General features: G+C 63.9%; 50 protein-coding genes and 1 tRNA gene (2 of these 51 running past the window's edge). 34 read left to right on the top strand and 17 right to left on the bottom strand.

The window, feature by feature from the left end; translation table 11 throughout:
• Positions 1-429: the 5' portion of a M20 aminoacylase family protein gene (locus tag HWX53_RS23135; protein ID WP_175945210.1), read on the bottom strand. Its footprint begins 762 nt before the window's first position; 429 of the gene's 1,191 nt are visible here — the first part of the coding sequence; it begins with the start codon at positions 427-429; its stop codon lies off the left edge, out of view.
• Positions 430-583: 154 nt separating this feature from the next.
• On the opposite strand from HWX53_RS23135, the gene HWX53_RS23130 reads away from it, so the two are divergent.
• The gene (locus HWX53_RS23130) at positions 584-2,665 is read left to right on the top strand and encodes a molybdopterin oxidoreductase family protein (RefSeq protein WP_175945208.1); all 2,082 of its coding nucleotides are present in this window, start codon (positions 584-586) and stop codon (positions 2,663-2,665) included.
• Positions 2,666-2,792: 127 nt separating this feature from the next.
• A complete protein-coding gene (locus HWX53_RS23125) occupies positions 2,793-4,466 on the top strand; it encodes a long-chain fatty acid--CoA ligase (protein ID WP_175945206.1) in 1,674 nt (557 codons plus the stop codon).
• A 142-nt stretch (positions 4,467-4,608) separates the two neighbouring features.
• Here the strand turns inward: HWX53_RS23125 and HWX53_RS23120 are convergent, their stop codons facing one another.
• A complete protein-coding gene (locus HWX53_RS23120; protein WP_175945204.1) occupies positions 4,609-5,775 on the bottom strand; it encodes a porin in 1,167 nt (388 codons plus the stop codon).
• Between the two features lie 350 nt (positions 5,776-6,125).
• Between HWX53_RS23120 and coq7 the strand changes: the two genes are divergently transcribed.
• From coq7 to lpxC, 18 genes are all read left to right on the top strand, one after another.
• The gene (gene coq7, locus HWX53_RS23115; protein ID WP_175945202.1) at positions 6,126-6,779 is read left to right on the top strand and encodes a 2-polyprenyl-3-methyl-6-methoxy-1,4-benzoquinone monooxygenase; all 654 of its coding nucleotides are present in this window, start codon (positions 6,126-6,128) and stop codon (positions 6,777-6,779) included.
• 390 nt (positions 6,780-7,169) lie between these two features.
• Complete coding sequence (gene mraZ / locus HWX53_RS23110) at positions 7,170-7,598, top strand: division/cell wall cluster transcriptional repressor MraZ (protein WP_040050492.1); 429 nt, start codon at positions 7,170-7,172, stop codon at positions 7,596-7,598.
• Positions 7,599-7,614: 16 nt separating this feature from the next.
• A complete protein-coding gene (gene rsmH / locus HWX53_RS23105) occupies positions 7,615-8,568 on the top strand; it encodes a 16S rRNA (cytosine(1402)-N(4))-methyltransferase RsmH (protein WP_175945201.1) in 954 nt (317 codons plus the stop codon).
• On the top strand, positions 8,565-8,909 hold the full coding sequence (gene ftsL, locus HWX53_RS23100) for a cell division protein FtsL (protein ID WP_175945199.1): 345 nt from the start codon (positions 8,565-8,567) through the stop codon (positions 8,907-8,909). The genes rsmH and ftsL overlap by 4 nt, the downstream gene beginning before the upstream one ends.
• Complete coding sequence (locus HWX53_RS23095; protein WP_175945197.1) at positions 8,906-10,768, top strand: penicillin-binding protein 2; 1,863 nt, start codon at positions 8,906-8,908, stop codon at positions 10,766-10,768. Before ftsL ends, HWX53_RS23095 begins: the two co-directional genes overlap by 4 nt.
• Positions 10,765-12,306 (top strand): UDP-N-acetylmuramoyl-L-alanyl-D-glutamate--2,6-diaminopimelate ligase, encoded by a 1,542-nt coding sequence (locus HWX53_RS23090; RefSeq protein ID WP_175945194.1) that lies wholly within the window; start codon positions 10,765-10,767, stop codon positions 12,304-12,306. Before HWX53_RS23095 ends, HWX53_RS23090 begins: the two co-directional genes overlap by 4 nt.
• Positions 12,303-13,733: a UDP-N-acetylmuramoyl-tripeptide--D-alanyl-D-alanine ligase gene (murF, locus tag HWX53_RS23085; RefSeq protein ID WP_175945192.1), complete on the top strand. Its 1,431-nt coding sequence runs from the start codon at positions 12,303-12,305 to the stop codon at positions 13,731-13,733. The genes HWX53_RS23090 and murF overlap by 4 nt, the downstream gene beginning before the upstream one ends.
• A gap of 23 nt (positions 13,734-13,756) precedes the next feature.
• A complete protein-coding gene (gene mraY, locus HWX53_RS23080) occupies positions 13,757-14,926 on the top strand; it encodes a phospho-N-acetylmuramoyl-pentapeptide-transferase (protein ID WP_175945189.1) in 1,170 nt (389 codons plus the stop codon).
• Between the two features lie 45 nt (positions 14,927-14,971).
• The gene (gene murD, locus HWX53_RS23075; RefSeq protein ID WP_175945187.1) at positions 14,972-16,483 is read left to right on the top strand and encodes a UDP-N-acetylmuramoyl-L-alanine--D-glutamate ligase; all 1,512 of its coding nucleotides are present in this window, start codon (positions 14,972-14,974) and stop codon (positions 16,481-16,483) included.
• On the top strand, positions 16,480-17,742 hold the full coding sequence (gene ftsW / locus HWX53_RS23070) for a putative lipid II flippase FtsW (RefSeq protein ID WP_175945185.1): 1,263 nt from the start codon (positions 16,480-16,482) through the stop codon (positions 17,740-17,742). The genes murD and ftsW overlap by 4 nt, the downstream gene beginning before the upstream one ends.
• Positions 17,739-18,854: an undecaprenyldiphospho-muramoylpentapeptide beta-N-acetylglucosaminyltransferase gene (gene murG, locus HWX53_RS23065; RefSeq protein WP_175945183.1), complete on the top strand. Its 1,116-nt coding sequence runs from the start codon at positions 17,739-17,741 to the stop codon at positions 18,852-18,854. The genes ftsW and murG overlap by 4 nt, the downstream gene beginning before the upstream one ends.
• A gap of 3 nt (positions 18,855-18,857) precedes the next feature.
• Positions 18,858-20,252 (top strand): UDP-N-acetylmuramate--L-alanine ligase, encoded by a 1,395-nt coding sequence (murC, locus tag HWX53_RS23060; protein ID WP_175945181.1) that lies wholly within the window; start codon positions 18,858-18,860, stop codon positions 20,250-20,252.
• Between the two features lie 32 nt (positions 20,253-20,284).
• Positions 20,285-21,226 carry a D-alanine--D-alanine ligase gene (locus HWX53_RS23055; protein WP_175945316.1) on the top strand — a complete coding sequence of 314 codons (942 nt, stop codon included), beginning with the start codon at positions 20,285-20,287 and terminating at the stop codon, positions 21,224-21,226.
• Between the two features lie 12 nt (positions 21,227-21,238).
• Positions 21,239-21,991, top strand: coding sequence for a cell division protein FtsQ/DivIB (locus tag HWX53_RS23050; RefSeq protein ID WP_175945179.1), 753 nt, complete (start codon positions 21,239-21,241; stop codon positions 21,989-21,991).
• 26 nt (positions 21,992-22,017) lie between these two features.
• Positions 22,018-23,250: a cell division protein FtsA gene (ftsA, locus tag HWX53_RS23045; protein WP_159837031.1), complete on the top strand. Its 1,233-nt coding sequence runs from the start codon at positions 22,018-22,020 to the stop codon at positions 23,248-23,250.
• Between the two features lie 143 nt (positions 23,251-23,393).
• Entirely contained in the window at positions 23,394-24,590 is a 1,197-nt protein-coding gene (gene ftsZ, locus HWX53_RS23040) for a cell division protein FtsZ (protein WP_175945177.1), read from the top strand.
• 264 nt (positions 24,591-24,854) lie between these two features.
• Positions 24,855-25,358 (top strand): peroxiredoxin, encoded by a 504-nt coding sequence (locus HWX53_RS23035; protein ID WP_175945175.1) that lies wholly within the window; start codon positions 24,855-24,857, stop codon positions 25,356-25,358.
• A 263-nt stretch (positions 25,359-25,621) separates the two neighbouring features.
• Positions 25,622-26,539 carry a UDP-3-O-acyl-N-acetylglucosamine deacetylase gene (gene lpxC, locus HWX53_RS23030; RefSeq protein WP_175945173.1) on the top strand — a complete coding sequence of 306 codons (918 nt, stop codon included), beginning with the start codon at positions 25,622-25,624 and terminating at the stop codon, positions 26,537-26,539.
• 47 nt (positions 26,540-26,586) lie between these two features.
• On the opposite strand, the gene HWX53_RS23025 is transcribed toward lpxC, so the two are convergent.
• Positions 26,587-27,081: a DUF721 domain-containing protein gene (locus tag HWX53_RS23025; RefSeq protein WP_175945171.1), complete on the bottom strand. Its 495-nt coding sequence runs from the start codon at positions 27,079-27,081 to the stop codon at positions 26,587-26,589.
• A gap of 288 nt (positions 27,082-27,369) precedes the next feature.
• Between HWX53_RS23025 and secA the strand changes: the two genes are divergently transcribed.
• The 4 genes from secA to HWX53_RS23005 all read left to right on the top strand — a co-directional run bounded on the left by secA (position 27,370) and on the right by HWX53_RS23005 (position 32,953).
• The gene (secA, locus tag HWX53_RS23020; protein ID WP_175945169.1) at positions 27,370-30,183 is read left to right on the top strand and encodes a preprotein translocase subunit SecA; all 2,814 of its coding nucleotides are present in this window, start codon (positions 27,370-27,372) and stop codon (positions 30,181-30,183) included.
• Between the two features lie 186 nt (positions 30,184-30,369).
• Complete coding sequence (argJ, locus tag HWX53_RS23015; protein ID WP_175945167.1) at positions 30,370-31,611, top strand: bifunctional glutamate N-acetyltransferase/amino-acid acetyltransferase ArgJ; 1,242 nt, start codon at positions 30,370-30,372, stop codon at positions 31,609-31,611.
• Positions 31,612-31,643: 32 nt separating this feature from the next.
• On the top strand, positions 31,644-32,507 hold the full coding sequence (locus HWX53_RS23010; RefSeq protein WP_175945164.1) for an ATP-binding protein: 864 nt from the start codon (positions 31,644-31,646) through the stop codon (positions 32,505-32,507).
• The gene (locus tag HWX53_RS23005; RefSeq protein ID WP_175945162.1) at positions 32,504-32,953 is read left to right on the top strand and encodes an NUDIX domain-containing protein; all 450 of its coding nucleotides are present in this window, start codon (positions 32,504-32,506) and stop codon (positions 32,951-32,953) included. The genes HWX53_RS23010 and HWX53_RS23005 overlap by 4 nt, the downstream gene beginning before the upstream one ends.
• A gap of 6 nt (positions 32,954-32,959) precedes the next feature.
• Here HWX53_RS23005 and HWX53_RS23000 read toward each other — a convergent pair whose 3' ends face one another.
• The 9 genes from HWX53_RS23000 to HWX53_RS22960 all read right to left on the bottom strand — a co-directional run bounded on the left by HWX53_RS23000 (position 32,960) and on the right by HWX53_RS22960 (position 40,759).
• A complete protein-coding gene (locus HWX53_RS23000; protein WP_175945160.1) occupies positions 32,960-33,151 on the bottom strand; it encodes a DNA gyrase inhibitor YacG in 192 nt (63 codons plus the stop codon).
• A 69-nt stretch (positions 33,152-33,220) separates the two neighbouring features.
• On the bottom strand, positions 33,221-33,976 hold the full coding sequence (gene zapD, locus HWX53_RS22995; RefSeq protein ID WP_175945315.1) for a cell division protein ZapD: 756 nt from the start codon (positions 33,974-33,976) through the stop codon (positions 33,221-33,223).
• Between the two features lie 163 nt (positions 33,977-34,139).
• Entirely contained in the window at positions 34,140-34,754 is a 615-nt protein-coding gene (gene coaE / locus HWX53_RS22990; protein WP_175945158.1) for a dephospho-CoA kinase, read from the bottom strand.
• A gap of 16 nt (positions 34,755-34,770) precedes the next feature.
• Positions 34,771-35,682 (bottom strand): A24 family peptidase, encoded by a 912-nt coding sequence (locus HWX53_RS22985; RefSeq protein ID WP_175945156.1) that lies wholly within the window; start codon positions 35,680-35,682, stop codon positions 34,771-34,773.
• 31 nt (positions 35,683-35,713) lie between these two features.
• The gene (locus tag HWX53_RS22980; RefSeq protein WP_175945155.1) at positions 35,714-36,934 is read right to left on the bottom strand and encodes a type II secretion system F family protein; all 1,221 of its coding nucleotides are present in this window, start codon (positions 36,932-36,934) and stop codon (positions 35,714-35,716) included.
• Positions 36,934-38,133: an ATPase, T2SS/T4P/T4SS family gene (locus HWX53_RS22975; protein ID WP_175945153.1), complete on the bottom strand. Its 1,200-nt coding sequence runs from the start codon at positions 38,131-38,133 to the stop codon at positions 36,934-36,936. Before HWX53_RS22975 ends, HWX53_RS22980 begins: the two co-directional genes overlap by 1 nt.
• An 85-nt stretch (positions 38,134-38,218) precedes the next feature.
• Positions 38,219-39,505 carry an HlyC/CorC family transporter gene (locus HWX53_RS22970; RefSeq protein ID WP_175945151.1) on the bottom strand — a complete coding sequence of 429 codons (1,287 nt, stop codon included), beginning with the start codon at positions 39,503-39,505 and terminating at the stop codon, positions 38,219-38,221.
• Between the two features lie 146 nt (positions 39,506-39,651).
• Positions 39,652-39,728, bottom strand: a tRNA-Pro gene (locus HWX53_RS22965).
• 38 nt (positions 39,729-39,766) lie between these two features.
• The gene (locus tag HWX53_RS22960; RefSeq protein ID WP_175945149.1) at positions 39,767-40,759 is read right to left on the bottom strand and encodes a polyprenyl synthetase family protein; all 993 of its coding nucleotides are present in this window, start codon (positions 40,757-40,759) and stop codon (positions 39,767-39,769) included.
• A gap of 235 nt (positions 40,760-40,994) precedes the next feature.
• On the opposite strand from HWX53_RS22960, the gene rplU reads away from it, so the two are divergent.
• From rplU to proB, 4 genes are all read left to right on the top strand, one after another.
• Complete coding sequence (rplU, locus tag HWX53_RS22955; protein ID WP_008342953.1) at positions 40,995-41,306, top strand: 50S ribosomal protein L21; 312 nt, start codon at positions 40,995-40,997, stop codon at positions 41,304-41,306.
• 31 nt (positions 41,307-41,337) lie between these two features.
• A complete protein-coding gene (rpmA, locus tag HWX53_RS22950; protein ID WP_175945147.1) occupies positions 41,338-41,601 on the top strand; it encodes a 50S ribosomal protein L27 in 264 nt (87 codons plus the stop codon).
• 201 nt (positions 41,602-41,802) lie between these two features.
• Positions 41,803-42,909 (top strand): Obg family GTPase CgtA, encoded by a 1,107-nt coding sequence (cgtA, locus tag HWX53_RS22945; protein ID WP_175945145.1) that lies wholly within the window; start codon positions 41,803-41,805, stop codon positions 42,907-42,909.
• A 49-nt stretch (positions 42,910-42,958) separates the two neighbouring features.
• Complete coding sequence (gene proB, locus HWX53_RS22940) at positions 42,959-44,077, top strand: glutamate 5-kinase (RefSeq protein WP_175945143.1); 1,119 nt, start codon at positions 42,959-42,961, stop codon at positions 44,075-44,077.
• A 78-nt stretch (positions 44,078-44,155) separates the two neighbouring features.
• Here proB and HWX53_RS22935 read toward each other — a convergent pair whose 3' ends face one another.
• Positions 44,156-44,680 (bottom strand): CNP1-like family protein, encoded by a 525-nt coding sequence (locus tag HWX53_RS22935; RefSeq protein WP_175945313.1) that lies wholly within the window; start codon positions 44,678-44,680, stop codon positions 44,156-44,158.
• Positions 44,681-44,857: 177 nt separating this feature from the next.
• The gene (locus HWX53_RS22930) at positions 44,858-45,508 is read right to left on the bottom strand and encodes an RNA pyrophosphohydrolase (protein ID WP_175945142.1); all 651 of its coding nucleotides are present in this window, start codon (positions 45,506-45,508) and stop codon (positions 44,858-44,860) included.
• 315 nt (positions 45,509-45,823) lie between these two features.
• On the opposite strand from HWX53_RS22930, the gene HWX53_RS22925 reads away from it, so the two are divergent.
• Both HWX53_RS22925 and HWX53_RS22920 read left to right on the top strand, forming a co-directional pair.
• On the top strand, positions 45,824-47,560 hold the full coding sequence (locus HWX53_RS22925) for a proline--tRNA ligase (RefSeq protein WP_175945140.1): 1,737 nt from the start codon (positions 45,824-45,826) through the stop codon (positions 47,558-47,560).
• Positions 47,561-48,160: a MarC family protein gene (locus HWX53_RS22920; RefSeq protein ID WP_175945138.1), complete on the top strand. Its 600-nt coding sequence runs from the start codon at positions 47,561-47,563 to the stop codon at positions 48,158-48,160.
• A gap of 48 nt (positions 48,161-48,208) precedes the next feature.
• Here the strand turns inward: HWX53_RS22920 and HWX53_RS22915 are convergent, their stop codons facing one another.
• Both HWX53_RS22915 and ffh read right to left on the bottom strand, forming a co-directional pair.
• On the bottom strand, positions 48,209-48,760 hold the full coding sequence (locus tag HWX53_RS22915; protein WP_175945136.1) for a hypoxanthine-guanine phosphoribosyltransferase: 552 nt from the start codon (positions 48,758-48,760) through the stop codon (positions 48,209-48,211).
• A gap of 118 nt (positions 48,761-48,878) precedes the next feature.
• Positions 48,879-50,246: a signal recognition particle protein gene (gene ffh, locus HWX53_RS22910; protein ID WP_175945134.1), complete on the bottom strand. Its 1,368-nt coding sequence runs from the start codon at positions 50,244-50,246 to the stop codon at positions 48,879-48,881.
• 120 nt (positions 50,247-50,366) lie between these two features.
• On the opposite strand from ffh, the gene ccsA reads away from it, so the two are divergent.
• The 3 genes from ccsA to HWX53_RS22895 all read left to right on the top strand — a co-directional run bounded on the left by ccsA (position 50,367) and on the right by HWX53_RS22895 (position 55,702).
• A complete protein-coding gene (gene ccsA, locus HWX53_RS22905) occupies positions 50,367-51,281 on the top strand; it encodes a cytochrome c biogenesis protein CcsA (RefSeq protein WP_175945132.1) in 915 nt (304 codons plus the stop codon).
• A 24-nt stretch (positions 51,282-51,305) separates the two neighbouring features.
• Positions 51,306-51,626, top strand: coding sequence for a PP0621 family protein (locus HWX53_RS22900; RefSeq protein ID WP_175945130.1), 321 nt, complete (start codon positions 51,306-51,308; stop codon positions 51,624-51,626).
• A gap of 1,064 nt (positions 51,627-52,690) precedes the next feature.
• Positions 52,691-55,702: a ribonucleoside-diphosphate reductase subunit alpha gene (locus HWX53_RS22895; protein WP_175945128.1), complete on the top strand. Its 3,012-nt coding sequence runs from the start codon at positions 52,691-52,693 to the stop codon at positions 55,700-55,702.
• A 251-nt stretch (positions 55,703-55,953) separates the two neighbouring features.
• Here HWX53_RS22895 and HWX53_RS22890 read toward each other — a convergent pair whose 3' ends face one another.
• Positions 55,954-57,351, bottom strand: a complete 1,398-nt coding sequence (locus HWX53_RS22890) for an MFS transporter (RefSeq protein ID WP_175945126.1) — start codon at positions 57,349-57,351, stop codon at positions 55,954-55,956.
• 118 nt (positions 57,352-57,469) lie between these two features.
• Between HWX53_RS22890 and HWX53_RS22885 the strand changes: the two genes are divergently transcribed.
• Positions 57,470-57,671 carry the 5' portion of a DUF3820 family protein gene (locus HWX53_RS22885; protein WP_175945125.1) on the top strand. Its footprint extends 8 nt past the window's final position, so only the first 202 of its 210 coding nucleotides appear in the window; it begins with the start codon at positions 57,470-57,472; its stop codon lies off the right edge, out of view.

The following is a 57,671-nucleotide window of genomic DNA, read 5'->3' as shown; positions in this document are numbered from 1 at the left end:
GGCTTTCGCGCCGGCGCCGCCTTCTTCTGCCGGTTGAAAGATGAAGACAACCGTCCCGTCGAACTTGCCGTATTCCGCCAGGTATTTGGCCGCGCCTAGCAGCATGGCCGTGTGCCCGTCGTGGCCGCACGCGTGCATGCGTCCGGCGTGAGTCGATTTGTGGCCGAAGCTGTTGATCTCCTGAATCGGCAAGGCGTCCATGTCGGCACGCAACCCGATAGACCCGCGCCCCGTCCCACGCTTCAAAACGCCGACGACGCCTGTCTTGCCCAATCCTCGATGGACCTCAATCCCCCAGCGTTCGAGATTCTCCGCCACCAGTTTCGCAGTCCCTACCTCTTCATAACGCAGTTCGGGATGAGCGTGGATCGTTCGTCGGAGAGCCTGGATTTCATCGTGAGATGCTTCGATTTCCGGAATCAGATTCATTGAACTGCTCGCTTGTTTGAATTCGGACCAACCGTGTGATGCACCGCTGGTTCATTCTACGCCGTCACTATTTGAGGCATCGGACGGACGGCCGCATAGCCGGCGTAATAGAATTCTGGTATCTGCCGCCCTTGCCGATTGACCGGACCATCCGATGAACGCCCCAGCCGAGTTTGCCCGAGCCGTTTGCCCGCACGATTGCCCCGACACCTGCGCGATGCGCGTGACCGTACAGAACGGCAGGGCAGTGAAGGTGAGTGGTGACCCGGATCATCCGCCGACGCAAGGCGTGCTCTGCACGAAGGTCACGCGATACGCCGAGCGAACGCATCACAAGGACCGCCTGCTGACGCCGCTGATTCGTGTCGGGCCGAAGGGCTCCAATCGGTTCGAACGGATCAGCTGGGACGCGGGGCTGCGAATAGCCGCCGAGCGCCTCGGTCCGATCGCGCGCCGTGCGCCGGAAGCAATCCTTCCGTACAGCTACGCTGGAACGATGGGCCTCGTCCAAGGAGAGAGCATCGCCGCGCGTCTTTTCAATGTGCTGGGCGCGTCACGACTGGATCGCACGATTTGCGCGGCAGCTGGTGCGGCCGGGCTGCGCTATACGTATGGCGCGGGCATCGGCATGCACGTCGAGTTCTTCGAGGAAAGCGAGCTGATCCTGATCTGGGGCTCGAATCCGATCGCCTCGAGCCTGCACTTCTGGACGCGCGCGCAGGAGGCGAAGCGGCGCGGTGCGAAACTCATCGCGATCGATCCCTACCGGTCGCTGACGGCCGAGAAATGTCATCAGCACATCGCGCTGCGGCCGGGAACGGATGCGGCGCTCGCGCTCGGCATGATTCACGTGCTGATCCGCGAGAACCTGGTGGATCACGCGTACATCGCAGACCACACCGTCGGTTTCGACGAACTCGCGGCGCGGGCCGCAGAGTATCCGCCGTCGCGCGCGGCGACAATTTGCGGCATCGAGGAACAGACCGTCGTCGATCTGGCGCGTGCGTTTGGCTCGACCAGGAAAGCCGCCATCCGCCTGAACTACGGCATGCAGCGCGTGCGCGGCGGTGGCAACGCGGTGCGCGCCGTCGCGTGTCTGCCGTCGCTGACGGGCGCGTGGCGCGAGCGGTCGGGCGGTCTATTGTTGTCGTCGTCGGGCTGGGCACCGGTCGACAATGCCGCGCTCGAACGCCCGGATTTGCTGCCGGGCTGGCCGCACAAGCTGCCGCGCAGCATCAATATGAACGCAATCGGCGACGCCTTGCTCCATCCGGGCGATGCCGCGTTCGGGCCGAAAATCGAAGCCCTGATCGTCTACAACTCGAACCCGGTCGCCGTTGCGCCGGACTCGGCGAAAGTTGCGGCCGGCTTCGCGCGCGAAGACTTGTTCACCATCGTGCTGGAGCACTTCCAGACCGATACTGCCGACTACGCCAATCTCATCTTTCCGGCGACCACGCAGCTCGAGCACTTGGACGTCCACAAGTCGTACGGCCACACGCACATCATGGCGAACCTGCCGGCTATACCGCCGGTGGGCGAGTCTCGTCCGAACACCGATTTCTTTCGCGGCCTTGCCCGCGCGATGCATCTCACCGAGCCAGCTCTTTTCGAAACCGACGAGCAGATTGCGTCGAAAGCCTTTCGCTGGGACGACCCCACGCTGAAGGGCCGCGGATGGGAAGCACTAAAGGCGTCGCGCTGGCTCGAACTCGACATTCCCGACGCGCCGCTCGCGCAGGGAGGATTTCGCACGCCATCAGGAAAGTGCGAATTCTTCAGCGAACGTCTCGCACGCGAAGGTCTCGACCCGCTGCCGGATTACCTTCCCCCGTACGAGTCGGCGGAAGTGGCGCCGGAACTCGCCGCGCGCTATCCGCTCGCGATGATCTCGCCGCCCGCGCGCAACTTCCTGAACAGCAGCTTCGTAAACATCGAGAGTCTGCGCGCGACCGAGGCGGAGCCGCATCTCGACATTCACCCGGCGGACGCGGACGCACGCGGTATCGCGGACGGCGCTCAAGTGCGGATCTTCAACGATCGCGGGTCGATGCAGGCGCGTGCGCGTGTCACCGATCGGGCGCGCGAAGGCGTGGTTGTCGGCTTGTCGATCTGGTGGAAGAAGTTGTCCCCCGATGGCTGCAATGCCAATCAAGTAACGAGCCAGGCTTTGACCGATCTGGGGGGATCGGCGACGTTCTACGATTGCCTGGTGGAAGTGGAGTCAGTGCATTGAGAAGTATGGAAAGACCCGACCCGAAGTGGTCTGGAATGCGGCGTCTAACCGGATTGTCGGAACGGAAGGGAGCGGCTAGCATCCTGTTTTCGCACGACCATTCGAAAATTAAATAAGGAGACGCCGTATGGAGAAACTCTGGCTGAAATCGTATCCGGCCGGCGTACCTGCGGAGATCGACGTGTCGGCGTACCGGTCGGTCTCGCAGTTGCTCGAAGACAGTTTCCGCAACAACCGCGACCGTCGCGCCTTCCTCTGCATGGGGCAGGCGATCACCTACGGCGAGCTCGACGACATGTCGAAAAAGCTCGCTGCATGGCTGCAGCACAAGGGCTTGAAGCGCGGCGCGCGCGTCGCGCTGATGATGCCGAACGTCCTGCAATACCCGGTCGCCATCGCCGCCGTGCTGCGGGCGGGCTATATCGTCGTGAACGTGAACCCGCTCTACACGCCGCGCGAACTGGAACATCAGCTTCGCGACAGCGGCGCGGAAGCCATCGTCATTCTGGAGAACTTCGCGACCACGCTCGAAGCCGTAGTCAAGAACACGGCGATCAAGCATGTCGTCGTCGCGGCAATGGGCGACCTGATGGGCATGAAAGGCCTGCTGGTCAATTTCGTCGTCCGAAAAGTGAAGAAGATGGTGCCTGCGTTCAACTTGCCGGGCAGCATCCGCTTCAACGATGCGATCAGCGAAGGCAGCCGCCACGCGCTGGAGCCGGTCGCGCAGACACCGGACGACGTCGCGTTCCTTCAATACACCGGCGGCACCACCGGCGTGGCGAAGGGCGCGACGCTGACACATCGGAATCTGATCGCCAATGTGCTGCAATCCGAGGTGTGGCTGGAACCGGCGCGCAGACAGCGGCCCGACATCGACCAGTTCGTGTGCGTCGTCGCGCTCCCGCTGTATCACATCTTCGCGTTGACGGTGTGCGGCATGCTCACCATCCGCACGGGCGGGCTCGGCGTGCTGATTCCGAATCCGCGCGATATCGCGGGCACCATCAAGGAACTGAAGGGCATTCCGATCAACACGTTCCCGGCGGTGAACACGCTCTATAACGCGTTGCTGAATCATCCCGACTTCTCGAAGCTGGATTTTTCCAAGTTGATCGCGGCGAACGGCGGCGGCATGGCGGTCCAGGAAGCAGTCGCAAAGCGCTGGTTCGCGGTGACCGGCGTGCCTATCGTCGAAGGCTACGGGCTGTCGGAGACTTCACCCTGCGTCACGTGCAACCCGGTGACGGCCACCGAGTACACCGGCACCATCGGTTTGCCGTTGCCATCGACCGAAGTCTCCATCCGCGACGACGACAACAACGAAGTGCCGCTCGGGCAGGCCGGCGAGATCTGCATCAAGGGACCGCAGGTGATGGCCGGCTACTGGAATCGCCCGGACGAAACGGCCAAGGTGATGACGCCCGATGGTTTCTTCCGCTCAGGCGATGTCGGCGTGTTCGACGAGCGCGGCTACGTGAAGATCGTCGATCGCAAGAAGGACATGATTCTCGTCTCGGGCTTCAACGTGTATCCGAACGAAATCGAGGATGTCGTGGCGATGCTGCCGGGCGTGTTCGAAGTGGCTGCGGTCGGCGTGAAGGATCAGAATTCGGGCGAGGCGGTGAAGCTCTTCATCGTGCGTAAGGACGACAACCTGACCGAAGCGGACGTGATCGCGTTCTGCAAGGAACGGCTGACGGGCTATAAAAGGCCGCGCATCATCGAATTCCGCAAGGACTTGCCGAAGAGCAACGTCGGCAAGATTCTACGCCGCGAGTTGCGCGACGGTACGGTCTGAGCGAATCGCGGTAAGTTCTATCAAAGCCTTCGCGTCGCAAAGACGCGGGGGCTTTTTTTATGGCGCGTGGCGGGATCATGAGACGAAAAAAAGGCGCCCGAAGGCGCCTTTTAACAGATCCTGCTTTGTTGTTACGAGCTTCTTAGAACTTGTGGCGGATACCGACCAGCGCTGCGACCTGGTTCGACGTCGACGACGGCGACAGGCCGTTGATGTTGGCGACTGCGCCTTGGTTCGTCGAGTCCGTGCCCGAAGCGTGTTGATAGACGCCGTCGATATACACGTCGGTGCGCTTCGACAGGAAGTAGTCCGCGCCGAGCATGCCTTGGTGATACTTGGCATTGCCCAGGCCGTAACCCTTCGTGTAGTCATAGGCAGCGCCAACCAGCAGGGCCGGGGTCAACTGATACTTGAAGTTGATTTCGGCGTTGTGGAACTTGCCCGTGCCGCCCGTGAAGCCGCCAGGCGCGATCAGACCCGTGCCCGGCTCCGAACCGAGATCCTTGAATTGCGTGTTGCTATACGTCGCGCCGACCGTCGCTGCGCCGAACGTGTAAGCCGCGCCCGCCGAGATCACTTGCTGCGTGCGAGCCGAAGCGTAGCCCGAATAGACGCGGGTGGCGCCCATGTTCGAGGCGGTCGCGCTCGACGCCGGCGTGTTGCCGAAGAACGAATAGTTCGGGTCCTTGACGTTCAGGTAGCCCGCGCCCAATTGCAGCGGACCTTGCGAGTAGCCGAGGCCGACCGACCAAATCTGGTTGCGGTTGAACTGGCCAGCGTTGCCGCCGAGGCTATACAGACCGCCGAACGAGAAACCTGCGTAGTTGGCGCTCGTGAACTTGATCGCGTTGTTCACGCGGTTCGTGTTGTTCATGTTGTCGAGGTCGCCCGGGTGCGCGCCGTAGTACGTCGCCCACTGGCTGCCGACTTCGAACGCGCCGGTGAAGTCGACCACGGAGTCATACTGGCGACCTAGCGTGACCGTGCCGAATTGCGCCGTCGACAGACCGACATACGCCTGACGGCCGAACTCCGAGCCGCCTTGGCCGAGACGGCCGTTAAACACGTTGAAGCCGTTCTCCAACACGAACAGGGCCTTCAGGCCGCCGCCCAGATCTTCCGTGCCACGCAGGCCCCAACGGCTGCCCTGCACGTTGCCGCTGCTCATCGAATACAGCTTCTGACCGCGGACGTTATTGGAATATGCGAAGCCTGCGTCGATGATGCCGTACAGCGTCACGGTGCTCTGCGCATGTGCGGCGCCAGCGAAGACGCCCAATGCTGCGAGAGCGAGAAGCGACTTTTTCATTGTGTAGATCTCCAAGGAGTGTTTTGCGACTTGTTTGGCAAGGTCACTGTTCTAGCGCCAGTGTGTTGACGGTCCCTGCCGGGGTCTTCTTTGCGAAGTGACACGTAATGTAACAAACACGACTTTTCGCACAAAGGAAAAGGGACCGCGCCCGCGGCCACGTGTGACGTTTACGCAACATGCGCTAAAATCCTGGTTTTGCAGCAGTTTTGCGAGTCGTGTTTGCCCTAATTACAAAAAATGGCGCTCGTCGACGGCCGTTTTCGCATGTCTGACCGGGAGAATAGGGATTGCTAATCGTCCCGTACGACATTGCGCGAAAACGATGACATCAACAACGAGGTGAGAACATGACGCTCGATGAAATCATTGGCGAGTTCGATCGCGGCCTGCGTTCCATGACCGGAGTAAGCCGCATGTCGCGGCCTGTGCCGCAATCGAACATGCCGGTTCTCGTGGAGGGCGGCATGGTCGCTGACGCGCCGCAACTCACCGACGAGGAAAAGGCTCATTCGGCCGGTCTGATGCGCGTGAATCATGTCGGCGAAGTCTGCGCGCAGGCGCTTTATCAGGCGCAGAAACTCGCGACTCAATCACCGGGCCTGAAGGCGAGCTTCGAGCAGGCCGCCCGCGAAGAGGAAGATCACCTTGCATGGACGTCGCAGCGTCTCAAGGACCTCGATTCGCGCCCGAGCCTTCTCAACCCTCTGTGGTATGCGGGCGCGCTCGCCATCGGTTTCGTCGCGGGGCGCTTCGGCGATCGCGCGAGCCTCGGCTTCATGGCGGAAACAGAGCGCCAGGTCGAGCAGCATCTCGATGGCCACATGAAAACGCTGCCCGCTACCGACTACGCGTCCCGCGCGATCGTCGAGCAGATGCGGCAGGACGAAAGCGCGCACGCGGCGGCCGCCATCGGCGCGGGTGGATCGGAGATGCCGTTTCCGGTCCGTGTCATGATGCGTGCAGCAGCAAGGGTGATGACGCGCACCGCATACTATGTATAGACGCCGAAGTGTCGCGTGAAGCGGTTTGTATGATGAATGCCAGCCGGCGAGCGCCCGCGAGCGCTCGCGGAAACCGTTACATTTCACGCGTCTGCGGTGCGCATGTTCATACTTTACGTTCGCTTCGCTCACTAGCCCTCTAATTTCAAACGATTTTCCCCTTCCTGCCGGCAACAAGTCCCTTCGCTAAGTCCTTGTTCTAACGAGTAAAAGCTCCCCGAAAAAAAGCCCCGCGTCTTGACCGAGGAAATCCGTTCCTCTAAAGTGGGAGACAGTGTGAGAAAGTGGTTGTTTGTGTGATCGGGCGACTACTTTTCGGCAGTTTCAAGGCATGCGCGGCGTCTCGGTGGGCATCGACAGTCAGGCAGCGACAAACGGGGAGAGGGGCGAGTGTTCCAAGGGGCGTCGGCGCTGACGCTCGATGCGAAAGGGCGGATGTCGGTTCCGTCCCGCTATCGGGAGGCGCTGCAAGGGCAGGCAGAAGGCCGGGTGACGCTCACGAAGAGCCCGGATGGATGCCTGTTGCTGTTTCCTCGCCCGGAGTGGGAAGTCTTTCGCGCCAAGGTTGCCGCGCTTCCCATGGAAGCCATGTGGTGGCGGCGCATTTTCCTCGGTAACGCAATGGATGTCGAACTCGATACCGCCGGGCGCGTCTTGGTCTCGCCCGAGCTTCGTGCTGCCGCTTCGCTGGAAAAGGAAGTGACGCTGCTCGGCATGGGCGCTCACTTCGAATTGTGGGACTCGCAGACGTACGCGGCGAAGGAAGCCGCAGCCATGGCGCAGGGCATGCCCGAAGCGCTAAAGAACTTCACTTTCTGACGCGGCGCTGAAAAACATGGCACCTGCGATGGGAAATGACTTGCAGCATCGCACGGTGCTGTTGAAGGAAGCGGTAGACGGACTGATCACGCGCGCCGACGGTATCTATATAGATGGCACCTTTGGGCGCGGCGGTCATAGCCGGGCGGTATTGCAGCGGCTGGGCGAAGCAGGGCGGCTGATCGCGTTCGACAAGGACCCGCTCGCCATCGCCACGGCGCAACAGATTCAGGATCCGCGCTTTTCGATCGTGCATGACAGCTTCGCCGCGTTGCGAAGCGCGGCGATCGAGCGCGGGATAGAGCGGGTGTCGGGCGTGTTGCTGGACCTCGGAGTGTCGTCGCCGCAGGTGGACGATCCCGAGCGCGGTTTCAGTTTCCGCGCGGAAGGTCCGCTCGACATGAGGATGGACCCGACTCGCGGCGAGTCGGCGGCCGAGTGGCTCGCGCGGGCCACGGTGCAGGAAATGACGGAGGTGATCAGAGATTATGGGGAAGAACGGTTTGCTTTTCAGATTGCAAAGGCGCTTGTTGCTCGCAGGGCAGAGTCCGACCGTCTTGGGCCTCTCGTCAGCACGCGCGAGCTTGCCGAAATCGTGGGTCACGTCGTCAAGACCCGTGAAAAGGGCAAGGACCCGGCAACTCGCACCTTTCAGGCTATACGGATTCACATCAATCAAGAGCTTGCGGAGCTGCAAGTAGTTCTTGAATCGGCACTTTCGTTGTTGGAGCAAGGGGGGCGGCTGGTCGTGATCAGCTTTCATTCGCTCGAAGACCGGATCGTCAAGCGGTTCATGCAGGCGCAATCGAGCGCGCCGGCGGTGGACCGTCGTTTGCCGATCCGCGCGGTCGATCTGCCGAGTCCGCCTCTGCGGATCGTCGGCCGCGTGTTTCCGAGCGATGCGGAAGTCGCCGACAACCCGCGCGCCCGGTCCGCGGTCATGCGTATCGCGGAGCGCATCGCGCCATGAACCGTCTCAACATTTTTCTCCTCATCGTCGTGCTCGGGTGCGCGCTGTCGGTCGTCAGCGCCACGAACAAGCAGCGGCAGGTGTTCATCGAACTGCAGCGGGCGCAGTCGCAGGAGCGCCAGCTTCAACAGGATTACGCGCAGTTCCAGTATCAGCAGAGCGCATTGTCGAAGACTTCGCGCATCGAGCAGTTGGCCACTAATTCACTGAAGATGCAGCCCGTGACAACCGGCCGCACGCAATACCTGACCTACGACCCGGCGACCGCGAAGGCCGCCGAAGCACCCATGCCGCCGCCGTTGCCTGCCTCGGCGCCGTCCGCACGCGGAGTCAAACGATGAAGAAATCCGCGAAGCAGAAGGACGTCGCCTACACGCCCAACCCGATTCTCGCCGTGCGCCTGCCCATGTGGCGCTCGAAGCTCGTCGTGTTCCTGTTGTTCATGGCGTTCGTCGCGCTGGCGGCACGCGCCTTCTGGATTCAGGGCCCGGGCAACGCTTTCTTCAAGAAACAGGGCGAGAGCCGCTATCAGCGCACGCTGGAAATGCCCGCGACTCGCGGCCAGATCCGCGACCGCAATGGCCTCGTGCTCGCCACGAGCCTGCCCGTGAAGGCTATCTGGGCGATTCCCGAAGCCGTCCCGAACGATCTTGGCGCGGACAAGCTCGCCGAACTCGCGAAGCTGCTCGACATGACGCAGAAAGACCTGCGCGCGAAACTGTCGATGGACAAGACGTTCGTCTACGTGAAGCGTCAGGTTCCGCTCGAAGTCGCGCAGAAAGTGGCGGCGCTCGACATTCCGGGCATCTATTCGCGCGGCGAATACAAACGCTTCTATCCGGAAGGCGAAATCACCGCGCACCTGATCGGCTTTACTAATATTGAAGACAAGGGTCAGGAAGGCGTCGAACTCGGCGACCAGAGCGTGCTCGCCGGCACGCCGGGCATGCGTCGCGTCATCAAGGACCGGATGGGGCATATCGTCGAGGACGTCGACGAACAGGTCGTGCCGCATAACGGCCAGGACGTCGAGCTTTCGATCGACAGCAAGATTCAGTACATCGCGTACACGGACCTGAAAGCGGCCGTCGAAAAGACGAAGGCGAAGGCCGGCGCTGCGATGGTGATCGACGTGAAGACGGGCGAAGTGCTCGCGCTCGTCAACTATCCCACCTACAACCCGAACGACCGCTCGCGCATGACCGGCGAGCAGTTGCGCAACCGCATTCTGACGGACACTTTCGAGCCGGGCTCGATCATGAAGCCGTTCACCGTTTCGCTCGCGCTCGATCTGCATCGCGTGACGCCGAATACGCTCGTCGAAACGGGCGGCGGCGTGTTCGTGCTGGACGGCGCGCGCATCACGGACGACTCCGGCTTCGGCACGCTCACCGTCGGCGGCGTGATTCAGAAGTCGAGCAATATCGGCGCGACCAAAATTGCGATGCAATTGCGGCCCGAGGAAATGTGGAACATGTACACGAGCCTGGGTCTCGGTCAGGCGCCGAAAGTCGGTTTTCCGGGCGCCGTCACCGGACGTCTGCGGCCGTGGAAGAACTGGCGGCGCATCGAGCAGGCGACCATGTCTTATGGCTACGGCTTGTCGGCGTCGCTGTTTCAGCTGGCTCGCGCGTACACCGCCATCGCGCATGACGGCACGATTCTGCCGGTCTCGATTTTCCGCACGCCGGGCGATCAGCCGCCGGCGGGCCAGCAAGTCTTCTCGCCGACCACCGCGCGCGAGGTTCGCGCCATGCTCGAGACGGTCGTGTCGAAGAACGGCACGTCGCCGGATGCGGCGGTGCCGGGCTATCGCGTCGGCGGCAAGAGCGGCACGGCGTATAAGCACGCGGGCCGCGGCTACGATCATTCGAAGTACCGCGCGTCGTTCGTCGGCATGGCGCCGATGCCGAATCCGCGCATCGTAGTGGCCGTATCGGTCGACGAACCGACGGCGGGCAGCCACTTCGGCGGGCAGGTATCGGGGCCGGTGTTCTCGGGCATCGTCGGCGACACGCTGCGCGCGCTGAACATGCCGCCGGACATGCCGGTCAAGCAAATGGTCGTGACGGACGAGTCCAATTCCGCCACGCAAGCGTCCGCGCAGCCCGCGAACGCGAACGGTTCGAACAACGCTAAAACGGTGAAGAAAGTCGCCGTTTCGAGCAACACGAAGACACATCCGGGAGTCGTGCGATGAGCGCGCCCCGTCAGAGCAAGATGCAGAAGGACGTTTCACATGCCGTTCAATGGCTGCGCGCGCATGCGCGGCCCGAGGCCCAGTTGCACGCCGACACGCGCTCGCTCAAAAGCGGCGACGTGTTCCTGGCGTACGCCGTCGACGGCGCGGACAACCGGCCGTATCTCGACGCGGCGCTCGGCGCGGGCGCGGCTGCCGCGCTGTATCAGCCGGAGAACTTCGCGGGCAAGCCGGACGCGTCGAAGGCGTTGGCCGTGCCTGCGCTCAACGAACTCGCCGGTCCCATTGCGTCCGCGTGGTACGGCGAGCCGAGCGCGTCGATGCTCACCGTCGGCGTGACGGGCACCAACGGCAAGACATCGTGCAGCCAGTGGATCGCCACCGCGCTGACCGCGCTCGGTCGTCCGTGCGCGATCGTCGGCACGCTCGGCATCGGCATGCCGGGCAAGCTCGCGTCCACGGGCTTCACCACGCCCGATGCGCCGCAGCTTCAGCGCAGCCTCGCGCAACTGAAGGCGCAAGGCGCGGAGGCTGTCGCGATGGAAGTCTCGTCGCATGCGCTGCATCAGGGGCGCGTGAACGGCACGGACTTCGACATCGCCATCTTCACGAATCTCACGCAGGATCATCTCGACTATCACGGCACGTTCGAGGCTTACGAAGCCGCGAAAGCGCGTCTTTTCGCGTGGCCGTCGCTGAAAACGGCCATCGTCAATCGCGACGATGCCGCCGGTCAGCGTCTCATCGAATCGCTGCGCGGCAAGGTCCGCACGATTGCGTACACCGTCGACATGCCGGCCGATGCGCCGGGGAGCGCCGACGCCGTGCTGCTCGCGAGCCGCGTGCGCGCAACCGCCACGGGCACCGCGTTCCATCTTTCGTCCGATTGGGGCGAGGCCGAAGTCGAAGTGAACACGCTCGGCGCCTTCAACGTGAGCAATCTGCTCGCGGTGCTCGGCGTGCTGCTGGAAGTCGGCGTTCCGTTCGATGCCGCGCTCGCGCGCATCTCGAAGCTCGAATCGGTCAACGGCCGCATGGAGCGTCTCGGCGGCCGGCTGCAAAACGATGAGCCGCTCGTCGTGATCGACTACGCGCACACGCCCGACGCGCTCGAAAAAACGCTCGCTGCGCTGCGCCCGATCGCTGCCGCGCGCGGCGGCGAGCTCGTCTGCATGTTCGGCTGCGGCGGTGACCGCGACGCGACCAAGCGTCCGCTGATGGGCGAAATCGCCGAGCGTCTCGCCGATCAGGTCGTCATCACCAGCGACAATCCGCGCAGCGAAGATCCGCTCGCCATCATCGACCAGATTGCCGCCGGCATGAAGAACGCCGCGAAGGCGCGGCGCATCGAGGATCGCGCGAGCGCCATCCTGCAGGCGCTGCGCTCGGCGGCGCGCGAAGATGTCGTACTGCTCGCCGGAAAGGGACACGAGGCCACGCAGGAAATCATGGGCAAAAAGCGCGCGTTCTCGGATCAGGATCACGCGCGCCTCGCGCTTGCCGCACGCGCCACACAACAACGCGGAGGCGGCGAATGACGATGTTCACCTTGCGCGAAGCCGCCGCGCTGATTCCCGGCGCGGTCTTTCAGGGCGACGAAGCTATCGCCATCGAACGCGTCGTGACAGACAGCCGCGGCGTGCAGCCGGGCGATCTGTTCGTCGCGGTGAAGGGCGATCGCTTCGATGCGCATGACTTCCTCGATCAGGTGGCGAAGAGCGGCGCGGCCGCCGCGCTCGTCTCGCGCGATGTGCGCAATTCCGATGCCTGGCCGCTGCCAGTCATCAAGGTAAAGGACACGCGTGCGGCGCTCGGTGCGCTGGCGCACGGCTGGCGCAAGCGCTTCAGCATGCCGCTCGTGGCCGTCACTGGCAGCAACGGCAAGACGACGGTCAAGGAGATAATCGCGTCGATCTTCGCGGCGGCAGTCGGCGAAGACGCGCGGCTCGCGACCGCGGGCAACTTCAACAACGACATGGGCCTGCCGCTCACGCTGTTTCGCCTGAGCGAGGCGCATCGGCTCGCGGTGGTCGAGCTCGGCATGAATCATCCGGGCGAGACGGATGCGCTCGGCAAGATCGCTGCGCCGACGGTCGCTGTAGTCAACAACGCGCAGCGCGAGCATCAGGAGTTCATGGCCACCGTCGAAGCCGTCGCGCTCGAACATGCGTCCGTCATTCACGCGCTCGGCGACACCGGCACGGCCGTGTTCCCCGCCGACGACCACTACGCGAGCATCTGGCGCGTGGCGGCCACCGGCAATCCGATCATGGACTTCGCGCTGACGGACGACGAGTCGAAGGCGGCAGTCACGGGCACGGTCGACGGCGCGACGGTTCATGTCCGCACGCCGCAAGGGCGCGTCGACATCGCGCTTAACGTGCTCGGCGAACACAACGCGCGCAATGCGCTCGCGGCCACGGCCGCCGCGCTGGCCGCGGGCGTGTCGCTGGACGTCATCAAGCGCGGCCTCGAAGCGTTTCAGCCGGTGAAGGGCCGCTTGCAGGTGAAGCGCGCGGTGACGGGCGCGCTCGCGGGCGCGACCATCATCGACGACACGTACAACTCCAATCCCGATTCCATGCGCGCCGCCATCGACGTGCTCGCGGCGCAGGCAGCGCCTCGCGTGCTCGTGATGGGCGACATGGGGGAAGTCGGTGAAGAAGGGCCGGCGTTTCATCGCGAAGTCGGCGCGTATGCGGCCGAGCGCGGCATCGATGCGTTGTTCGCACTCGGCGAAGCGAGCCGCGATTCGGTGAACGCATTCCGCGCGGCGGCGTCGAAGCAGACCGCCGTTCATTTCGACGACGTGACCACGCTCATCGACGCTCTTCAGCAAGCCGGGTTCGGACCCGGCGCAACGTATCTCGCGAAAGGCTCGCGCTTCATGAAGATGGAGCGCGTGGTGGACGCCCTGACGAGCCCACAACAACCCGCGGCGGGCAATGCGCCCGCTGCACACTGACTCACAGAAAGAGAAGGACCAGCATGCTACTCGCACTCGCGCAATGGCTTCAGAATGACGCCAGCTTCATGCGCGTGTTCACCTACATTACGTTCCGAGCGGTGGGCGCCACCGCGACGGCGCTTTTGATCGGTCTCGTCTGCGGCCCGTGGGTCATCCGCAAGCTGACCGCGATGAAAGTCGGTCAGGCGGTGCGCAAGGACGGCCCGCAAACGCACCTCGTCAAGTCGGGCACGCCGACGATGGGCGGTGTGCTGATCCTCATGGGCATCGCGGTTTCGACGCTTCTCTGGGCCGATCTCACGAACCGCTTCGTGTGGATCGTGATGCTCGTCACGTTCGGCTATGGCGTGATCGGCTGGGTGGACGACTATCGCAAGGTCGTGCACAAGGACCCGCGCGGCATGTCGTCGCGCGAGAAGTATTTGTGGCAGTCGGTCATCGGCCTGTTCGCGGCCGTGTATCTGGCGTTCAGCGTATCCGAGGCGAGCAACACGCGCGTCTTCGATCTCTTCATGGCGTGGGTGCGCAGCGGCCTCTCGATGGGCCTGCCCGCGCGCGCCGACCTCATGCTGCCGTTCCTCAAGTCGATCACGTATCCGCTCGGCGTGTGGGGCTTCATCGCGATGACGTACTTCGTGATCGTCGGATCGAGCAATGCGGTGAACCTCACCGACGGCCTCGACGGTCTCGTCATCATGCCCGTCGTGCTGGTGGGCGCGTCGCTCGGCGCGTTCGCGTACGTGATGGGCAGCTCGGTCTATTCGAAGTACCTGCTCTTTCCGCACATTCCCGGCGCGGGCGAACTGCTGATCTTCTGCTCAGCCATGGGCGGCGCGGGCCTCGCGTTCCTTTGGTACAACACGCACCCCGCGCAAGTCTTCATGGGCGATGTCGGCGCGCTCGCGCTCGGCGGCGCGCTCGGCACCATCGCGGTAATCGTTCGTCAGGAAATCGTGCTGTTCATCATGGGCGGCATTTTCGTGGCCGAAACGCTCTCCGTCATGCTGCAAGTCTTCTGGTTCAAGTTCACGAAGCGCCGTTACGGCGAAGGCCGGCGCTTCTTCAAGATGGCGCCACTCCATCACCACTACGAACTGTCCGGCTGGACCGAAACGCAAGTGGTGGTGCGCTTCTGGATCATCACGTTGATGTTGTGTCTCTTCGGCTTGTCGACGCTCAAGCTGCGTTGATCGTGCACGTCTGCGGTTTCTTCGGTCTCAGGAAAGGGTAAAGCGATGTTTGGCGAGAAGTTTTCCGGTCGGCAAAGTCCGATGGTGCTCGTGCTGGGGCTCGGTGAATCCGGCCTCGCGATGGCGCGCTGGTGCGCCAGGCACGGGTGCCGGCTGCGGATCGCCGATACGCGCGAGAACCCGCCGAATCTGTCGGAACTGGTGATTCACAACATCGACGCGGAGTTCGTCGGCGGCGCGTTCACGACCGGACTGCTCGATGGCGGCATCGAACTGCTTGCCATCAGCCCCGGTCTTTCGCCGCTCGCGCCGGACCTCGCGCCGCTGATCGCGGCGGCGAAGGAGCGCGGCATTCCGGTGTGGGGCGAACTCGAACTGTTCGCGCAGGCGCTCGCCGGTCTTGCCGTGAACGGCTACGAGCCGAAGGTGCTCGCGATCACCGGCACCAACGGCAAGACCACGACCACGGCGCTCACCGGTCTTTTGTGCGAACGCGCGGGCAAGCGCGTGGCGGTCGCGGGCAACATCAGCCCGGCGATGCTCGACAAGCTCGCCGAAGCCATCGATCAAACCGCGCTGCCGGACGTCTGGGTGCTCGAACTCTCCAGCTTCCAGCTCGAAACATCGCACAGCTTCGCGCCGGATGCGGCTGCCGTGCTGAACATCACGCAGGATCATCTCGACTGGCACGGCGGCCTGGACGCCTACGCCGCCGCGAAGGGCCGCATCTTCGGTCCGCGCACGGTGCGCGTGCTGAATCGCGACGACGCCCGCACGATGGCGCTCGCCGCAAACATCGCGCAGGATCGCATCGTGACGTTCGGGCTGGATGAGCCGTCGAAGGTCGGCGACTACGGCTTGTTGCGCGACAACGGCATTGCGTGGCTCGCGCAAGGTATCGACCGCGACGCTGCCGACGAACCCGCTCCGTCGCGCCGCCGCAAGCAGGATGTCGCCGCGCCGAACGTCGTTGCCAAGCGGCTGATGCCTGCCGACGCGCTGCGCATTCGCGGCCTGCACAACGCGGCCAATGCGCTCGCCGCGCTCGCGCTCGCCCGCGCCATCGACCTGCCGCTCGCCGCTCTCTTGCACGGCTTGCGCGAGTATCGCGGCGAGCCGCATCGCGTGGAGGTGATCGCGCAGATCGACGGCGTCGATTATGTGGACGACAGCAAGGGCACGAACGTCGGCGCGACGGTCGCCGCGCTGGATGGCCTCGCGCAACGCGTCGTGCTGATTGCAGGCGGCGACGGCAAAGGTCAGGACTTCTCGCCGCTGGAAGCGCCGGTTGCGCGCTGGGCGCGTGCGGTGATGCTGATCGGCCGCGACGCGCCGCGCATTCGCGAGACGCTCGCATCGACGGGCGTCGCGCTCGAAGATCACGCCACGCTCGAAGCCGCGACCGAGGCGGCATCGCGCATCGCCGAGCCGGGCGACGCCGTGTTGCTTTCGCCCGCGTGCGCGAGCCTCGACATGTTCAAGAACTACGCACACCGCGCCGACGTGTTTCGCAGCGCGGTCGAAGATATCGCCGCCGCGCGGGGAGTGATGCTATGAGCTGGTCGGACCGCTTCGGATCGAAAATCACCGGGCAGCGGAACGCGGTTCCGAACGATTCGCTCGCCGGGCGCTCGGGCGGCATTTCGAGCGCCGTCAACGGCGTGCGTCCCGCGCGCTCGCGCATGCTCGACTACGACCATTCGCTCTTGTGGGTGACGATCGCGTTGCTCGGGCTCGGCATCGTGATGGTGTATTCCGCGTCCATCGCCATGCCGGATTCGCCGAAGTACGCGCAGTACCGCGACTATCACTTTCTCGTGCGGCACCTCGTTTCGGTCGCGACGGCGCTAGTCGGCGCGGTCATCGCGTTCAAGATTCCGGTGAAGACCTGGGACAAGCTCGCGCCGAAGCTCTTTCTGGTCGCGCTCGTGATGCTCGTCATCGTGCTGATTCCGCATATCGGCAAGGGCGTGAACGGCGCGCGCCGCTGGATTCCGCTCGGCATCACGAACATGCAGCCGTCCGAAATCATGAAGCTCGCGGTGACCATCTACGCCGCGAACTATACGGTGCGCAAGCAAGAGTTCATGCACAGCTTCGGCAAGGGCTTTCTGCCGATGGCCGTGGCGGTCGGCGCGGTCGGCGCGCTCCTGCTGCTCGAACCAGACATGGGCGCGTTCATGGTGATCGCCGCCATTGCAATGGGCGTGCTGTTCCTAGGCGGCGTGAACGGCAAGCTCTTCGGCGGTCTGGTGCTCACGGCGGTCGGCACGTTCACGATGCTCGTGTGGCTCTCGCCGTGGCGTCGCGAGCGGATCTTCGCTTATCTCGATCCGTGGGACGACCGCTACGCGCAGGGCAAGGCGTATCAGCTGACGCACTCGCTGATCGCATTCGGGCGCGGCGAGTGGTTCGGCGTCGGTCTCGGCGGCAGCGTCGAGAAGCTCAACTATCTGCCGGAAGCGCACACCGACTTCATTCTCGCGGTGATCGGCGAGGAACTCGGTTTCGTCGGCGTCATCTGCGTGATTCTGCTGTTCTACTGGATCGTGCGCCGCGCGTTCGAGATCGGCCGTCAGGCACTGGCGCTGGATCGCACGTTCGCCGGTCTGATGGCGAAGGGCGTCGGCATCTGGTTCGGCGCGCAGACGTTCATCAACATGGGCGTGAACCTCGGTCTTCTGCCGACCAAGGGCCTGACGCTGCCGCTCGTCAGCTACGGCGGCTCGGGCATCTTGCTGAACTGCGTCGCGCTCGCGGTGCTGCTGCGCGTCGATTACGAAAATCGCGTGCTCATGCGCGGAGGCAAAGTATGAGCGCGCAACGCCCCACGCTGATGGTCATGGCGGGCGGCACCGGCGGCCACGTGTTTCCGGGGCTCGCGGTCGCGCACTGGATGCAGGCGCGCGGCTGGCGCGTCGTCTGGCTCGGCAACGCGAGCGGCATGGAAGCGACGCTCGTACCCAAGCACGGCATCCCGATGGAATGCGTGCGCTTCGGCGGCGTGCGCGGCAAGGGCATCAAGACGAAGCTGATGCTGCCGGTGAATCTCCTGCGCGCGTGCTCGCAAAGCCTGCGCGTGCTGCGTCAGGTGAAGCCGGACGTGGTGCTCGGCATGGGCGGCTACATCACGTTTCCGGCGGGCATCATGACGAAGCTCGCGGGCTGCCCGCTCGTGCTGCACGAACAGAACTCCATCGCGGGGCTCGCGAACAAGGCGCTCGCGCATCTCGCAAAGCGCGTGCTCGTCGCGTTTCCCAATGCTCTGCCGAATGCCGAATGGACCGGCAATCCCATTCGCGCGGAACTTACGTCGACATTGCCGCCCAAAGAACGCTACGCGTCGCGCGCGGGCAAGCTGAACGTGCTCGTTGTCGGCGGCAGTCTGGGCGCGGCCGCGCTGAACGAAACGGTGCCGAAGGCGCTCGCGCTGCTGTCGCCGGATGAACGTCCGCGCATCGTGCATCAGGCGGGTGCGAAGCACATCGAAGCATTGCAGGCGAACTACGCGGCAGCCGGTCTATCGCGCGGCGAAGACTTGCAGCTCGTGCCGTTCATCGAAGACATGGCGAGCGCGTACGCATCCGCCGATCTCGTGATTTGCCGCTCCGGCGCGATGACGGTGTCCGAGATCGCGGCGGTCGGCGTGGCGGCGCTCTTCGTGCCGTTCCCGTTCGCCGTCGACGATCACCAGACGACCAACGGCGCGTTCCTCGCGAAGAACGGCGCAGCGGAATTGATACAACAACGCGACTTGTCGGCGGAAAAGCTCGCCGGCTGGTTGCGTGCGCAGACGCGCGACACGCTGGCGGAGATGGCCGCGCGCTCACGCGCCCTGGCGAAACCGGACGCGACCGAACGGGTCGCGACCGTCTGCGCCGACGTCGCCGGCGCGCGTCTTACGGGCCAAGCTCGGGAGGCACATTAAGTCATGAAACACATCGTCAAGCACATTCACTTCGTCGGCATCGGCGGAGCAGGGATGAGCGGCATCGCGGAAGTGCTGCTGAATCTCGGCTATCAGGTCAGCGGCTCGGACCTCTCGAAGAACGCCGTCACCGAGCGGCTGAAGGCACTCGGCGCGCGCGTCGAGATCGGACACAACGAGCAGAACATCGAAGGCGCGAACGCGGTCGTCGTATCGACGGCCGTGCGTCCCGACAATCCCGAAGTGCTGGCGGCGCGCCATCGGCGCGTGCCGATCGTGCCGCGCGCCGTGATGCTCGCGGAACTCATGCGGCTGAAGCAGGGCATCGCCATTGCCGGCACGCACGGCAAGACCACGACGACGTCGCTCGTCGCAAGCGTGCTGGCCGCAGGCGGGCTGGATCCGACGTTCGTGATCGGCGGGCGTCTCATCAGCGCGGGCGCGAACGCGCGGCTCGGCACCGGCGATTTCATCGTCGCCGAAGCCGATGAATCGGACGCGTCGTTCCTCAATCTCTTCCCGGTAATCGAAGTCATCACGAACATCGATGCCGATCACATGGACACCTACGGCCACGACTTCGCGCGGCTCAAGCAGGCGTTCATCGAATTCACGCACCGGCTGCCGTTCTACGGCATCGCGGTGCTGTGCGTCGACGACCCGAACGTGCGCGAGATCCTGCCGTTCGTGTCGAAGCCGATCATCCGCTATGGCATCGGCGCGGAAGCGCAGGTGCGCGCGGTGAACGTGGAGGCGCGCGACGGCCGCATGCACTTCACGACGCTGCGCGAAGATGCGCCGCCGCTCGACATCGTGCTGAATCTGCCGGGCCTGCATAACGTGCAGAACGCGCTCGCCGCCATTGCGATTGCGACTGAACTCGAAGTGGCGGATGCCGATATCCAGAGGGCGCTCGCCGAATTCAACGGTGTCGGCCGGCGCTTCCAGCGTTACGGCGACGTGAAGACGAACGACAACGAAGGCGCGTACACGCTGATCGACGACTACGGGCATCACCCGGTGGAAATGGCCGCGACCATCGCGGCGGCGCGCGGCGCGTTCCCGGACCGGCGTCTCGTGCTCGCGTTCCAGCCGCATCGCTACACGCGCACGCGCGACTGTTTCGAAGATTTCGTGAAGGTGCTCTCCACCGTGGACGCACTCGTTCTCACCGATGTTTATGCCGCAGGCGAAGCGCCGATCGTCGCCGCCGACGGCCGCGCGCTCGCACGCGCGATCCGCGTGGCGGGCAAGGTGGAGCCGGTGTTCGTCGAAACGGTGGATGAAGTGCCGGACGCCGTGACGACGCTCGCGCGCAACGGCGACGTGGTGATCACGATGGGCGCGGGTTCCATCGGCGGTGTATGCGGACGGCTCGCGCAGAGCCAGCCGCAGTGAAGACAGCAACAAACGACGTCATGAGTAACACAGTGAACAACATCGATCCGAAAGTCTTCGGCAAAGTGGCGGTGCTTCTCGGCGGGAATTCCGCCGAGCGCGAAGTCTCGCTCAATTCGGGCCGCCTCGTGCTGGAAGGGCTGCGAGAGGCGGGCGTCGACGCGCATCCGTTCGATCCCGCCGAACGCCCGTTGTCGGATCTGAAGGCGGAAGGTTTCGAGCGCGCGTTCATCGCGCTGCACGGCGGCTATGGCGAGAACGGCCAGTTGCAAGGCGCGCTGGATTTCTACGGCATTCGCTATACGGGCAGCGGCGTGCTCGGCTCGGCGCTCGGCATGGACAAGCTGCGCACCAAGCTCGTGTGGCAGCAAACCGGCATTCCGACGCCGCCGTTCGAAACCGTCTATCGCGGCGACGATTACGCCGGGCGCGCGCAGGAAATCATCGCGAAGCTGGGGCTGCCGCTCTTCGTGAAGCCGGCGAGCGAAGGGTCGAGCGTCGCGGTCATCAAGGTAAAGAGCGCGCAACGGCTCGTGCCGGCGCTGGAAGAGGCCGCGAAGTTCGACAAGATCGTGATCGTCGAGCAGAGCATCGAAGGCGGCGGCGAGTACACGTGCTGCATCGCGGGCGATCTCGACCTGCCGGTCATCAAGATCGTGCCGGCGGGCGAGTTCTACGACTACCACGCGAAGTACGTCGCCGACGACACGAAGTATCTGATTCCCTGCGGCCTGACGGACGCCGAAGAAGTGCGCATGAAGCAACTGACGCAGCGCGCGTTCGACATGCTCGGCTGCACCGACTGGGGCCGCGCCGATTTCATGCTGGACGCCGACGGCAATCCGTACTTCCTGGAAGTGAACACCGCGCCGGGCATGACGGATCACTCGCTGCCGCCGAAAGCGGCGCGCGCGGTCGGCATCAGCTACGCGGATCTGGTTGTGAAGGTGCTGTCTCTCACTCTCAAGAACTGACGAAGCGCAACCATGTGGAACAACGTTCGCCAGATGAATCTCGCCTCAAGCGCGCTGCACGCCATGCTCGTGCTGATGCTGCTGTGCGCGGCGGGCGTCTACGCGATCCAGCGTCCCGAGTTTCGGCTGCGCGAGATTCAGATCGACGGCGATACGACGCACATCAATTCGCCGACCGTGCGCGCGAGCGTCGTGGGGCATCTGAAGGGCAACTTTTTCACCGTCGATCTCGACACCGCGCGCACCGCGTTCGAGCAGATGCCGTGGGTGCGCCGCGCGAGCGTGCGTCGCGTGTGGCCGAACGCGATCGCCGTGACGCTGGAAGAGTACAAGCCGCTTGGCACATGGGGCAACGATCAGTTGGTCAGCGTGGATGGCGAGCTTTTCACCGCGAACCAGGGCGAACTGGACGACGACCTGCCCGCGTTCGACGGTCCGGAAGGCACGGCGAAGGAAGTGGTCGCGCGGTATCACGACTTTCAGAAGTGGTTTGCGCCGCTCGACGCGCAGCCCGAGGAAGTCACGCTGTCGCCGCGTTTCGCGTGGACCGTGAAGCTTTCGAACGGCACGCAGATCGAACTGGGCCGCGAGCGCAATCAGGACACGCTGGATGACCGTTGCAAGCGCTTCGTCGCGTCGTGGGCAGCGGTCACGGGGCGGTGGGGCAAGGACATCGAATATGCGGATTTGCGTTATCCCAACGGCTTCGCGATACGCGCCGCCGGCATGCGCTTCATCAACGACACCGACAAGGCCAAGAAGTAAGCAGACATCACAGGCATGAGCACGCTATGAGCAAAGACTACAAAGACCTGCTGGTTTCCCTCGACATCGGAACGTCGAAGGTGGTCGCGATCGTCGCCGAATTGAAGGGCGAAGGCCACTACGAGGTGATCGGACTCGGTCAGAGCGACTCGAAGGGGTTAAAGAAAGGCGTCGTGGTCAACATCGAGGCAACGGTGCAATCCATTCAGCGCGCGCTTGAAGAAGCCGAGCTGATGGCGGATTGCAAGATCACGAACGTCTTCACCGGCATCGCGGGCAGCCATATCCGCAGCTTCAATTCGAGCGGCATGGTCGCGATCAAGGACAAGGAAGTCACGCAGACGGACGTCGCCCGCGTGATCGAAACGGCCAAGGCGATCAACATTCCGACCGATCAGCAGGTGCTGCACATCCTGACGCAGGAATTCATCATCGACGGTCAGGAAGACGTGCGCGAGCCGATCGGCATGAGCGGCATTCGCCTCGAAGTGAAGGTGCATATCGTCACGGGCGCGGTGAGCGCGGCGCAGAACATCGTGAAGTGCGTGCGCCGCTGCGGGCTCGAAGTGAACGACCTCATCTTGCAGCCGCTCGCGTCGTCGCTGGCGGTGCTGACCGAGGACGAGAAGGAACTGGGCGTCGTGCTCGTCGATATCGGCGGCGGGACGACGGACATCGCCATCTTCAGCGAAGGCGCGATCCGTCATACGGCCGTGATTCCAATTGCCGGCGATCAGATCACGAGCGACGTCGCGATGGCGCTGCGCACGCCGACGCCCGACGCAGAAGACATCAAGGTGACGTACGGCATCGCGAAGCAGGCGCTCGCGGACCCCGACGAGATGATCGAAGTGCCGGGTCTCGGCGAACGCGGTCCGCGCACGCTGTCGCGTCAGGCGCTGGCGGCGGTGGTCGAGCCGCGCGTCGAGGAGCTCTTCTCGCTCGTGCAGCAGGTCGTGCGCGAATCCGGCTACGAAGAGTTGCTGTCGAGCGGCGTCGTGCTGACCGGCGGCGCGGCGATGATGCCCGGCATGGTGGAGCTCGGCGAAGACATCTTCCTGAAGCCGGTGCGCATCGGCGTGCCCGAGTACGCGGGCGGTCTCGCGGATGTCGTGCGCAACCCGCGCTATTCGACCGCGATGGGCCTGCTCGCCGAAGGACGCTCGCAGCGCATGCGCGGTCGCAAGGTCGCAGTGCAGAACGGATCGATGGGGCAAGTGCTCACACGAATGAAAGACTGGTTCCTCGGAAACTTCTGAAGCTTGAGCGGAACAGAGCAGTACGAAACAAACGTATTTAAGTAATGAATATAATTCGCGCCGGTACCGGCGGCTAGCGCGCGGCGAGAGGTTGCCCGATCTCTCTCCGGATAACGCCGATCTTCATTCTTGACGGAGGCAACATGGATTTCGAAATGCTGGAAACGGAAACCAACGGAACGATCATCAAGGTGGTCGGAGTTGGTGGTGCGGGCGGCAATGCCGTTCAGCACATGATCAACCGGGGTGTGCAGGGCGTCGACTTCATCGTGATGAACACCGACGCACAGGCGCTCGCACGTTCGCGCGCGCCGCAGGTGTTGCAGTTGGGCATGACCGGTCTAGGCGCGGGCGCCAAGCCGGAGAAGGGCAAGGAAGCGGCTGAAGATGCGCGCGAGCGTATCGCCGATGCACTGCGCGGCGCGCACATGGTGTTCATCACCGCGGGCATGGGTGGCGGCACGGGCACGGGCGCGGCGCCGGTGGTCGCGCAGATTGCGAAGGAAATGGGCATTCTGACGGTCGGCGTCGTGAGCAAGCCGTTCGAATTCGAAGGCGGCCGCCGCATGCGCGTGGCGGAAGCCGGCTCGCAGCAACTGGAGGATCACGTCGATTCGCTGATCGTCGTGCTGAACGACAAGCTCTTCGAGGTAATGGGCGACGACGCCGAGATGGACAAGTGCTTCCAGTGCGCGGATGACGTGCTGAACAACGCTGTCGCGGGCATTGCGGAAATCATCAACGTCGACGGTCTCGTGAACGTCGACTTCGAAGACGTGAAGACGGTGATGGGCGAGCAGGGCAAGGCGATGATGGGCACGGCGACCGTCGCCGGCGTCGATCGCGCGCGTCTTGCTGCGGAACAAGCTGTGGCGAGCCCGCTGCTCGAAGGTGTCGATCTGTCGGGCGCGCGCGGCGTGCTGGTCAACATCACGTCGAGCCGTTCGCTGCGTCTGTCTGAAACGCGCGAAGTGATGAACACCATCAAGAGCTACGCCGCCGACGACGCAACCGTTATCTTCGGCGCGGTGTACGACGACGCAATGGGCGACGCCCTGCGCGTGACGGTGGTCGCAACGGGCCTCGGCCGCGCGGCGAAGAAGCAGCAGCAAGCGCCGATGACGCTCCTGCGCACGGGCACCGACAATCAGCCGGTCGCGCACGCGTCGCACAACACGTACGCGCCGCAGCACGGTCAGGCAACGGATTACGGTTCGCTGGACACGCCGGCTGTGTGGCGTTCGTCGCGCGAAACGGCGGCATCGCACGTGCAGGCATTGCAGGAAAAGGGCGTCGATACGTACGACATCCCGGCGTTCCTGCGCAAGCAAGCGGACTGAAGTCGCGCTGTGCTCGTTGCTCGCTAGCTAGCAAGAGCAATGCAGCCACCGCAGGCACGCGCCGAGCTTGAGAAGGCGGCGCAGGTTTCGCGTGGGGCGACTGTCCAAGGCCGCGTCAGCATCAGACGCCAGGCCGTGGCCAGCCGACCTCCACGAATTTGCCGACGAGCAAATGAAACCTGAATCGTCGATTAAGCGCGAGGCGGGACTGCGGGACGATGCAATCGCAAGGTGTTTCGAGCACTGACGAGGGAAGGACCGAGCATGATCAAAGTGGGTGAAACGTTGCCTGATGCGCGTCTCTTCGAGTTCATCGAAGTGGCGAGCGAGGGCTGTGCCGTGGGACCGAACGGGTTCGCGGTGCGCGAGCGGACCGCCGGCAAGCGCGTGGTGATCTTCGGATTGCCGGGCGCGTTCACGCCGACGTGTTCCGCCAGACACGTGCCGGGTTATGTCGAGGCGGCGGATGAGTTTCGGGCCGCCGGCATCGACGAAATCTGGTGCGTTTCCGTCAACGACGCGTTCGTCATGAACGCGTGGGGACGCGATCTCCAAGCCGCGGGCAAGGTGAGGATGATGGCGGACGGCAGTGCGCGTTTCACTCAGGCACTCGGACTGGATCAGGATTTGTCCGAGCGTGGCATGGGAATCCGTTCCCAGCGTTACGCGATGGTGGTCGACAACGGCGTGGTCAAGACGCTCGCTGTCGAAGCGCCCGGAAAGTTCGAAGTCAGCGACGCTCGCAGCATTCTGGCGACGTTGCGCTGAGCGCAGCGGCGTCGCGTTGTCTTTGTACAACGCTTGAAGACGCCCTCGCATTCGGCGACAACTTGGGGCCGATGACCGGAAATGCCTCCATTCCGGCCATCGGCCCGTTCTACTTGACTGTCCCTGCATCGCGGCGTAACACAGGGAAACAGTTGATACCTCTTCGTTTGGGACGGCTTAGTCCGAATGGAGTATACTTCGATCTATTAGAATTCAATGAACGATTAATTCTCTTTATTGGGAATTGCTATCGGAAAAAAATCATGTTGAAGCAGCGAACAATTAAGACCGTCGTCAAAACCGTGGGAATCGGGCTTCATTCCGGCCGCAAGGTCGATCTGACGCTGCGACCGGCACCGGTTGGAACGGGCATCGTGTTTTCTCGGATCGACCTGCCGCAGCCGGTCGACATCCCTGCGTCCGCCATGGCGATCGGCGATACGCGGCTCGCGTCCGTGCTCCAGAAGGACGGCGCGCGCGTGTCGACTATCGAGCACCTGATGTCGGCGTGCGCGGGCTTGGGTATCGACAATCTGTACGTCGATGTCACCGCCGAGGAAATCCCGATCATGGACGGCAGCGCGTCTTCGTTCGTGTTTCTCATTCAGTCGGCGGGTATCGAAGAGCAGAACGCGCCGAAGAAATTCATCAAGGTGAAAAAGCCGGTCGAAGTGCGCGATGGCGATAAATTCGCGCGTCTCGAACCGTATTTCGGCTTCAAACTGAGCTTTACCATTGATTTCCGCCATCCGGCCGTCGACAAGACGGGGCAGGCGCTGGAAGTCGATTTTGCGACCACGTCGTATGTGCGCGAGATTGCTCGCGCTCGCACGTTCGGCTTTGCGCATGAAGTGGAAATGATGCGCGAGCTGGGTCTTGCGCGCGGCGGCAGCATGGACAACGCCATCGTGCTCGACGAGTACCGCATTCTGAACAACGACGGCCTGCGCTACGACGACGAGTTCGTAAAGCACAAGATGCTCGACGCGATCGGCGATTTGTACGTGGTGGGTCATCCGCTGCTCGCGTCGTACACCGCGTACAAGGGCGGCCACGCGATGAACAACATGCTGCTGCGCGAACTGCTCGCGAACGAAGAGGCGTTCGAAATCGTCACGTTCGAGGACACGCAGAAAGCGCCGCGCGGTTTCGCATTCGATACGCAGACGGCGTTTGCCTGATCATCGGCAAAACGCAGGACAAAGGTGAGCGGCAGCGAAAGCGCCGCTCATTTTTTTTGCCCGCGCCCCTGGTGACGCGCCGCCATGCGCGCGAGCGCTTCCTGTAGCGGCGAAGGCGCGAGCGTCTCGGCGAGATCGTGCAGCGCCGACGCGCCTGCCGCGGACATGCGCGCCTGCTTCGGTGGCGGCGCTTCCTTCATCGACTGGGGACGCACGCGAATTTTGAGCGATTCCACCGCCCAGCCGCGCTGCTGGAGATCCGACAGAAGCCGCGGCTCGATATGCCGCAACCGCGCGGCGAGTGCATTGTGCGCGGCGAAGAGCGCGAGCACGCCGTCCTTGATGAAGCCGGGCTCGACATTCGCCGCGAGATAGTCGGGCAGCAGCGCGGTCAGATCGCGCTGGAGCGCCGCCACTTGCTCGACGCCCGCGCGCAGCGCGCGGAACGCGTCGGTGCGATCCAGCACGTCGGCCAGGGCTTGCGGACGGCGCGGATCGAACCGCCCCGGCGCAGACCTTGAATTTGTAGAAAAGCGGCTCATTTTTTAATCAGCGGACGCGTGATGCGACCGCTCGATTGTACCGCGAGCCTGCCTTCCACTTCGCGTGGACGCCCGCCGCGAAAGCCCGCGCGGCCAAGCTTTCAACGCGTTGACTGTCGCGTGGCGCAGACGCCCGAGCGCCCACGCTGACGCAAGATGTGCTTGACTCGCGTGCTAAAATTCCCGATTCGAATTTCACCCAATGGACTTAAGTCGCCGAGGTTTTCCGAGCCCGGACGCAGCATCGCGCTGCCGCCCATCCGAAGCCGCGACGCAGACACTGATCCAATGACGACCGGTTTCCTTCAGAAGATTTTTGGCAGCCGCAATCAGCGGCTGGTCAAGCAGTACCAAAAGACCGTTGTGGCGATCAATGCCCTCGAGCCGACCGTCGAGAAGTACACGGACGATCAGTTGCGCGCGAAGACGGACGAGTTCCGCAAGCGCGTCGCGGGCGGCGAGTCGCTGGACGTGATTCTTCCGGAGGCGTTCGCCGTCTGCCGCGAAGCGAGCCGGCGCGTGCTGAAAATGCGCCACTTCGACGTCCAGTTGATCGGCGGCATGGTTCTGCACTACGGCAAGATCGCGGAAATGCGTACCGGCGAAGGCAAGACGCTCGTCGCCACGCTCGCCGCGTATCTGAACGCGCTGTCGGGCCGCGGCGTGCATGTGGTGACGGTGAACGACTACCTCGCCCAGCGTGACGCCGAGTGGATGGCGCGCCTCTACAACTTCCTCGGGCTGTCGTGCGGCGTGAATCTGTCGCAGATGGAGCACTCGCAGAAGCAGCAGGCGTATGCGGCGGACATCACCTACGGCACGAACAACGAGTTCGGCTTCGACTATCTGCGCGACAACATGGTCTACGAGACCGATGCGCGCGTGCAGCGGCCGCTCAACTTCGCCATCGTCGACGAAGTGGACTCCATCCTGATCGACGAAGCGCGCACGCCGCTCATCATCTCCGGTCAGGCTGAAGATCACACCGATCTTTACGTGCGCATGAACGCGCTGCCGCCGCTGCTCGAACAGCAGATCGGCGAGGAAAAGGCGGACGGCACGGGCGTCGAAAAGCCGGGCGACTACACGCTCGACGAGAAAGCGCGTCAGGTGTTCCTCACCGAATCAGGTCACGAGAAGGCCGAGCGCCTGCTCGCCGAGTGGGGCCTGATCGGCGAAGGCGAGAGCCTGTACGCGCCGCAGAACATCACGCTGATGCACCACATCTATGCCGCCCTGCGCGCGCATACGCTTTTCCATCGCGATCAGCATTACGTGGTGCAGAACGGCGAAGTCGTGATCGTCGACGAATTCACCGGCCGCATGATGACGGGCCGCCGCTGGTCCGACGGTCTGCATCAGGCGGTCGAGGCGAAAGAACACGTGCAGATTCAGGCCGAGAACCAGACGCTCGCCTCGATCACGCTGCAAAACTACTTCCGCATGTACGCGAAGCTGTCCGGCATGACCGGCACGGCAGACACGGAAGCGTACGAGTTCCAGGAGATCTACGGCCTGGAAACGGTCGTGATTCCGACGAACCGTCCGCCGAAGCGCGTCGACAAGCAGGACCAGATCTACAAGACATCGAAGGAACGTTACGACGCTGTCATCCGCGACATTCGCGATTGCGTCGAACGCGGCCAGCCGACGCTCGTCGGCACGACGTCGATCGAAGCGTCTGAACTGCTGTCCGGCATGCTGATGCAAGCCGGCATCAAGCACGAAGTGCTCAACGCGAAGCAGCACGCGCGCGAAGCGGCAATCGTCGCGGAAGCGGGGCGGCCGGGCGTCGTCACCATCGCGACGAACATGGCGGGTCGCGGTACGGACATCGTGCTCGGCGGCAATGTGGAGAAACAGGCGTCGTTCATCGAAGCCGATCTGTCGATTCCCGAGAACGAGAAGGCCGCGCGCATCCAGAAGCTGCACGACGAATGGCAGGCGCTGCACGACCACGTGAAGGCGGCGGGCGGACTGCATATCATCGGCACCGAGCGTCACGAGTCGCGCCGTATCGACAACCAGTTGCGCGGCCGCGCGGGCCGTCAGGGCGATCCGGGCTCGTCGCGCTTCTATCTGTCGCTGGATGATCCGCTGTTGCGCATCTTCGCGGGCGACCGCGTGCGCGCCATCATGGATCGCCTGAAGATGCCGGAAGGCGAGCCGATCGAAGCGGGCATGGTCACGCGCTCCATCGAAGGCGCGCAGCGCAAGGTGGAAGCGCGCAACTTCGATATCCGCAAGCAACTGCTCGAATACGACGACGTCGCGAACGATCAGCGCAAGGTCATCTATCAGCAGCGCAACGAACTGCTCGAAGCGAACGACGTGCAGGAAACGATCGCGGCCATGCGCCATAGCGTGATCACCGACCTCGTGCGCACGTTCGTTCCGGCGGGCAGCATCGAAGAGCAGTGGGACGCGCCCGAGCTGGAAGAAGTGCTGCGCAACGAGTGGTCGCTCGATCTCGCCATTCAGGAGATGATCAACGAGTCGAATTCGATCGACGCCGAGGAGATCTGCGAAGCCGTTCTCGCCGCCGCCGACGAAGCGTACGAGGCGAAGGTCGCGCTCGTGGGCCGCGAATCGTTCAGCGCGTTCGAGCGCTCGATCATGCTGCAGACGCTCGACAGCCGCTGGCGCGAGCATCTGGCGGCGCTGGATCATCTGCGTCAGGGCATCCATCTGCGCGGCTATGCGCAGAAAAACCCGAAGCAGGAATACAAGCGCGAGGCGTTCGAACTGTTCGCCGCCATGCTCGACGCGGTGAAGCAGGAAGTCACGCGCATCGTGATGAACGTGCAGATCCAGTCGCCGGAGCAGCTCGAAGAAGCCGCCGAGCAGTACGAAGAGAAGGGCAGCCACGTCGAGAATGTCTCGTTCACGCATGCGGACTACAACGCGGCGGCCGCGCCGGCTGCGCCCGCCGCAGCGGCAGCAACGGCCACCGCGCAGATGATCAGCCAGGCAATGGCTGGCGGCGACGACATCAGCGTGGCCACGCGCCCCGCCGACGACGTGCCGAAGGTCGGCCGCAACGACCCGTGCCCGTGCGGCAGCGGCAAGAAGTACAAGAACTGTCACGGCAAGCTCGTATAACGAACTGTCCGTCCGACAAATCCGGCAAGCGACGCAGCAATGCGTCGTTTGTTTTTGCGGGCTCGAGCACGCCTTGTGCTGCGCGCCCGGCGTTTCACGGCGCTCCCGGCCTGCCGGGCGCGTCAGTCTTTCACAGCGTGCCGGCGCATGCGAGCCGGCACCCGCCACCTTCAGCGAGTCGCGAACATGGCTGTCAACTTCCCCTCGATCGATCCCGCCGCGCTTCATCCGGTCACTGGCGTCACGCTAGGCTGGGCCGAAGCGAATATCCGCAAGCCGAATCGCAAGGACGTGCTCGTGATTCGCGTCGATGAAGGCGCGACGGTCGCGGGCGTGTTCACGCAGAACCGCTTCTGCGCGGCGCCCGTGACGGTGTGCCGCGAGCATCTGGGCGCGGTGCGCGCGGGCGGCAAGGGCATTCGCGCGCTGGTGGTGAACACGGGCAACGCGAACGCCGGCACGGGCGAGCCCGGCATGGCGCACGCACGGGAGACCTGCGCGGAGCTCGCGCGTCTCGCGGGCGTCGAGCCGCAGCAGATTCTGCCGTTCTCGACCGGCGTGATACTGGAGCCGCTGCCGATCGATCGCCTGAAAGCGGGGCTGCCCGCCGCGCTCGCCAATCAACAGGCCGCGCACTGGTTCGATGCCGCGCAAGCCATCATGACGACCGACACGCTGCCGAAAGCCGCGTCGCGTCAGGTGCAGATCGACGGCCATACGGTGACGCTGTCCGGCATCAGCAAGGGCGCGGGCATGATCAAGCCGAACATGGCGACGATGCTCGGCTTTCTCGCATTCGATGCCGCCGTCGCGCAGCCGGTCCTCGACGAACTGGTGAAGCACGTGGCGGATCGCTCGTTCAACTGCATCACCATCGACGGCGATACGTCCACCAACGATTCGTTCATCCTGATCGCGTCGGGCAAGTCGAGCCTGCCCGCCATCACGTCCACGGATTCGCCCGCGTACGCCGCGTTGCGCGACGCGGTTACGTCCGTGGCGCAGGAACTCGCGCAGTTGATCGTGCGCGACGGCGAAGGCGCGACCAAGTTCATGACCATCACGGTCGAAGGCGGCAAGGACGTCGCGGAGTGCCGCCAGATTGCCTATGCAATCGGTCATTCGCCGCTTGTGAAGACGGCGTTCTACGCGTCGGACCCGAATCTGGGCCGCATTCTCGCTGCCATCGGCTATGCGGGCGTGACGGATCTGGACGTCGGCAAGATCGACCTGTATCTCGACGACGTGCTCGTCGCGAAGGCGGGCGGACGCAACCCCGACTACCGCGAAGAAGACGGCCAGCGCGTGATGAAAAAGAGCGAGATCGCCATTCGCGTGTTGCTCGGCCGCGGCCAGCAGCAGGCGACCATCTGGACCTGCGACCTCTCGCACGACTACGTGAGCATCAACGCGGATTACCGCTCGTAACGCGCGCCCGATCGGCGCGCACAGAAATGGACATGGACAAACTCGAACAATTTCTCACGCGCGCCGAGGCGGTTCTGGCGCGCATCGAAGGCATGCTTCCGCCGGCGGCGCCGGAAATCGACTGGGAATCGGCCGTGGCGTTTCGCTGGCGCAAGCGGCAAGGTCGCGGCTTTTTGCAGCCGGTGCCGGCCATCTCGCAGATTGCGCTCGGCGACCTGCAAAACATCGACCGGCAGAAGGCGCTCATCGAGCAGAACACGCGGCAGTTCGTCAACAAGCTGCCCGCCAACAACGTGCTGCTCACGGGCGCGCGCGGCACGGGCAAGTCGTCGCTCATCAAGGCGTGCCTCAATGCGTACGCGAAGGACGGTCTGCGCCTGATCGAAGTCGACAAGGACGATCTGCATGATCTCGGCGATATCGTCGATCTGATCTCGACGCGGCCCGAGCGTTTCATCGTGTTTTGCGACGATCTCTCGTTCGAAGAAGGCGAGTCCGGCTACAAGGCGCTGAAGGTGGCGCTGGACGGCTCGGTCGCCGCGCAGTCGGACAACGTGCTGATCTACGCGACCTCGAACCGCCGCCATCTGCTGCCGGAGTACATGAGCGACAACGAGACCTACAAGCACACGCCCGATGGCGAGATTCATCCGGGCGAAGTGGTCGAGGAGAAGATTTCGCTGTCCGAACGCTTCGGGCTGTGGGTCAGCTTCTATCCGTTCAAGCAGGACGACTATCTGTCGATCGTCGGGCACTGGCTGAAGCATTTCGGCTGCGACGCGAGCGAGATCGAAGCCGCTCGCGGCGATGCGCTCGTCTGGGCGCTGGAGCGTGGATCGCGCTCGGGCCGCGTGGCGTGGCAGTTCGCGCGCGACTGGTCGGGCCGCAAGCAATGAGCGGGGCGTCGGATGTTGTGAACGCTTCGGGTCATCTCGCTCCCGATGGCCGCAAGGTGACGGAAGTGGCCGTCGGCGTGATGGTGCAGCCGGACGGGCGTTATCTGCTCGCGCAGCGCCCCGAAGGTAAGCCGTACGAGGGCTACTGGGAGTTTCCGGGCGGCAAGCTGGAACCGGGCGAGAGCGTCGAAGCGGCGCTCGGGCGCGAATTGCACGAAGAACTCGGCATCGACGTGACCGCGTGCAAGCTGTGGCGCACGCTCGAGCACGACTATCCGCACGCGTACGTGCGGCTTTTCTTCTGCAAGGTGATGGAGTGGACCGGCACGCCGCTCGGCTGCGAAGGGCAGGCTATCGCGTGGCAGACGCTGCCCGTGCAAGTCGGGCCGCTGTTGCCCGCCGCCATTCCCGTGCTGGAGTGGCTCGCGGCGGAAGCGCAGCCATAGTGCGCGTTAGTTGAGACCGCCGTGCGAGTCGTCGTCCGGCGGCGTTTCCTGGGAGTTACCGGAGATACGGTACTTTTCGGTCGCCCAGGCGCCGAGATCGATTTGCTTGCATCGCTCGGAGCAGAACGGACGAAAGCGGTTTTCCGGGACCCAGCGCACTTCTTTCGCGCAGGTCGGGCATTTGACGACAGTGGTCATGACGGTGAGACGTTTTGGATTGAGCCAGCGTTGATCGACATTCGATCATATAAGGCCGAAGCGCGTGGTTCAAAGACTGCAAAGCGTCAGATGAAAGGGCACGTCGACATCGACGGCGCGCGGTTTCAGGTCGCCGTCCTGCACGGTGAAGCGCACCCAGAGCATGTATTTGTTCGCGCTCGCCTCGGGAATGACGCGCACTTCCGGCGACACGCGCACCTGCATCAACTGATACGTACGGCCGGAGAGCATCTGCTGATAGCTGCCCTGCATGGCCATGACCTTCGACGCCTGACCGGATTCCCGCGCGAGCCGCAGCACGATAGCGGCGGCGTCGCGTAGCGCGAGCATCGGCATGACCCATTTGGCGATGTCCTGACGGCGATCCTCGACGGGCAACTGCTGCCACGCGTAATACGACGGCAGGTCGAACTTGCAGGTTCCACCGGGAATGATCGTGCGGCTGCGAATGCTCGCGAGCCATTCGTTGTCGGCCAGATGCTGCCCCGTCTTGCCGTGCATGTCGGTGAGCCCGGCAAGCGTCTGCTCGATTTCGCCGAGAACGGCTTCCAGCGCTTCCTGTTCGATGCCCGGATTGCCGCGAAACGGCGCCAGCGTCTGCCGCTGCCGTTCCAGTTCCTTCATCAGATCGGCTTTGAGGTCCGTACGGCCCGCGACTTCCGCGATCTCGAACAGCGTGGTGAGCGCAACGTGATGTTCCCGGGGATCTTCCTGCGTGAGGAAGAACGTGAAGCGCTCGAACAAGTCTTCGAGACGCAGCAGCGTCCGAATCCGCTCGTTGAAGGGATACTCGTAAAGAATCAAGCGCTCGCCTCGGCGTGGGTCGGTTGCTTCCATGAGCGGAAGTCAGGACATTCTAATGCCGCATCTTTGCCCTAGCAAATCCGCTCACATTTACGGCGCTTTTGACGCGGTTCGCGGCAATAAATGGAACTTTTCCTGATGTTTCAGGCAAGCAATGCGCTGCTCACGGCTCTGTGCGCGCTGCGAGTTCGAGATATCGCGCGTGCAGCGCCTCGATGTCATGCGCCAGCGATTCGAGCGTGGCTGATTCGTCGTTGACCACGATGTCGTCTGCTGCGGCGAGGCGGGCTTCGCGCGATGCCTGCTTAGCGATGATCGCGAGCACCTGCTCGCGCGAAAATCCGTTGCGCCGCATGACGCGCGCGATCTGCGTCTCGACGGGGCAATCGACGACGAGCACCCGCGATACCCGCGACGCCCAGTTGCCCGACTCGACGAGCAGCGGCACCACGACGATGTGGTACGCGCCGCCGGCCGCCGCCCGTTGCCGCTCCGTTTCCGCGCGAATCAGCGGATGAAGAATGGCTTCGAGACGCGCGCGCGCGGTGTCATCGGAGAACACGAGCTCGCGCATCTTCGCGCGATCCAGCGAGCCGTCCGGCGCGACGAACGCGCTGCCGAACTCGCTCGCGATCAGCGGCATCGCGACGCCGCCCGGTGCGCTCACCTGATGCGCGATGAGATCCGTATCGACTAGCGGCACGCCGCGCGCCGCGAAGAGGTCGGCGACCGTGCTTTTGCCGCTGCCAATGCCGCCCGTCAAGCCGATGCTGAACATCCGTTGCTCCCTTCGCTCATCCGAACAGTGAATAAAGCGGCGTCCCGATAAAAAGCGTGATCGCGCCACCCGCCGCGAGAAAGGGGCCGAAGGGCAACGGCTCCTCGAAACGCATGCGTCCGCGCCATGTCGCGAGGATACCGAAGAGCGCGCCCGCCACCGCCGATATCAGCAGCACTTGCGCGAGCGCGGCCCAGCCGAGCCACGCGCCGATGGCCGCGAGCAGCTTGAAATCGCCGTAGCCCATGCCTTCCACGCCGCGCGCCAGTTTGAAGAGCCAGTACACGCACCAGAGAAACAGGTAGCCCGCAATCGCGCCGATCACGCCGTCATGCAGCGTCGCGAAGCCGCCGTCGCCGAAATTGACGATCAGCCCCGCCCACAGCAGCGGCAACGTGAGCACGTCGGGCAGGTAGCGCGTGTCGTAGTCGATCAGGCCCGCGGCCAGCAGCGTCGCGCACAGTCCGAAGGCGGCGAGCGCGGGCCAGTCCGGACCGAACGCATAGAGCGAGAGCGCAGCGAAGGCGCCGGTCGCCAGTTCGATCAGCGGATAGCGCGGACTCACGCGCGCGCCGCACGCGGAACAGCGCCCGCGAAGCGCGAAATAGCTGATCACCGGAATGTTCTCCCACGCGCGCAAGACGTGACCGCAATGCGGGCAGGCGCTGCGTGGAACGGCGAGATTGAACCGCGCCGGATAGCCGTCCGGCGGCGGCTTCGGCGCATCGGGCAACGCCGCGTCGAGTTCCGCGCGCCACGCGCGCTCGAGCATGACTGGCAGGCGATGCACGACCACGCTTAGAAAGCTCCCGACGATCAGTCCAAAGACAATCGCGAACGCGTATTGCGCGCCCACCGGCAACGCGGCGAACGTTGCCAGATAAGGGCTCGCGTGATGCGCGGCGGACGTAGTAATCGGAGGCTGCATGGTCGTGGTGCGATGTCTTTGGCCCGCGATGCTACACCACGTTGCCGAGCTGAATGATCGGAAGATACATCGCGATGACGAGTCCGCCGACGAGCGCGCCCAACACCGCGATGACGAGCGGCTCGCACAGGCTCGCGAATGCGCCGATGCGCTCGTCCACCTGACGATCGGCGAGCGCCGCGAGATCGAGCAGCATGGAGTCGAGCGAGCCGGATTCTTCTGCGACGGCAATCGGCTGCACGACGTCTTGCGGAAAGCAGCCGAGCGCCCGCATCGCGGCGGCGAGCCGCTCGCCGTTACGCAGGCGCGACGCGATCTCGACGGTGGCGCTATCGAACACCGGACTCCCGGTGGCCTGCGAGAGCGAGTCGAACGCGTCGGAAAGCGGCGTGCCGGCCGCGAGCAGCGTGCCGAGCGCGCGGCTCCAGCGCGCGACGGCCAGTGACCGGAGCAAGGGACCGGCAATCGGCAACTTCAGTGCGATGCGGTCGGCCGTCTCGCGCGCGTGGGCCGATCGCTTGATCCAGCGAGCCGCGACGAGCGTCATGCACGCGCATGCCGCAACGAACGGCACGCCGTGACGCGCGACCCCATCGGACAACGCGAGCACGAAGCGCGTCGGTGCGGGCAGCGCGGCGCCGAAGCCGTCGAAGATCGTTTTGAAAGTCGGCACGACGCCGATGAGCAGTCCTGCGGTGATCGCGAGCGACAGGAGCAGCACCATGACCGGATAGGCGAGGGCCGCGCGCAGCTTCGCGCGCTGGGCGCTGGCCCGCTCGCGATCGTCGGCGAGACGCGCGAGCACCGCGGGCAGCGCACCGGCTACCTCGCCGACCGCGACCAATTGATAGTACAACGCGCCGAACGCCGGGTGACGCGCGAGCGCGGCCGAGAACGGCACGCCGCGCGTGATGTCGCGCGCCAGCGACCGGACGATGCGCGGCAAACCGCCGCGCCCGCCCGCGTTGCCGAGCAGTTCCAGCGCGCTCGCGAGCGGCAGCCCGGCGCGAAGCAATCCGGCGAGTTGGCGCGTGAAGACGCCGACTTCCGCCGACGATGCCTTTGCCGGCGGCGCTGCGCCCAACGCGTCGAGTTCGAGCACGGTCACGCCTTCCCGCCGCAACGAGGCGCGCGCCGAAGCGGAATCTGCCGCGATGAGCTTGCCGCGTTTGGGCGCGCCTTGCGCATCGATGCCGCGCCACGCGTAGCGCATCTCGCGCATCTCGCGCATCTCGGATAAGTCGGCGGCCATTACGCGATCTCCGTCGCGTCGGCGGCTTCCGCGACGCTCGTCACGCCTTCGCGCACGCGCGCGAAAGCGGCGTCGCGCAGGGCGGGCATGCCTTCGGATTGCGCAAGCCGCGCAACCGCGTGCGTCGCCGCGCGACCGACGATCAACTCGCGAATACCATCCGACACCGGCATCAACTGATGCACGCCGACGCGCCCGCGATATCCGATGCCGTGACACGCCGGGCAGCCGCGCGGCTCGAACGGACGAAAACCATCAGGGAGCGTCAGCGCGGACGGCGCGCGGCACGCGTCGCAGAGCTTGCGCACGAGCCGTTGCGCCGTCACCAGCCGCAACGCCGACGCGAGGTTGTACGGCGCGACGCCGATGTCGATCAGGCGCGCGATGGCGGCGGGCGCGTCGTTGGTGTGGAGCGTCGAGAGAACGAGGTGGCCGGTCTGCGCGGCTTTCACGGCGACGTCGGCGGTTTCGGCGTCGCGAATCTCGCCGACCATGATGACGTCCGGGTCCTGCCGCATGAACGCACGCAGCGCGACGGCGAAGGTGAGGCCCGCCTTTTCGCGGACGCTGACCTGATTGATGCCCGCAAGCTGGATTTCGGCAGGATCTTCCACGGCGCAGATGTTGCGCGCTTCGGCGTTGAGCATCTGAAGGAAACAGTACAGCGACAGCGTCTTGCCGCTGCCGGTCGGACCCGTGACGAGCACGAGGCCGTGCGGCGCGCGGATGGCAGATTCGACGACGCGGCTTTGCTCGTCGCTGAGGCCGAGCGCGCCGAGCGACAGGTCTCGCGGCAACGCATCGAGCCGGCGCAGGACCAGCTTCTCGCCGAAGAGCGTCGGCAGTGAACTCACGCGATAGTCGCCGGTCTGGCCGCCCGGCAAGGCGAGCCGCAGACGTCCGTCCTGCGGCACGCGCCGCTCCGCGATATCCATGCGCGCGAGCACCTTGATTCGCGTGACGAAGGCATCGCGCAAATGCGGCGGCGGACGGCGCAGGACGTGCAGCGCGCCATCGACGCGCAGCCGGATGCGCCATTCGTGCTCGGACGGCTCGACGTGAATATCCGACGCGCCGCGCTCGGCGGCTTCGCGCAAGGTGTCGGCGAGCAGCGAAACGGCGGGCAAGTGACCGTCGGACGTTGCCTCGAAGGTGGAGTCGGCCGGGCGTGGGAACGCGGCGGGAGGAGCGGAATTCATCGGCGGTAGCGGGTCGGGGGTCGGGATAGGAACGAGATGACCGATCATCCCGCCGTCCCGCGTGCCCGGCTACTCGTCCGAATGGCTAACGCAACGCGCGCTTCGCCGGCGCGGCAGGACGAAAGATCTTGACCGTGCGGACCGCCTGATCGTCGCTGCGCATGACTTCCAGATACACGCCGCCGATGCGCATCGCCACGTCGCCGTCCGGAATGTCTTCGAGCGTTTCGAGGATCAGGCCGTTGAGCGTCTTCGGACCGTCCGTCGGCAGCGTCAGCTTGAGCCAGCGGTTCAGTTCGCGCAGCGGCATGCTGCCGGGCACAATGCATTCGCCGTTCTCGTCCCAGCCGCGCGAGCCCGCGCCGCGCGGGATCGTCGACGTGAATTCGCCGATCAGTTCCTCGATGATGTCTTCCGGCGTGACGAGCCCTTGCAGCTCGCCGTATTCGTCGACGACGATCGCGATGCGGTGACCGCTCTCCTGAAAGTACTGCAACTGCTGAAAGACAGGCGTGCCGGCCGGCACGAAATAAGGCTCGGTCAGCAGTTCGCGCAGCGTGTCGCGCTCGAGTTCCTGGTTATGCAGCGCCGACAGCGTCTTGCGCACGTGAAGGACGCCGAGCACGCGGTCGATATCGCCCTGATAGACGACGAGCTTGTTGTGATAGCACGTCTCGAGCTGATGCAGGATGTCGTCGAACGGCGCGTCGAAGTCCAGCGCCTCGATTCGGCGGCGTGGGATCATCACATCATCGACGGAGATGTTTTCCAGGTCGAACAGATTGAGCAAAATGCTGCGGTGCTTGGTCGGCATGAAGCTGCCGGTTTCCAGCACGATGGTGCGCAGTTCTTCGGGCGAAAGACGCTGATCGCGGTTGCCCTTCAGGTTGATATGCAGCGCGGCGAGAATCGCGTTGGCGAAAAGGTTGACGAACCACACCAGCGGCCGCGCGATGCGCATGAGCGGCGCGAGCACGAGACTCGCCGGCAACGCGACTTTTTCGGGATACGTCGCGCCCACGATCTTAGGCGCAATTTCCGCGAACACGATGATGAGAAACGCGATCACGCCCGTCGTCACTGAAAGCACGACGTTGTCGTGCCCGAACGTGCGCAGCGCGATGGAGGTGGTCAGGACCGGGATGATCGTGTTGATCAGATTGTTGCCGATCAGGATGACCGACAGCAGCTGATCCGTCTTGGCGAGCAAACGTTGCGTCGTCCGCGCGCCCAATGAGCCTTGGCTAGCCAGGAACTTCAGCCGATGGCGATTGAGCGCCATCATCGACGTTTCGGAGATGGAGAAAAAACCGGAAAGAAACAGCAGCAGAAAAATGGCGCAGATTTGCGCCCATAAGGGAAGGTTGTCCACGCGGTGATCGAGTAGGGGCGGTGATGGATGGACTATAGCAGACGGCTTTCCCGGGCCGCCGGGGCCCGCCCGCTGGGGCTCGCGCGCGGAGCATCGACCGAAAAAGAAAAAACCCGCATGGCGAACCATGCGGGTTTTTGCAATTCTGGTCGGGGTGAGAGGATTCGAACCTCCGGCCTCTACGTCCCGAACGTAGCGCTCTACCAGGCTAAGCTACACCCCGAATTCGTTACTTGGACGTTTTTGGCTTGAGAGTCTCTTTCAAGACTGCCTCGACGTCGAGTAAGAACATAATTCTAGCAGGCTCTCTTTGTAAATGGAAGCGGGGAATGCAGAAATCGCGTTCGCCGCTGCCTGCGCTTCTTTCCGCGCGCATTCGAGCGTATGGTCCAGCGCGCCCGACGTGGTGATGGCGTGGAAAATTGTGTCGAAGCGATCCGTCCCGCCGTGCTCGATCGCCTCGCGCGCGAGCGCCGCCTGTTCCGCCGTGCCGTGCTCCATCAAATAGATGAGCGGGAGAGTGGGCTTGCCTTCGCGCAGATCGTCGCCGGCGTTTTTGCCCATGGATTCGGGCGTGCCGGTGTAGTCGAGCCAGTCGTCCATGATCTGGAACGCTGTGCCGATGCGCCGCCCGAATTCCGCCGCCGCCGCTTCCGTGCGCGCGTCCGAACCCGAAAGCACCGCGCCCAGTTGCGCGGCCGCCTCGAAGAGCTTCGCGGTCTTGTAGCGGATAACCTGCATGTAGCGCGCTTCGTCCACGTCCGGGTCGTGCATGTTGAGGAGCTGCAGCACTTCGCCTTCGGAGATAATGTTGGTCGCGACCGACAGAATCTCCATCACGCGCATCTTGCCGACGCTCACCATCATCTCGAACGAGCGCGAGTAGAGGAAATCGCCGACGAGCACGCTCGCCGCGTTGCCGAAGAGCGCATTGGCCGTCTTGCGGCCGCGGCGCAGGTCCGATTCGTCGACGACGTCGTCGTGCAGAAGCGTGGCCGTGTGAATGAACTCGACCACGGCGGCCAGTTCATGGCGATGCCCGGTCGTATCGCCCAGCGCGCCCGCCACGAGCAGCAAGAGCGCCGGGCGCAGCCGCTTGCCGCCCGCGCCGATGATGTACTCGGAAATCTGGTTGATAAGCATCACTTCGGATGCCAGGCGCTGCCGGATGACGCGATTGACCTGCTGCATGTCCTCGGCGATCGGGGCAAGCAGTGCGGCGGCGTCGGGGGAGGAAGTGGCGGTGGACGACATGATCGGCAAATGAGGTAATGCGGCGGATTATAAGGCGAATCGGACCCGCGACGAATCACCGGGCGCTTTGCGGCGTCCTTCGCGCACCGCTTTGCGGCTGCCATCGCCTTCAGCGGGCTGCCAAAGCCGCTTGCGCGAAATGTCAATGCCTTTTGACGCGGCGTCTAAGCCTATGTATAATCTCGTGTTTTCCCCGCGCGGTGCGTGGAAAAACGAATTCTGAGTGAGGTTCTCAATGTACGCGGTCATAAAAACCGGCGGCAAGCAGTACAAAGTTGCCGTTGGCGAAAAATTGAAAGTAGAACAGATACCGGCAGACATTGACGCTGAAATCACGCTCGACCAGGTTCTCGCAGTAGGCGAAGGCGAATCGATTCAGTTCGGTACGCCGCTGGTCAGTGGGGCTTCCGTCAAGGCTACCGTCGTGTCGCAAGGTCGTCACAAGAAAGTGACCATCTTCAAGATGCGTCGCCGGAAGCACTACCAAAAGCACGCTGGCCATCGCCAGAACTACACCGAACTGCGCATCGACGCGATCAACGCTTAAGCGTCGCGCAACGGTCAAGGAGCTATAGCAAATGGCACACAAAAAAGCAGGCGGGTCTTCCCGCAACGGCCGCGATTCGGAATCGAAGCGCCTCGGCGTGAAGGTTTACGGCGGCCAGGCAATCAATGCAGGCGGCATTATCGTTCGCCAGCGCGGCACGCGCATGCACCCGGGTGAAAACGTCGGCATCGGCAAGGATCACACCTTGTTCGCGCTGACGGACGGTCACGTCCAGTTCACGACGAAGGGCGCAGCGAAGAAGCACACGGTCGTCGTCGTCCCGGCAGCAGCGTAAGGTTCACTGCACGGGCTTCAGGACCGCAAAAAAGGCCCCGCGAAGTTCGCGGGGCCTTTTTCATTGGCGCGCGGAAAACACCGCGCCAGAATCGAAGCATATGAGTGCCCGGCACGCGCCGGTCACGGCAAAATAGCGTGTCGACTGAGCGAGTTCGAACTCGCGGCAGTCATCGCACGGAAACACGGGACGGAGCAACGCATGAAGTTCATTGACGAAGCGAGGATCGAAGTCATCGCCGGCGACGGGGGAGATGGCAGCGCGTCGATGCGCCGCGAAAAGTTCGTCCCGTTCGGCGGGCCGGACGGCGGCGACGGCGGGCGCGGCGGCAGCGTCTACGCGGTCGCGGACCGCAACATCAACACGCTGATCGACTACCGGTTCGCGAAGAAGCATCAGGCGCGCAACGGCGAAAACGGGCGCGGTTCGGACTGCTACGGCAAAGGCGGCGACGACATCACGCTGCGCATGCCGGTCGGCACCATCATTTCGGACCAGGAAACAGGCGAGATCATCGCCGACCTCACCGAGCACAATCAACAAGTGCTGATCGCGCAGGGCGGCGCGGGCGGTCTCGGCAACCTGCATTTCAAGTCGAGCACGAACCGCGCGCCGCGTCAGAAGACCGACGGCAAGCCGGGCGAGCGCCGCATGCTCAAGCTCGAACTGAAGGTGCTCGCGGATGTCGGCCTGCTCGGCATGCCGAACGCGGGCAAATCAACGTTCATCGCGTCTGTTTCGAACGCGCGGCCGAAGATCGCCGACTATCCGTTCACGACGCTCGCGCCGAATCTCGGCGTCGTGCGCGTCGGGCCGAGCAAGAGCTTCGTGATCGCGGACATTCCGGGGCTGATCGAAGGCGCGGCGGAAGGCGCGGGCCTCGGCCACCGCTTCCTGCGCCATTTGCAGCGCACGGGCGTGTTGCTGCATCTCGTGGACCTCGCTCCGTTCGATGAAAACGTCGATCCGGTCGCGGAAGCGAAGGCGATCGTCAACGAACTGCGCAAGTACGACGAGTCGCTTTATGAGAAACCGCGCTGGCTCGTGCTGAACAAGCTCGACATGGTGCCGGAAGACGAACGCGCGTCGCGCGTGAAGGACTTCCTCGACCGCTTCGAGTGGGACGGCCCGGTGTACGAAATTTCGGCCCTCACGGGCCAAGGCTGCGAGGCGCTGGTCTACGCCATCTACGACTACATCTCGACGCATTCGGACGCGTCGCGTGCGGCGGAAGCAGAAGATCTTGCGGCGGACGTGCGTTTTCGCGATGACATCGCCGGAAATCAGGCGGACGACGAAGACAGATAACGACGCCGCCCGCAGTCGCGGGCCGCGACACCGAGGAGAGAAGCGCACGATGCGTTCGGTCATTGCCGCTGCGAAGCGAATCGTAGTGAAAGTGGGGTCCAGCCTCGTCACCAACGACGGGCGCGGACTGGATCACGCGGCCATCGCCCGGTGGGCGTCGCAGATTGCGGCGCTGCGCGAACAGGGCAAGGAAGTCGTGCTCGTGAGCTCGGGCGCGATTGCGGAAGGCATTCACCGGCTCGGCTGGACCAAGCGCCCGAGCGAAATCGACGAATTGCAGGCCGCCGCGGCCGTCGGGCAAATGGGCCTCGCGCAAGTCTACGAGAGCAGCTTCGGCGCGCACGGCATCCGCACCGCGCAGATTCTGCTCACGCACGCCGACCTCGCCGATCGCGAGCGTTATCTCAACGCGCGCTCCACGCTGCTCACGCTGCTGCGTCTGGGCGCGGTGCCGGTCATCAACGAGAACGACACCGTCATCACCGACGAGATCAAGTTCGGCGACAACGACACGCTCGGCGCGCTCGTTGCCAATCTGATCGAAGGCGACGCGCTCGTCATTCTCACGGACCAGCGCGGCCTGTTCACCGCCGATCCGCGCAAGGATCCGAACGCGACGCTCGTCGAACAGGCCGATGCCGGCACGCCCGAACTCGAAGCCATGGCCGGCGGCGCGGGATCGAGCCTCGCCCGCGGCGGCATGCTGACCAAGATTCTGGCGGCCAAGCGCGCCGCGCACAGCGGCGCGAACACCGTGATCGCGAGCGGCCGCGAGGCCGACGTGCTCACGCGCCTCGCGTCGGGCGAGCTCATCGGCACGCAGCTTATCGCGCGCACTGCTCGCATGGCTGCGCGCAAGCAGTGGATGGCGGATCACTTGCAGGTGCGCGGGCACGTCGTGATCGACGATGGCGCGGTGCAGAAGCTCACCGCCGACGGCAAGAGCTTGCTGCCGGTCGGCGTGGTCGATGTGAAAGGCGCCTTCGGTCGCGGGGAAGTGATCGCGTGCGTGAACGACAGCGGGCAGGAAGTTGCGCGCGGCATCACGAATTACAGCAGTGCAGAGGCGCGGCTAATTCATCGGCGGCCGAGCGCGGAGATCGAAGCCGTGCTCGGGTACATGCTGGAGCCGGAACTCATCCACCGCGACAATCTGGTGCTTGTCTGAGGCGCGCGTACCCCGCCGAATGAACAAAGCCCGCTGAGCCGAAAGGCCAGCGGGCTTTTTGCTGTGCGAGCCCCGCAATTAACGCAGGTTGATGGACCGTTGCGTGCGCTCGTACTGGATGTTGTTGACGATCTGCTTCGCGTTGCCGACCGGCAGCTTGCTCGTGCAGAAGTAGTCCTGATACAGCGCGGCCTGATACGCGTTCAGTTCGCCGTTTTCGATGCGCCGGAAGTCGAACGCGACGCCGCGATCCCAGCCGGTGCCGTCTTCGTTGATGCTCGCGTAGCGGCGCCATTCGTACGTGTCGCAGCGAATGCCTTCGTAGTTGACGTTGCGCGCGCCGCTCGGGCTCGTCGCCACGACGACGTAGCGCACGACGCCGTCATCGCCGACCGTGAGCGAAGTCTTGTCGACCGCGAACGTCAGCGGTGTGTTCTGCGAAACATTGAACGGCAGCAGGTTCGACGCCTGCGGCAGCGGCGGCAGCGTATCCACTTTGTTCTCCACCCATTCGGTCTTGCGGTCGAGCAGATAGGTGAAGACGCCGTCGTCCTGATTGGACGGGCCCTTGGAACTGGAACAGCCGGCAAGCGCGGCGAGCATGGCGACGAGTACCGCGGATGAGACGATGACTTTCAATTCGATGTTCCCGAATAACGGATGCGCGGACGGCGAACGCCCGGCGCCGCGAGCAGTGCTCGCCGCGCCGGGCTATGAAACGTGCCGAGTGTCAGAATGAACGAAGAATCGCCGCGCTCGACGCCAGGACCGAACGCGAAGTCAGTCGCACGATGAACGCCGCGCGATGATCTGCACTTCTTCGCTGACCGTACATTCTGCCTGAACCGCGGCGCCCGCGGCGGTTACGGCAGGTGTCTCGATCGTCATGGTCTGAATGACGCGCGGATAACGCGGCCCATGATGCGCGGCGCGCTCACCGCGTTCGCCACGAGTATTGGTTCGCCGCAAGAAGCGGGAAAGCTCGGTGAGAGCCAGTTGATAAACGTCGCGCTTGAACTCGATGACCGCGTCGAGCGGCACCCAGTATTCGTTCCAGCGCCAAGCATCGAATTCCGGATGGTCCGTCGCGCGCAGGCAAATGTCGCAGTCGCGCCCGACCATGCGCAGCAGAAACCAGATCTGTTTCTGACCGCGATAATGACCGCGCACTTCGCGCTTGATGAACTTATCCGGCACCTCATAACGCAGCCAGTCGCGCGTGCGACCGACAACTTTCACGTGCTCAGGAAGCAGGCCGGTTTCTTCGTGTAACTCCCGATACATTGCTTGCACGGGGGTCTCGCCGTATTTGATACCCCCTTGCGGAAACTGCCAGGAATGTTCACGCAGCCGCTTGCCCCAAAACACTTCGTTGCGCGCGTTCAAGAGGATGATGCCGACGTTCGGGCGAAAGCCTTCCCGATCCAGCATACAACCACCTTCGAATCCTTTAAAATTGCTTTGATTATAAACAGATAACGGCCCCGGCGCATCCGTTCCAACCCGTGTCGGAGCCCTAATTTCGGGGCTCGCGGTACGCCTTCACGCAAGGAATCTTTGCCAGGCAACCCGGAAGTCGGCAGAATCTTCTTTTCCGGCTTCATGCAGGGCGGTCGGCCGCAAATGTCGCGCGAGCGTTTCATTGCGGCCTCGTGCAGAGCCGTCGACCGTTTCGTCGTTCACCCGTTTCGCCAGCCTTCAACCACATGGTTTCGTGGGCGCGCGCCGCTTTTGGAAAATTTCTGAATGAAAGCATCCCGTTTCTTCATCGGCACCCTGAAGGAAGCTCCCGCCGACGCCGAGATCGTCAGCCACAAGCTGATGATGCGCGCCGGCATGATCCGCCGCGTCGCGGGCGGTATCTACGATTACATGCCGATCGGCCTGCGCTCCATCCGCAAGGTCGAAGCCATCGTGCGTGAAGAGATGAATCGCGCGGGCGCGCTCGAACTGCTGATGCCGGCCGTGCAGCCGGCCGAGTTGTGGCAGGAATCGGGACGCTGGGAGCAGTACGGCCCGGAACTGCTGCGCATCAAGGACCGTCACGAACGCGATTTCGTCGTCGGCCCGACGCACGAGGAAGTGGTCACGGACATCGCGCGGCGCGAGATCAAGAGCTATCGGCAGTTGCCGGTCAACTTCTATCAGATCCAGACGAAGTTCCGCGACGAGATTCGTCCGCGCTTCGGCGTCATGCGCGGCCGCGAGTTCATCATGAAGGACGCTTATTCCTTCGATAAGGACACCGCCGGCCTCGCCGAGTCGTACAAGAAGATGTACGACGCCTACGTGCGCATCTTCACGCGCATCGGGCTGGAGTTCCGCGCGGTCGCGGCGGACAACGGGTCGATTGGCGGCAGCGGATCGCACGAGTTTCACGTCATCGCGGAAACGGGCGAGGACGATATCGCGTACTGCCCGGACTCGGACTTCGCGGCCAACGTGGAAGCGGCCGACGCCTTGCCGTTGATTGCCGAGCGCGCCGCGCCCGCCGAGGAGATGAAGAAGACGCCGACGCCCGGCGCGGCCAAGTGCGAAGCCGTCGCGCAGTTGCTGAACATCCCGCTCGAACGCACGATCAAGTCGATCATCCTCGCGACCGACAACGAAGGCGCCGAGCCGACCATTTGGCTCCTGATGCTGCGCGGCGATCATTCGCTCAACGACATCAAGGTCAGCAAGCTGCCGGGCCTGAAAGGCTACCGCTTTGCGACGGAAGCCGAGATCGTCGAATGGTTCGGCACGCCGCCAGGCTATCTCGGCCCCATCGGCACGAAGAAGCCGGTGCGCGTGATCGCGGATCGCACGGTCGCGAACATGAGCGATTTCGTCGTCGGCTCGAACGAGGTCGACTACCACACGACGGGCGTGAACTGGGGCCGCGATCTGCCGGAACCGGAAGTCGCCGATATCCGCAACGTCGTCGCGGGCGATCCTTCGCCGGACGGCCGTGGCACGCTGGAAATCTGCCGCGGCATCGAAGTGGGACACGTGTTCCAGCTCGGCACGAAGTATTCGGATTCGATGGGCGCCACCTTCCTCGACGAAAACGGCAAGCCCGCGCCGATGCAGATGGGCTGCTACGGCATCGGCGTGACGCGCGTGCTGGGCGCGGCTATCGAACAGAATTTCGACGATAAGGGCATCATCTGGCCGGAAGCCATTGCGCCGTTCGAAGTCGTGATCTGCCCGATGGGCTACGACCGCAGCGACGCCGTGCGCGAGCAGGCCGACAAGCTCTACGCCACGCTGCAGGACGCGGGCATCGACGTGATTCTCGACGATCGCGGCGAGCGCCCCGGCGTGATGTTCGCGGACTGGGAGCTGATCGGCGTGCCGCATCGCATCGTCATCGGCGATCGCGGGCTGAAAGAAGGCAAGCTCGAATATCAGGCGCGCCGCGACACCGAAGCCACGCTGCTGCCGGTGGACGAAGCGGCGGGCGTCGTGACGGCGAAGGTTCGGGCAGCGCTCGGGAAGTAAATGCAGTACAACTTCCTGTCGGCGACGATCCTTCTGCTGCTGATCACCGATCCGCTCGGCAACATTCCGATCTTCATCAACGCGCTGCGCGGTGTCGCCACCGAGCGGCGCCGCGTCGTGATTCTGCGCGAAGTGGCGATCGCGTTCGGCATCCTGCTCGTCTTCATGCTGGCCGGCGACCGCTTCCTGCGCGCGATGAATCTCACGGACGTGTCGCTGCGCATCGGCGGCGGGATCGTGCTCTTTCTGATCGCGCTTCGGATGATCTTCCCGCATCCGGATGGGCCGATGGGCGGCGACACGCGGGGCGGCGAACCGCTGATCGTGCCGCTCGCGATTCCGGCGCTCGCCGGCCCGTCCGCGCTCGCGACGGTGATGCTGCTGACGTCGCAGGCGCCGGGCAAGATGTTCGAGTGGATCGGCGCGCTGACCGTCACGATGGTCGTCTGCGCCGTCGTGCTGATCCTCGCGGAGAAGATCCAGCAATGGCTGGGCGAGCGCGCGGTCACGGCGTTCGAACGGTTGATGGGACTCGTGCTCGTCGCGATTTCCGTCGAGATGATTCTCACGGGCATACGCGCGTTCGTGCATCAGTTGTGAAAAAAGCGGCCGAGGCCGCTTTTTCTTTTTCGTCGCACGTGCGATTGATTACGCGCCGTCCGTCAACGCCCGGATAGTCGGCAGATTGCGCCAGTAACCCTTCGCATCCATCCCGCAGCCGAACACGTAACGGTCGGGCACTTCGAACCCGCAGAAATCCGGGCGCAGCGGCTTTGCCTTCGGGATCAGCTTCTCGCACAGCACCGCCGATAGAAACTGCTTCGCGCCCATCGCCATGATGCGGTCGCGAATGGCGGCCATCGTTTCGCCTTCATCGAGGATGTCGTCGAGCACGAGCACCACGCGGTCCTTCACCGATTCGGCCGGCGCCACGCGCCACTGCATTTCGCTGCCGCCCTTGATGGCGTTGCGATAGCGCGTCAAATGGATGTAGTCGAATTCCAGCGGGAAATCCAGATGCGGCAGCAGCATGCCGGTGAACACCGCCGCGCCGCCCATGACGGAGAGCAGCAACGGGAAGTCGTCCTGCGTCGCGGCCTTGATGTCCGCAGCCATGCGTTTGATCGACGCGTCGACCTGATCGGCGCTGACGATCTCTTCGGAGTGGCTGAAAATGTGGAGAGCTTCTTCGCGGTTCATAAAGGCAGGCGGGAGAGACGACGACTCAGTGTGGAAAAAACGGCGGCGTGCGCCATATGATAAACCCGCGTTCCTTTCGCGTCGGGCGAACGAAAGCGCGGGTTCGAAGCGGCGCGGATCAGCGCATGCCCGGCATCATGCCCTTCATGCCGCGCATCATCTTTTGCAGGTTGCCGCCTTTGAGCTTCTTCATCATGCCGCGCATCTGCTCGTACTGATTCAGCATGCGGTTGACTTCCTGCACGTGCACGCCCGCGCCCGCGGCGATGCGGCGCTTGCGTGCCGCCTTGATGAGCTCGGGCTTCGCGCGCTCCTGAAGCGTCATCGAATTGATGATGCCTTCCATGCGGCGCATCTGTTTCTCGGCGTTGTTCATGTCCGCGCCTTGCGCCGCCTGCTGGAACTGCGCGGGCAGCTTGTCCATCAGCGACGACAGCCCGCCCATCTTCTTCATTTGCGAGAGTTGCGCCTTGAAGTCGTTCAGGTCGAAGTCGCCGCCTTTCTTGACCTTGTCGGCGAGCTTCTGCGCCGCTTGCGTATCGACGCCGCGCTGCGCTTCCTCGACGAGCGCGAGAATGTCGCCCATGCCGAGAATCCGGTTCGCCATGCGATCCGGGTGGAAGACTTCGAGGCCGTCCAGCTTTTCCGCGACGCCGACGAACTTGATCGGCTTGCCGGTGACGTGTCGCACTGAAAGCGCCGCGCCGCCGCGCGAATCGCCGTCGAGCTTCGTGAGCACGACGCCCGTGAGCGGCAGCGCGTCGTTGAACGCCTTCGCGGTGTTCACGGCGTCCTGACCGAGCATCGCGTCGACGACGAAAAGCGTTTCAGCGGGCTTGAGCAGCGCGTGCAGCTCGCTGATCTCTTTCATCATCGCTTCGTCGATACCAAGACGACCGGCCGTATCGACGATCACGACATCGTGATAATGACGCTTCGCCCAGTCGATGGCGGCGCGCGCGATGTCCGCGGGCTTTTGATCCGGCTCGGACGGAAAGAAGTCCGCGCCGACCTGTTCGGTCACCGTCTGCAGCTGGCGAATAGCGGCGGGGCGGTACACGTCGACGGAAACCGTCAGCACCTTCTTCTTCTGCTTTTCGCGCAGCAGCTTCGCGAGCTTGCCGGTGGTCGTGGTCTTACCCGCGCCCTGCAAGCCGGCCATCAGGATGACGGCGGGCGGCGTGACGGCGAGATTCAGCTCGGCGGCCTTGCCTTCGTAGTCGCCGCCAATCACGGCGGTCAGCTCGCGCTGGACGACGCCGACGAGCGCCTGACCCGGCGACAGGCTCGAAAGCACTTCTTCGCCGAGCGCCTTTTCCTTCACCTTGGCGATGAACTCGCGCACGACGGGCAGCGCCACGTCGGCTTCGAGCAGCGCGAGGCGCACTTCGCGCAGCATCTCCTGCGTGTTGGCCTCGGTGAGCCGGGCCTCGCCGCGCAGCGTCTTGACGACGCGCGCCATCCGTTGAGTGAGGTTGTCGAGCATGGGAATGTGAGAGTGCGGCCCTGGTTTCCGGCGACGCGCAGGCGGTTTCGCGGCGATGCGCCCTACTTTGGCGCAAGGGGGAAGACGTCGCGGGTTCGGGGCCTAGTGTAAACTTCGAACATGGATATTGTACTGTATGCCCTCACTGCGTTTCTCTACGGCGGACTGGCCGTGGCGGGCTGGCGCGCGCATCGCCATACGGCCGTGGAGCCGGTTTTGGCGGGCGTGCCATCGGGCATCGGGGCCGCGCCGGCGAGTCCATCGAAGGCGTCGGGCATGAGCGGCATGGGACGCGCTCTATTATTAATAGCGTTGGTCGTGCACGGCGTTCTCCTGCACATGACCATCTTCCCGCAGAACGCGATGATCTTCGGCTTCGCGTTCGCGTTGTCCGCGATGTTCTGGCTCGGCGCGGGCATCTACTGGATCGAGAGCTTCTTCTTTCCGCTCGACGGCCTGCGCCTGCTCGTGTTGCCGCTCGCCTGCGTCGCGTCGCTGTTGCCACTCGCGTTCGGCGGCGTGCGCGTGCTGTCGTACTCCGCCGCGCCGATGTTCAAGCTGCATTTTCTCATCGCGAATATCGCGTATGGCCTCTTTGCGATTGCCGCGCTGCATGCCGTGCTGATGCTGATGCTCGAACGACGCCTTCAGCGCATGCGCGGCCTCGCGATGCGTCACAGTGGCGGCAACGGCTGGCTCGCGAGCTGGCTCGACACCTTGCCGCCGCTGCTCACGCTCGAAAAGCTGTTGTTCCGGCTGATCGGCGCGGGCTTCGTGCTGCTGACGCTCACGCTCGTGTCGGGCATCGCGTTCAACGAACAACTGGTCGATCGCGCGCTGCGTTTCGATCACAAGACCGTCTTCGCCATTCTGTCCTGGCTGATGTTCGGCGGGCTGCTCACTGCGCGCCGCATCTCCGGCTGGCGCGGACGCGCCGCGCTGCGCTGGGTGCTGGCTTCGTTCGTGGCGCTGCTGCTCGCGTATGTCGGCAGCCGCTTCGTGTTCGAAGTGCTGCTGCATCGCGCGGTCGTCTGAGCGCGGTCTTACTTCTTCAAGCCGATGCGAAATTTTCTTCTTCTTATCGTTCTCTTCTTCGTGACGCAATGGCTCCTGAAGAAGCTGCGCCGCGCCAACGAGCGCGAGCAGGCGGGAACGCGTGCTTCGTCTAACCGCGCATCCTCGACGGCGGGCGGCGCGGGCGCCGGCAACGGCGCGGCTCGCCGCGATGCGCCTCAACTCGCTGATCCGCTGATCCGCTGCGCGCAGTGCGGCGTGCATACGCCGACGAGCGAATCCATAGCCGTCGCGGGACAGCGGTTCTGCTGCGCGGAGCACGCTCGGCGTCATGCGGCGCGTCCTGGCGGTCGGGACGCGAGATGAGTTCGCTGCGTGCGGGCATCGTCGCGCACATGCGTCGCCGCGTGATTCAATAGTCGTCGCTTGACCGCGCTCCGCTGCAGCACGCGCGCTCTGCGTCGCGCGGCCCGGCGTGTGAGCGATTTGCGGCGCCAGATGAACGCGCCAGCTGCGCGATGGCTTCGTTGACGCCGACAGCCGGCTCAGAGGCCCGGCGCGAATGCCGTCCGCCGAGCTTCGAGGCGCGTGTCGACGGCACGACGTCCGAGCTCGTCCGGATCCATAGCTTCGGCCGCCCCGGCGATTCCAGCATCGATTCAAGCACGCGCTATTCACCGAACACGCTCGATCATGACGCGAACCCCCGCGCGCAGGCCAGCGCTTATGTTCACCGGCCTGACGCTCGTCAACGTGCTCGGTCAGGCGGCCGGCTAACGCGCAATCTCCCCGGCGCCCGCGCTGCGACGACGCGCCGCCGCCACTTCAACGAGTCGCCCAAGCCGACACCTAAACGGTCTCCGACCACCACCCACGGTCATTCTCGCTGCGACGCAACACCTTCGCGCGGGAGCCCTTGCCGCGCTTCGACGCCGCAAAAGTCAACCCCGCGCAAGCGCTTCCGAAGCAAATAAACCTTTTTGAGACCGTGCGAAGTTCCACTATACTTGGTGCCGAAAGACGTGATTTGCACTATATCTTGTGTTGTAGAGGCGGCGCCCGCTCCCACGAGCCGGCGCCGTCGGCTTTCCGGCGTATCTGAAGTTTGGCTGGCCCGGGGCGGTGCGCAAGCGGTCTCATCAAGAGGCCCTTAGCGCATCGAGCGCCAGCAAAGCAGCACCGTGAAGAACGCATGCAAGTGAACGCGAGTCGCGTCGACCGACACCGCGCGCCAACGCGGGCACCGCACGGAACGCCATGACAGTGCGGGCCGCCATCGCCGCGACTCGTGTTCAGGGCCTGCTGTCTTCACAGCCCGCCTTACTGCCAAACACCGCGACGCGCGTCCGCGTTATTGACCGGCGACGCACGCGGCATAAGTGATAAATCCGCGGATCATCCGCACCATTCGAACACCAGGAGTTTTGCACATGCAAACCACCGACAACGCCACGACTTCCTACGAAGGCGCATCCGCGCAGCATGCTGGCGGGGCGCACGTTCAGGGCGCGCAATCGCCCGCGTCGAACACGACGTATGCCGACTACAAGGTCATCCGTCGCAACGGAAGCGTGGTGTCGTTCGAGCCGTCGAAGATCGCGATTGCCGTGACGAAGGCGTTCATCGCCGTGAACGGCGGCCAGGGCGCGGCGTCCGCTCGCGTGCGCGAGCAGGTCGAGCAACTGACGCAGGCGGTCGTGCGCGCGCTGCTGCGCAGCCGTCCGCACGGCGGCACGTTCCATATCGAAGACATTCAGGATCAGGTCGAACTCGCGCTGATGCGCGGCGGCGAGCACAACGTCGCGCGCGCCTACGTGCTGTATCGCGAGAAGCGCACGCAGCAGCGTGAGCAGGACCGCGGCCATGCGCAGAACGCGAAGACGCACGAAGGCGTCATCAACGTGACGGACAACGGCATCACGCGCCCGCTCGATCTCGACGCGCTGAAGGCGCTGATCGTCTCCGCCTGCGCGAATCTGGGCGATGCCGTCTCGGCTGATCCGATCGTCGCGGAAACGGTGAAGAACCTGTACGACGGCGTGCCGATGAATCAGGTCTACGATTCGGCCATTCTCGCCGCGCGCACGATGATCGAGAAAGACCCGGCGTACAGCCAGGTCACCGCGCGCATTCTGCTGCACACGATCCGCCGCGAGATTCTCGAAGGCGAAGTGACGCAAGCCGAAATGGGCGAGCGTTATGCCGAATACTTCCCGCAGTTCATCAAGCGCGGCGTCGAAGCCGGCCTGCTCGACGACAAGCTGCAGCAGTTCGACCTGAAGCGTCTCGGCGCCGCGCTCGACGCGAACCGCGACCTGCAGTTCGGTTACCTCGGCCTGCAAACGCTGTACGACCGCTACTTCCTGCACGTCGAGGGCACGCGCATCGAGTTGCCGCAGGCGTTCTTCATGCGCGTCGCGATGGGTCTGTCGCTGAACGAAATCGACCGCGAAGCACGCGCCATCGAGTTCTACAACGTGCTGTCGTCGTTCGACTTCATGTCGTCGACGCCGACGCTCTTCAACTCGGGCACGCATCGCTCGCAGCTTTCGTCCTGCTATCTGACGACGGTGGCCGACGACCTCGACGGCATCTACGAGGCGCTCAAGGAAAACGCGCTGCTCTCCAAGTTCGCGGGCGGCCTCGGCAACGACTGGACGCGAGTGCGCGCGCTCGGCTCGCACATCAAGGGCACGAACGGCAAGTCGCAAGGCGTCGTGCCGTTCCTGAAGGTCGTGAACGACACGGCCGTCGCGGTGAACCAGGGCGGCAAGCGCAAGGGCGCCGTGTGCGCGTACCTCGAGACGTGGCACCTCGACATCGAAGAATTCCTGGAACTGCGCAAGAACACGGGCGATGACCGCCGCCGCACGCACGACATGAACACGGCGAACTGGATTCCCGACCTGTTCATGAAGCGCGTGATGGAAGGCGGCGAATGGACGCTGTTCTCGCCGTCGACGTGTCCGGACCTGCACGATTTGTTCGGCGCGGACTTCGAGAAGGCGTACGTCGCTTACGAAGAGAAAGCCGCGCGCGGCGAGATCAAGCTCTTCAAGAAGGTGCCGGCGCAGCACTTGTGGCGCAAGATGCTCGGCATGCTGTTTGAAACCGGCCATCCGTGGATCACGTTCAAGGATCCGTGCAACGTGCGTTCGCCGCAGCAGCACGTCGGCGTCGTGCATTCGTCGAACCTGTGCACGGAAATCACGCTCAATACGAGCGACACCGAAATCGCCGTGTGCAATCTCGGTTCGGTGAACCTGGTCGCGCACCTGACGAAGCAGGCCGACGGCACGCTCGCGCTCGATCACGCGAAGCTCAAGCGCACCATCAGCGTCGCGATGCGCATGCTCGACAACGTGATCGACATCAACTACTACGCGGTGCCGAAGGCGCGTAATTCGAACCTGAAGCATCGTCCGGTGGGCATGGGCATCATGGGCTTCCAGGACTGCCTGCACTTGCTGCGCACGCCGTACGCGTCGCAGGAAGCGGTGGAGTTCGCGGATCGTTCGATGGAAGCCGTCTGCTACTACGCGTACTACGCGTCGACGGAACTGGCGGAAGAGCGCGGCCGTTATTCGAGCTATCGCGGCTCGCTGTGGGATCGCGGCATTCTCCCGCAAGACACGGTGAAGCTCTTGGCCGAAGCGCGCGGCGGTTACGTGGAAGTGGACACGTCCGAGTCGATGGACTGGTCGACGCTGCGTTCGCGCATCGCGACGCACGGCATGCGCAATTCGAACTGCGTGGCGATTGCGCCGACGGCGACGATCTCGAACATCATCGGCGTGTCGGCGTGTATCGAGCCGACGTTCCAGAACCTGTACGTGAAGTCGAATCTGTCTGGCGAATTCACGGTGGTCAACGACTACCTGGTGCGTGATCTGAAGGCGCGCGGCCTGTGGGATGAAGTGATGGTGTCGGACCTGAAGTACTTCGACGGCACGCTCTCGCGCATCGACCGCGTTCCGGCCGACCTGCGCGCGATCTACGCGACGGCGTTCGAAGTGGATCCGAAGTGGCTGGTGGAAGCGGCGTCGCGTCGTCAGAAGTGGATCGATCAGGCGCAGTCGCTGAATATCTACATGGCGGGCGCATCGGGCAAGAAGCTCGATGAGGTGTACAAGCTCGCGTGGCTGCGCGGTCTGAAGACGACGTACTACCTCCGCACGATGGCGGCGACGCACGTCGAGAAGTCGACCGTGGCGCACGGCGCGTTGAACGCGGTGCCGTCGGGTGAGGGCGGTGCGGGTTCGGGCGGTGGCTTCGGGGTGTCGTCGGGCGGTGCTTCTTCCGCTGCCGGCGGCGTCGGTGGTGGTTTCAATGCTGCCGCTGCTGCGCCTGCGGTCGAGGCGGCTGCGCCGGAAGCCGACGGTCCCGTCTGCATGATGCGTCCGGGCGATCCGGGGTTCGACGAGTGCGAGGCATGTCAGTGAGGTTTTTTGCTGGCGCCTGAGTAGGGTTCTGCTCGCGGCGAACGCCGGTGCTGAGATGGTTTCTCGGTGCCGGCTTTTTTGTTTTCTGGCTTTGGATCTTCTTGGAACTTGTTTTCGCGTCGGTCTATTGGGCGTTGCCCTTGCCGGGCTGACGTAAGGTCGTAGGTCTGCCCCTTTGCTTCGTTGTCTCGCGCGACAAGAGCAACGACACGGGAACGGCAGCACGAAGGAAGCGCGAAGCAAAGGAACCCTTACCCCCGCGTCCCACGCGAAATCTCAACGCCCGCATCCCGCGACAACCGAGCCGTAACCGGCATGGAAAGAAACGAGAACAGCCCAACGACAACAAACGCAGGCCAAAAGTCCGACCACCGCACGGTCGCATGACCATTCACGTACTGCGTGAGTTCGAGCGTAATGCCCGCCACCGTGACGCCAAGCCCGAGCGACACCTGCTGCACGAAGCTGGCAAGACTCGTCGCCCGTCCGACATCGCGGGTTTCGATCTCCGCGTAGGCGAGCGAATTGAGGCTCGTGAACTGCAGCGCCGGAAAGAAGCCGCCGAGCAGCACCACAGCCCAGATCACCCAGGTCGGCGTGCCGGGAAAGAACGTGCCGCATGCCGCAATCGCCAAGCCCGACAACGCCGCGTTGAAGAGAAGCGTCTGCCGAAAGCCGAATCGATGCAGCACGCGGGACGCAAGCGAGCGCATGAACATGCCGCCGAACGCCGATGCGCAGGTGATCGCGCCGGACTTGAACGCCGTCATGCCAAGACCTTCCTGCAACGCGAGCGGCAAAAGGAACGGCACCGCGCCGAGCCCGATGCGAAAGAGCGAGCCGCCGAGGACGCTCGCCTGAAACGTCGGCACGCGAAAGAAGCGCAGGTCGAGCAGCGGTCGCGCGGCCCGGCGCGCGTAGAGACAGTACAGCGCGGCCATCAGCGCGCCGGCCGCGCACATCGCGAACGCAACGCTTTGCGGCACCAGCTCGCCGCCGACGAGCGAAAGGCCGAGCAGCAGCAAGACGCCGGCGCCCGCCGACAAAAAGAAGCCGAGCCAGTCGAGCCGGCCCGGATGTTCTTCGCGCGAGTCGGCGATGTAGCGATTGGTCAGGTAGATGCCCGCAATGCCAATCGGAATATTGATGAAGAAGATCAGCCGCCAGTGCAGATACGTCGTGATGAAGCCGCCGAGCAGCGGGCCGGCGGCCGGGCCGAGCATCGCGGGAACGGAGAGATAGTTCATCGCGCGAATGAACTCGGAGCGGCGCACCGAACGGAAGATGATGATGCGGCCGACCGGTACCATCATCGCGCCGCCCACGCCCTGTATGAAGCGCGCGACAGTGAAGGGCCCGAGCGACGTCGATGCCGCGCACAGGATCGAACCGGCAACGAACACGCCGATGGCCGCGCGAAAGACGGCGCGCGCGCCGAAGCGGTCGGCCACCCAGCCGCAGATCGGAATGAAGACGCCCAAGCCAAGCACGTAACTGGTGACGGCGACCTTGAGTGTGACGGGATCGCGTCCGAAGGCGCGCGCCATTTCGGGGATTGCAGTGACGATGACGTTGGCGTCGACGCTTTCCATGAACATCGCACACGCGACGATAAGAGGAGCGATGAAAGCTTTGACGGCGAGCGGCATCGGAGAATGCGATCAGTCATGGCGGCAAGAGCGGCGATTATGGCACCGATACCACGCGCATGCGATCGCACGCCGGACGCGATGTGATGCGATCAACATAACGAGGAGTGAAGACACGATGGACCCGCAAGACCTGCAGCGTCTCGTGACGCAGACCATGCCTTACGGCAAGTACAAGGACAGACTCATCGCCGACTTGCCCGGTCACTATCTCGCGTGGTTCGCGCGTGAGGGTTTTCCTCAAGGCAAGCTCGGTGCGTTGCTTGCGCTCATGCACGAGATCGATCACAACAATCTGCGCTCATTGCTGGACCCTTTGA

The sequence above is a fragment of the Caballeronia sp. BCC1704 genome (genome assembly GCF_902833455.1).
Taxonomy (GTDB): domain Bacteria; phylum Pseudomonadota; class Gammaproteobacteria; order Burkholderiales; family Burkholderiaceae; genus Caballeronia.
The sequence above is the reverse complement of the archived record's forward strand: the minus strand, read 5'-3'. Positions and strand labels throughout refer to the sequence as shown.

Coding starts and splice junctions, on each gene's coding strand:
- HWX53_RS23130 (WP_175945208.1), top strand. CDS start 584: ATGAACGCCCCAGCCGAGTTTGCCCGAGCCGTTTGCCCGCACGATTGC.
- HWX53_RS23125 (WP_175945206.1), top strand. CDS start 2,793: ATGGAGAAACTCTGGCTGAAATCGTATCCGGCCGGCGTACCTGCGGAG.
- HWX53_RS23120 (WP_175945204.1), bottom strand. CDS start 5,775: ATGAAAAAGTCGCTTCTCGCTCTCGCAGCATTGGGCGTCTTCGCTGGC.
- coq7 (WP_175945202.1), top strand. CDS start 6,126: ATGACGCTCGATGAAATCATTGGCGAGTTCGATCGCGGCCTGCGTTCC.
- rsmH (WP_175945201.1), top strand. CDS start 7,615: ATGGCACCTGCGATGGGAAATGACTTGCAGCATCGCACGGTGCTGTTG.
- ftsL (WP_175945199.1), top strand. CDS start 8,565: ATGAACCGTCTCAACATTTTTCTCCTCATCGTCGTGCTCGGGTGCGCG.
- HWX53_RS23095 (WP_175945197.1), top strand. CDS start 8,906: ATGAAGAAATCCGCGAAGCAGAAGGACGTCGCCTACACGCCCAACCCG.
- HWX53_RS23090 (WP_175945194.1), top strand. CDS start 10,765: ATGAGCGCGCCCCGTCAGAGCAAGATGCAGAAGGACGTTTCACATGCC.
- murF (WP_175945192.1), top strand. CDS start 12,303: ATGACGATGTTCACCTTGCGCGAAGCCGCCGCGCTGATTCCCGGCGCG.
- mraY (WP_175945189.1), top strand. CDS start 13,757: ATGCTACTCGCACTCGCGCAATGGCTTCAGAATGACGCCAGCTTCATG.
- murD (WP_175945187.1), top strand. CDS start 14,972: ATGTTTGGCGAGAAGTTTTCCGGTCGGCAAAGTCCGATGGTGCTCGTG.
- ftsW (WP_175945185.1), top strand. CDS start 16,480: ATGAGCTGGTCGGACCGCTTCGGATCGAAAATCACCGGGCAGCGGAAC.
- murG (WP_175945183.1), top strand. CDS start 17,739: ATGAGCGCGCAACGCCCCACGCTGATGGTCATGGCGGGCGGCACCGGC.
- murC (WP_175945181.1), top strand. CDS start 18,858: ATGAAACACATCGTCAAGCACATTCACTTCGTCGGCATCGGCGGAGCA.
- HWX53_RS23050 (WP_175945179.1), top strand. CDS start 21,239: ATGTGGAACAACGTTCGCCAGATGAATCTCGCCTCAAGCGCGCTGCAC.
- ftsA (WP_159837031.1), top strand. CDS start 22,018: ATGAGCAAAGACTACAAAGACCTGCTGGTTTCCCTCGACATCGGAACG.
- ftsZ (WP_175945177.1), top strand. CDS start 23,394: ATGGATTTCGAAATGCTGGAAACGGAAACCAACGGAACGATCATCAAG.
- HWX53_RS23035 (WP_175945175.1), top strand. CDS start 24,855: ATGATCAAAGTGGGTGAAACGTTGCCTGATGCGCGTCTCTTCGAGTTC.
- lpxC (WP_175945173.1), top strand. CDS start 25,622: ATGTTGAAGCAGCGAACAATTAAGACCGTCGTCAAAACCGTGGGAATC.
- HWX53_RS23025 (WP_175945171.1), bottom strand. CDS start 27,081: ATGAGCCGCTTTTCTACAAATTCAAGGTCTGCGCCGGGGCGGTTCGAT.
- secA (WP_175945169.1), top strand. CDS start 27,370: ATGACGACCGGTTTCCTTCAGAAGATTTTTGGCAGCCGCAATCAGCGG.
- argJ (WP_175945167.1), top strand. CDS start 30,370: ATGGCTGTCAACTTCCCCTCGATCGATCCCGCCGCGCTTCATCCGGTC.
- HWX53_RS23010 (WP_175945164.1), top strand. CDS start 31,644: ATGGACAAACTCGAACAATTTCTCACGCGCGCCGAGGCGGTTCTGGCG.
- HWX53_RS23005 (WP_175945162.1), top strand. CDS start 32,504: ATGAGCGGGGCGTCGGATGTTGTGAACGCTTCGGGTCATCTCGCTCCC.
- HWX53_RS23000 (WP_175945160.1), bottom strand. CDS start 33,151: ATGACCACTGTCGTCAAATGCCCGACCTGCGCGAAAGAAGTGCGCTGG.
- coaE (WP_175945158.1), bottom strand. CDS start 34,754: ATGTTCAGCATCGGCTTGACGGGCGGCATTGGCAGCGGCAAAAGCACG.
- HWX53_RS22985 (WP_175945156.1), bottom strand. CDS start 35,682: ATGCAGCCTCCGATTACTACGTCCGCCGCGCATCACGCGAGCCCTTAT.
- HWX53_RS22980 (WP_175945155.1), bottom strand. CDS start 36,934: ATGGCCGCCGACTTATCCGAGATGCGCGAGATGCGCGAGATGCGCTAC.
- HWX53_RS22975 (WP_175945153.1), bottom strand. CDS start 38,133: ATGAATTCCGCTCCTCCCGCCGCGTTCCCACGCCCGGCCGACTCCACC.
- HWX53_RS22960 (WP_175945149.1), bottom strand. CDS start 40,759: ATGTCGTCCACCGCCACTTCCTCCCCCGACGCCGCCGCACTGCTTGCC.
- rplU (WP_008342953.1), top strand. CDS start 40,995: ATGTACGCGGTCATAAAAACCGGCGGCAAGCAGTACAAAGTTGCCGTT.
- rpmA (WP_175945147.1), top strand. CDS start 41,338: ATGGCACACAAAAAAGCAGGCGGGTCTTCCCGCAACGGCCGCGATTCG.
- cgtA (WP_175945145.1), top strand. CDS start 41,803: ATGAAGTTCATTGACGAAGCGAGGATCGAAGTCATCGCCGGCGACGGG.
- proB (WP_175945143.1), top strand. CDS start 42,959: ATGCGTTCGGTCATTGCCGCTGCGAAGCGAATCGTAGTGAAAGTGGGG.
- HWX53_RS22935 (WP_175945313.1), bottom strand. CDS start 44,680: ATGCTCGCCGCGCTTGCCGGCTGTTCCAGTTCCAAGGGCCCGTCCAAT.
- HWX53_RS22930 (WP_175945142.1), bottom strand. CDS start 45,508: ATGCTGGATCGGGAAGGCTTTCGCCCGAACGTCGGCATCATCCTCTTG.
- HWX53_RS22925 (WP_175945140.1), top strand. CDS start 45,824: ATGAAAGCATCCCGTTTCTTCATCGGCACCCTGAAGGAAGCTCCCGCC.
- HWX53_RS22920 (WP_175945138.1), top strand. CDS start 47,561: ATGCAGTACAACTTCCTGTCGGCGACGATCCTTCTGCTGCTGATCACC.
- HWX53_RS22915 (WP_175945136.1), bottom strand. CDS start 48,760: ATGAACCGCGAAGAAGCTCTCCACATTTTCAGCCACTCCGAAGAGATC.
- ffh (WP_175945134.1), bottom strand. CDS start 50,246: ATGCTCGACAACCTCACTCAACGGATGGCGCGCGTCGTCAAGACGCTG.
- ccsA (WP_175945132.1), top strand. CDS start 50,367: ATGGATATTGTACTGTATGCCCTCACTGCGTTTCTCTACGGCGGACTG.
- HWX53_RS22900 (WP_175945130.1), top strand. CDS start 51,306: ATGCGAAATTTTCTTCTTCTTATCGTTCTCTTCTTCGTGACGCAATGG.
- HWX53_RS22895 (WP_175945128.1), top strand. CDS start 52,691: ATGCAAACCACCGACAACGCCACGACTTCCTACGAAGGCGCATCCGCG.
- HWX53_RS22890 (WP_175945126.1), bottom strand. CDS start 57,351: ATGCCGCTCGCCGTCAAAGCTTTCATCGCTCCTCTTATCGTCGCGTGT.